Here is a 57,671-nt window from a genome sequence, read left to right on the forward strand (position 1 = left end):
ACATAGAAGTTCTAGGTAAGGTGTAAAAATGAATTATTCAAAAGATTTTGTAGCAGCATCCACAACACCATTGATCTTAGCAATATTGAAAAATGGACAAAGCTATGGCTATGCCATTATCCAAAAAGTAAATGAATTGTCTGATGGAAAAATGCGATGGGCTGATGGTATGTTGTACCCAATATTACATAGACTTCAGAAAAAAGAATTTATACTTGCTATATGGGGAGTCAGTGACACCGGGCGAAAAAGAAAGTATTACCAACTTACCAGTACAGGTGAGGCCGAACTTATTGAGCAACGAAGTAATTGGAAACAACTCGATAAAATGTTGGATCAGTTAGCAGGAGATGATGATGTTTAATTTAAATCAAGCAATACAACAATGGTGTGAGTTGGTACTGAGTAATGACAGTATCAAAAGTAAAAATATAGATGAGCTTATTGATCATCTTCATTGTGAAGTTGAACAATTTATTAAAAATGGTAAAAGTGAAGAGCAAGCGTTTAAAGCGGCAATAGAAAAAATGGGAGAAATAGATATGCTAGCAGGTGAATACGAAAAAAACCGATCTTTTTTACAAAAGTTATGTGCGTTTGAATATGGTACTGTAGGCCAAAATACCAATCCAAACAAAACTAAATCAACCATACTTTCGCAATCGATATTATGGGCATCAGCGATGATCGCTAGCGCTTTAATAATTACAAATGAAAAAGAAGCTTTTAGCGTTATTTTTCTTGTTTTATTACCACTGAGCTTAGCTAATATTATCGCTTTAAGAAAAAATAATAAAAGAAATAAAAACTAACTTATTTTAACTCAAATAATAAAATGGAATTTAAATAATGATCAGGTTAGCAGGTAAAAATGATTTAAAAGAAATTCAGAAACTATATAAAGAATTAAGACCTTTTGATCCCGTTTTAGAAGATAACTTTGCACAACAAACATGGCGAGACTTAATTGCAGATCCTCAAACACAAATAATAGTGGCTGAAATTGAAGGTGTTTTAGCTTCAACTTGTGCGTTGAATATCAATAATAGTATTGCAAATGGTGGTAGGCCATTTGGCATAATTGAACATGTTATTACCTCAAGTAATTTTCGCCGTATGGGACTGAGTCAACAAGTATTAGAGTTTGCAGTATCTTTAGCATGGCAAAAAAACTGTTATAAAGTAATGCTGTTATCAGGAGAGAAATTAACATCCGCTCATGCTTTATATGAAAAAGTTGGTTTTAAAAGTGGTATAGAAAAAGGCTTTGTTATTAAACCGAGTTAAACCTGATTAGGGTAACAAATACCAAATCTAAACCATGCCTGATCCCCGATGCATAAAATAAAACATAGGATCAATATAATTTTATCTAAGACTTATTGATTACAAACTTTCCTTTGCCATTAAATAAACGATCGGTCTATAATCATTCGATGAGTATACAAAGTACAAAACCACGTCGTGGTAGGCCGCCTAAAACAGTGCGGGAAAATGAAGATACCAGAGCAGAGCTGATCCAAAGTGGGTTAATTAATCTTACTGTAAATGGTTTTGCCTCTACGGGTATAGATGCGATTATCAAGCAAGTAAATGTGCCAAAAGGCTCGTTTTACTATTACTTTGATAGTAAAGAGACATTTGGAATAGCTGTTATAAAAAGCTATTCAGGTTACTTTGCCAAAAAGTTAGATAAGTATTTATTCGATGAATCAATAGCACCTTTACGACGCCTAGCGCTATTTGTTGAAGATGCTAAAAGTGGCATGACAAAACATCGTTTTAAACGCGGTTGTTTAGTGGGAAATTTAGGTCAAGAAGTAGATGTTTTACCATTAAGTTATCGTAAGTTATTGATTGAAATTTTCGTTGTTTGGCAAGGTAAACTGGAACAGTGTTTATTAGAGGCACAATCAGCTAAAGCAATAAAGCCAGAACTGGATTGTCATGAGTTGGCTGAGTTTTTTTGGATTGGTTGGGAAGGTGCAGTAAGTCGCGCTAAATTAATGCAATCAACACAAGCCTTAGATAGTTATCTAAAACACTTTATATCTGGTATCAAAACGAAATAGCACATTTAATTAATTGGCAGAGCATATTCATTTCATTAGGTGCTTTGCCATTTTCACACCATTTAATAATCGATCGGTCTATATTGGAGAGCCACTTATGTTTAACGGTATTTTAATCGAAAAATCTGAAGAAAATTATCAAGCTAAACTCACAAATATTAATGAAGAATTGCTAGGTGAAGGAGATGTAACCGTAAAAGTACTGTATAGCACTCTAAATTATAAAGATGCTTTAGCTATAACAGGCAATGGCCCTGTTGTTCGTAAATTCCCTATGATCCCTGGTATTGATCTAGTTGGGATAGTCGAACATACAGATAGTGATAAATTTAATACAGGTGATACTGTTTTATTAAATGGCTATGGGGTAGGGGAAGTACATTGTGGCGGTTTAGCGCAGAAAGCAAGGTTAAAAAGTGAATGGTTAATTAAAGTACCTGAAAATTTTAATCCTAAGCAAACAATGGCAATCGGCACTGCTGGGTATACTGCTATGTTGTGTGTTATGGCACTTGAAAAGAATGGTGTAACACCAGAGAAAGGAAATATATTAGTAACAGGTGCTAATGGTGGTGTAGGAAGCTTCGCCATTTCTATTTTATCTAAGTTAGGCTACCAAGTGACAGCATCAACTGGGAGAGTAGAGCAGTCACAATACCTAAAACACTTAGGTGCGAGTGAAGTTATTAATAGAAACACACTAAACCAAGCAGGACGACCACTTGCCAAAGAGCTGTGGGCAGGGGCAATTGATTCAATCGGTAGCCATACACTGGCCAATATATGTGCAGGCCTTAAATATGGCGGTACAGTTGCAGCGTGTGGTTTAGCACAAGGTATGGATTTACCAGCGAGTGTCGCACCATTTATTTTAAGAGGCATAACACTTGCTGGGATAGACAGTGTTATGCGTCCAATAGAAGACCGAATTCAAGCCTGGCAACGTTTAGCTGACTTATTAGAGCCAAATATCATCAATGATATCGCAAATGAAATCACATTAGATCAAGTTGTTGAAACTGCTGAGCAACTGCTAGACGGTAACATTCAAGGTCGCGTCATTGTTAATTTGAATAGTTAAAAATACACAGTCAGTCTTAAATTATATTTACCATAAAGACTGACTTTAAATCATTAAACAGGCTGAAGTAATAACTCATCAATGATATTACTATTTTTGAATTCAGTATTCTTATTAGCAACCTGCTTTAATTTCCTTACAAAATCCATAGAAGTTGCAGGATTAAGCGGATATGCATGCTCTGTAAATAATAGATTGATAGCCTTAGTGATAATCTCATCACCTAATACTTCTCTTAGCTGAGAAAAAACAATCGTTGCACGAGAGTATTGATCATGATTTAGTGTCGCATCAACTAATGCAATAGGTGCCTGAATATTATTTCTTTTTGCGTGTTCATATCGCGTTGTTTCATATTCAACAAGTGATTGCATAGCCGCTTTTCCATAATGTTTTTCAATCAATACCAGTTCCACATATTTAGCCATAGATTCTATTAGAAATGCCTTATCTTCATATACGCCATTGCCAACTTGATGGCCAAACCATTGATGGGCAGTTTCATGAACAGCTCTTCTATACCTTTGATCAAAGCTTGCATTTTCACTTGGTTGTGCTCTAAAACCAACACTGTCACTAATTAACATAACCTTCGGAAGAGAATAGCCTGTCGGCCCAAAATCTGGTGCAGCAACAATATTTAACTGACTTCCAGTATAAGGTAAGCCAATTTCATTAAACCAATTTAAAGTGTCGTCCATGGCTTTAAGGTTGATTTGAGCTGCTTGATTTTTTCTAGGTGTATAAACATTAAGTGCCACCTTATTATTATTTTTTGATATTGCTGAGAAAGGCACAGACATCCAAGTTGGAATGGCTCTTATTGGCGCTGATGTTTCAAACTCAAAGAATGATCTATTATCCTGCTGCCATTGTTTTGTAAGTTTGCCTTGTGCAATACCTTGATAACCAAGCTTTGTTGATAACCTTGTTTTTATAGTGGTAAATTCATATTTACCTACACTGTTATGTGGTTGTTTAAATAATTCTGAAGGTTTTAAATTTAAGTTATCAGCTAAATTATAAGTTTCTCTTAAGCTGTCAGCTGTTAATTCATAATTTTTTTGATAACCAATAGTTGGTAGTAATGGTACAGATCTTAAATAACTAAAATCAGCTGAAACAATTTGGTGACTCCTGATAGGCCATAACTTAGGTTGCTCAAAAGTAAACTTTGTTTCAATACGACTAGACTCTCCAACTTTTAAAGGTTTATCAAAAGTAAACACTGCTTGATTCAACTTTTTATCGAAATGTGTTTTATGTGCACCTTTAATATGAACTTCTACTAATGGATAATGTTTAGAACGTCCGATCAATACTTGCGTTATTTCTGTATTAGTCTTATTTTTTATTTGATAATTCAGCTTAAATTTTGCAATCTGTTGTTCAGGAAAAATAGCGACATCAGCGTCTATATGCACAATGCTTGGCTGAGGTTTCGTCTTCCAAACTGCATATTGCGTTTCATACTGGGCTTTAAAAGCTTCTCTCTTATCACTGGTCATCAAAGGTTTTTCATTTAATAATTTATAGTGAAAGTCGCTTATAGAAAATAAACTAATAAAAATTGGAATAAATAATACTTTAGGGAAATTTTCAGTTTTAATTTGCATTAGACCTGTTCCGCGATGAGTTAATGCAAAACTACACAATATCGTTGTTGGTACCACGAGTAACCATACTTTCATATATGGCCAAAATACAGATAAGCTATTTTGGTAACCCCAAAAACTATCAGGTTCTTGAAGTGGTGAATCTGCGATTTGCCAAAGGGTATGGGTTAATCCTAAATTGCTCATAACTGGCGTGAATTTTACCAGTAATATTAAAGAGATGATAAAACCTGCAGTTAAATTAGAGCGGCATAAATGAAAGATAGCAACAAAAAGAGACCCTAATAACATTAAAGGTAAACCACTTAAACTCAGTTGTTTGATGTAATGAACAGGGTAAAACTCGCTCTCAAAAAATAGCTGCGCCAATACACAACCAATCGCAGTAAGAACAAGTAGAATAAACACCATAAAACAGATAACAAAAACATGCCCTAATATTAATTGATTGTTCTTAATAGGTGTCGCTGCTACAAGTTGCGAAAAGTTAAAAGCGCTTTCTCTTGTTGTTATTTGCCAAGACCAAAGCGCTACCAAAAAAGCACCTAATACAGGTAAAACATCAAAAGATACGCGGTTAAGTGCGTCTATACTGTTACTATTTAAGATCGAAAAAGGTTCAGCATAATTAAGCCCAGATGCTGCAGTATTAAAAATTAAAATAACCCAAGATAAGAGTATTAATAAAGTTAGTTTGCTGGCCAATAACTGCTGTAAAGGGGTTTTACATAAAGTAAACATAGGGGTAGTCAGGCTGTAAATAAATTTATTGGGTGCTTTTATCTGTTTATAAGTTTTTAATTTTATTTTTTGGCTTTTACCTTTATTTGACTTACTTTTAGTTGATACAAGTTCAGAGTTATATTTATACAAAGACCAATAAATTATGCTCGCACTCAAAGCGACATAAAATGCTCGGCTAACAAATACACCTTCTAACCAGTGTGATGAACCTGACGATTCAAACTGACTCATGCTGGCTGTAATAGCAAATGGGTCGAGCCAAAATAAAGCATCATATAATTGTGTATTTACAATGCTGCTACCGGCAAGAATAGGAGAGCCTGTCATACTCGCTATCATTAAATAGCTTAACCAAAGTGCACCAAAAAAAGCATAAACTACAACAACACTTTTTTGAACTGTACAGAGAATTAATGCTAAAGATGCTAACAGAATCAAGCTAGGTAAAACCATTAACACCAAATTATAACTCAATGACTTTAAGTAATTAAAATCTAAACTTAAGTTCGTTTCATTTTGTAGGATATAAGAAATTAAAATAGCGCCATAACTCACTATGCTAATAAATAAACACAGGCTTATTAGTAAAATGATACGGCTCAAAGTACGCTTTAAATAAGAAGTATGGGTGCTGACTATCAGTTCGCTCATATTATAAATATTATCTTTTAAGAGTAGCCCAGGAGCCAATGCAGCCACTAATACTGGCAAACAAAGCATTTGCCATGCAATTAAATTAAATTCAAATTGTTTAAGCTTATTTGTGTCACCAGTGTCTAAGCCCATAGCAAGCATATAAGCAAAAACAGCAGGTAATAATATGGATAATAATGCGATAGGCTGACGTAAAATATAACGCCACTCATTAAGATATAAAGGAGTTAAATATTGCATAGTTCACCTGTTTTGTTTAATTCAAAAAAGTATCTGTCTTGTAAACTTGCTTCAACCAGATGTGCATCAGGACTTGGTTTTGACTGGGCATAAATTCGAAATGTCGGTTTTCCGAATCGAAAGGTTTTACTTAAAACATGACTGTTTTTAATATCTTTATTATTAGGTAACTCAGATGTGCTCCATACTTTTTTGTCTAGTGGTTTTATGAGACATTGTACATTGCCATTATCTATCACACTGCCTTTATTAACTAAAGCAACATGATGGCAAAGGTTTTCAATATCCGACACGATATGTGTTGATAACAAAACTAATTTATTATCACTGATTGATACAAGTAAGTTATTTAATCTTTCTCGTTCTGCTGGGTCTAGACCTGCGGTAGGTTCATCCATAATGATAAGTTTAGGGTCGCCTAATAAAGCTTGTGCAATGCCAAAACGTTGCTTCATACCACCTGAAAAAGTCGATACTTTTTTGCCTGAATCATTTGTTAAATTGGTAAGTATTAATAACTCTTCTATTTGCTTGGTATACTCAGGCTTGGTTAAACCTTTTAATATTGCGATATGTTTGAGTAACGCATAACAGGTCATATTTGGGTAAACCCCAAATTCTTGTGGTAAATAGCCAAGTACTTTTCTGATGTCATGAGGATTTTTTAAAATATCAATGCCATCAAAGATGATTTTCCCTGCATCGCTTGCTTGTAATCCTGCAAGTGTTCGCATAAGTGATGATTTACCAGCGCCATTAGGGCCAAGTAAGCCAACCATGCCTGTTGGCAAAGAGAGTGAAATATTATTCAGGGCATGAGTCCCATCAGCATAAATTTTATTTACATTTGTAAGTGTAAGCATATTTTTAACTCGATAACGAAAGATATGCTCACATTAAATAAGTTTAATAAATTGGGCTATTACACAATGATTAACCATCAAAATTAAATGATGAAATGTAATAAACCATTGTTTTTAATTGATAAGTGACTTTCGTCATTAAAAAAGGTACTTTTATCATTCTATGGATGACAAATAGTTTCTATAAATGACAAAATTAACAATCAATCCTGTAAATGGTGAAATAAAGCGTGTTAAAGATTAAAGATTTATTAATAAGAGACTTTTACCGGTACGTACCATTATTGTCAGTTATTTTATTAGAAGCCCATATCCGTTTTTTGATAAATGATACGCAGGAAAGAGCAGAGTATCTGTTAGTTTCATTTCAGCTTGTTTTTGAATGTTTACCACTGCTTGTTGGACATTGTATTGCAGGTAATCAATCAAAAAATAAAGCGATATTGACCTGGCTTACCTGCTTTATATTTTATCCTTTATCATTAATTGTTTTAAACGGACAAAATGCAGCTTTTGAATTGTGGTCCTACTTTAATCTAGAGGTTTGGTTTATCACTATGGCAGCAAGTTTATTATGGTTTATCCAGCACACCATGAAACAAGGCCAAGTAAATAAATTTATAACTTTTTTTTCAGGCTTATTTTCGTTAAATAATGTCGTTTTAATTTTAGTGGTAGGTTGGGCATTATTTGTTGCGGGAATATTTAACTCTCATGTAGCGCCTATGCTAAACCAACCCATTAACCCTGTGATTGAACTCAGTAAATTGATTTCTGATTTTGGGCCATTTTTATTTTACTTATGGCAGTTTTTAGTTATCTCAAGTTTAATTTATATCACATTCCTTTTAAATCGATATGTATTGATCCGTAAGGTACTTGCAGAGCAGGGCATTATAATATTTTGTGCTGCCGTTTTACTCTGTTTGATAGTATTAACGCCGACATATTCTTACCTGATCTTGGCACTGCCAGTAAACCAAGTACCAGAATACATCACAACACTGATCCCATCAGGTAACCAAAATATATTTTCGCCATATAACTACCAATTTATGTTTGTTGTATTTGCAGTCAGTACACCAATAATTTTAGCTTTTGAGCGACAAAAACAAGATGCTAAAATGCACGAAATATCTAAACAACAAATTCAGACAGAATTAAAATTATTACAGCAACAAATAAACCCCCACTTTTTGTTTAATACGTTAAATAACTTATATGCACTGACACTAATCAAGTCAGATGAAGCACCTGATATGGTGATGCAATTATCAAATTTATTAAGATATAGTGTATATGAAGGGCAAAAAGCGCACGTTAATTTGTCACAAGAAGTCTCTTATTTACAAGATTATATTGCACTTCAAACAATCAGAAATAAAGATAAATGCAATATAAGTGTTAATTGGCCTGAAAATGCTAATCAGCATCAAATAGCGCCGCTGTTATTAGTTATACTGTTGGAAAACGCATTTAAACACGGTGTAGATAAAAGCGTAGATCAATGTGAATTGATATTTAATATGACACTTAAAAACAATACGCTCATAGCTGAATGCATAAATGATTTTGAACAAGCTCAAACATCTAAACCAAAAGGTATTGGCCTTGAAAATTTAAAGAGACGGTTGTCACTTATATACCACAATAAGCATAACTTAGAGACGCATCAAACATCTGGTAAATGGCACGTAATACTAACGTTGGAACTTGATTAATGATTAAAGCTTTAATAATAGATGATGAACCTTTGGCTCATCAGGTAATTTTGCATCATTTAAAACAACATCAAGATACTAAAGTGGTAGGTCAATGTTATAACGCCACTGAAGCCCTTGTAAAATTAGCTAAAGAGAAAATTGATTTACTTTTTTTAGATATCAATATGCCACAACTAAGCGGTATCGAGTTTTTAAAAGTACTGGCTAATAAGCCTCAAGTTATCATTATTAGTGCTTATCAAGAGTATGCTTTTGAAGGTTTTGAACTTGATGTGACCGACTATCTATTAAAGCCGGTTTCAGCCAAAAGGCTAGATCAGGCGCTCAATAAAGTACGTAACAGCGTTAAACACATTTCACAAGCTGACATCACAACTAATCAACCGCAGAGTATCGTTTTTAAAGTAGGTAAAGAAAAACGTAAATATCAATTGGAGAATATCTCTATGTTAGAAGCCTATGGTAATTACGTTAAGGTATATCAGGGAGAAAGATGTGACTTGGTCAATAGCACATTAAAACAACTCATCGAACAACTACCTCAAACGCTTTTTATTCAAGTTCAAAAATCATATATCGTTAATAAAATGCACGTAAGCGCTGTAGATAAAGACTATGTCAGTTTATCTGAGTGTCAAAAGGTAAAAATAGGTAAGTCTTTTAAAGTAGCAGCACAAAATTTGATCTAGAATTAAAACAAGTTTATTTGCTCTATCTTAATACTCGGAGAGATTATGAAAACCATGACTTGCAAACAACTGGGTGGCGCATGTGATAAACAATTCCAAGCCAACACATTTGAAGAACTGGCTGAGATAAGTAAACAACATGGTATTGAAATGTTTCAAAAACAAGATAAAGACCATTTAGATGCCATGATTAAAATGCAAACTCTGATGCAAAAGCCACAAGATATGCAAACCTGGTTTGAAAGTAAAAAAATGGAATTTGAATCGTTAAAGGATGACTGAAAAAATTATGATATATATAGGCTGGTTTTCAATCGTATTAGCTTTTTTAGCCTTAGCGCCTAGCTTAGTACCAGGTGCTTTGTCTTTATTGGCTTTTTACCTTTCTTTAGTTTCATTAATCATCTCCATCACAACTATTAAATCTTTTGGTATTATTTACTTCAAGGCAACTTCAATAATCGTCGGTTTTGGCATGTTAATCATCAATGATTATCTGAGAATCTATGGCTCATTACCTCAATCTACATGGGTCGAAAAAATGAGTCTGTATGGTATATATCTGATTATTTGTTCAATAGGACTATTGAGTGTAAAAAGACATGGCGAAGTAAGTAATTTAAAAGCGTGAACTAATGGAAGTAATTTATAAAAAGGTCCCCCCAAGCGATAGCCATTTTTATCGTGCTTTAAGATTAGAAAGTTTAAAACATAACCCTGAAGCTTTTGAAACCAGTTATCAAGAATCAGTAAATACTCCTGAGCTACATTTTGAAAAATTAATAAAAGAAAACAATCCAAATAAATTTGTTATGGGTGCTTATGTCAAAAATAAACTAGTGGGCCTGTGTGCATTTGTTGATTATAACAAACACGATGTAATTGACTCAGGTACTTTAATTCAGATGTATGTCACTGCAAAATTTAGAGGATTAAATATAAGTAAATCTTTGCTGTTAGCTGTCAAGTCTGAAGTTATGAAAATTAAACATATACATGCCATTTTACTCGAAGTTAAAAAGTCTAATTCAATAGCAGTTAATACTTATATTAAAAATGGCTTTATTAATTATGGAAAAGATGCCGATGTTCAAGACTTTTTAATGATCACTCAATTGAAATAACCCTCATACTTTAAGTGCATTGTGAATCTAAAGTACTCTAACAATGCAAATAATATATTTATTATAATATAATTAATGAATTATTTAATTACATTATAGATAAAAAAAGAAAAACTAGACCTTTTGGTAATTACTTCAAAAAGATGCTTTATATATACTAAACTATCGTTATAAACTTGACTTAAAACATAGGGATGAAATGTTTAAGTTTAAACAAATAAATTTAATTAACTGTGTATTTTACCAACTTATATTTATACAAACATTATTATTTAGCTTTTATAGTAATGCAGAAAATAACAGAAAACTGAATAAAATTGTGATCCCACTTAATGATTGGGCGAGCCAAAGAGTCTTATCTAAATCTATAGGCAAACTTTACGAAAAGCTAGGTTTTGACGTGTCTTATCAAGATATTAAAGTTAAAAATCAATGGGGAGCTTTGAAAAGAGGTTTAATTCATATGCAAATAGAAGTGTGGGAACCTTCTATGGGTGAAGTATTTAATGAATATGTCGAAAAACAATATATTGTGGACATGGGAAGTCATAACGCAAAAGTAAGAGAAGAGTGGTGGTATCCTCAATATGTTGAAAACCTGTGTCCTGGATTACCCTTTTGGCAAGCACTTAACAAATGTGCTCATATATTCAGTCAAGTAGGCTCACAAAATAAAGGGGTGTATTACTCAGGCCCTTGGTTTTATAACGATGCCGATATCATAAGAGCGTTAAACTTAAACTTCGTAATCAAAGAATTACCAGATGATAAAGCACTTATTGCACACCTAAAAAATTCAGCAAAAATGATGAACCCCATTTTGTTATTAAACTGGTCTCCAAACTGGACAGATACACGTTTGAAAGGGAAGTTTATTGAGTTTCCTGAATTTTCACCTGAATGTGAAACTGTGCCTGAATGGGGCTTAAACACAAAGCATGTGAAAGATTGTGGCAATAAAAAAAATGCGTGGTTAAAAAAGCTGCCTGGCCTGGTTTAGCAACATATAATCAATGCGCTTTTGATTTACTTAAAAATATAAATCTAAACTCTAAAATGATCTCTGAAGCTTCAGCTTTACTTGTAGTAGATAGACTAACTGAATCGCAAGCTGTTACGGCTTGGTTAAATATGTTTAAGCAAGACGTAGATATTTGGATGCAAGCAGTATGTTCTGATTCAAGGAAATAAAAACAATAATCTTTTAAAAGTATAAATTTAAAGAAAAAATAATTAAATAGATCTATACTGATCATTATAGTGTGTATATAAAATGCGTTTTTCTTCCCTAGGATATAATCATTAATAACACAAAGCTGTAGAGGTCAAATATGATTCATGGATCTTGTTTGTGTAAAGAAGTCACTTTTACAATAAATGGTAACTTACATTCTGGTGATATTGCCACTGTGATAATTGTCGAAAGTTCTCAGGAACATCGCCTGCGGCTTGGGCTATGGCACAATCCGCTGATGTGGTGATCTGTAGTGCAAATAATTGTGTATCAAAATTCAACTCGGGTAGGGGACAAAGATGTTTTTGTAGTCATTGTGGTTCACCGCTTTGGTTTGAATCATTAGAGTATCCAGATACGATTGCAATACCACTAGGTGTACTAGATCACGGTTATATTCCACCATTAAGAATGCATATATGGACACAATCACGGCCAACTTGGTGTGCTATTCATGATGAATTACCACAGCATAAAACATATCCATAACTTTCAAATAAATTAAAATCCGTAGCTTGATCCAATGACGATAGCATTATTTGTATCATCAGCTTGATTTCTAAATTCTAAATAAGGTTGAAAACCAGATCTTGTCCAAGTAACTCTCAGTTCGTGGTCCATTGTATCGCTGTAGGTAAAAAATACATTGTTATAACTAAATGAAAACTTTGATTCTTTGCCAGTATAACTCACTCTTTTATCTAAACGATAGCCCGTTTTATTATCAGCTTCAGTAGCATCTATCCTTGCTCGCGTTCTATTACTGATAGAAATACCAGAATCAAAGTTATAACCTATTTTTGCTAAAGGGCGATACTGTAATGCATTGCCATCATGCAATAAACGATGATAACCAACAGCGACCCAAAAATTGTCGTTAATATTCATATGCTGTTCCATACCTAGAGTGATATATGGTGAGCTTGCTAATGAGTTGCCTTCTTCCGTTGTTTTGATTTCACCCGTTTGAATTGCATCAAACTCAGTTAGAACTGTTAAACCACCTAAAGCATTATCAAATGTATGACCTGCTTCTAATGTTGATGTAGCACTTGAGCCATGCAGCGAGCCATCATGGAGTTGTATATTGCCTGTAACATAAGTGAAATTGGCAAGTACACTTGTAGAGCCATAATAAAATTGGAGAAATGAATAAGGTTAACAATGCTTTCATAAAACTAACTCTAATAGCTCAATATAAAACTTCAGTGTTTTCTAAAATATTGAGCGAAATTAAATAAAAGCAACTGTCCTTTCATTGCTTTAACTTTATAAGAAAGTGCAGGATAAATGATTTATATGAATGAAAACTGAATGAAGCGTTGTTATATCGCCATAGTGGAAACTATTAACATTAAAGCGTGTTACCAATTGTTATTTGGCTGTATTTACCAACCAAAATTAGCGGTAGCTATTTTTGATTGGTAAATACAAAATATAAAAGATTTATTTGTTAAGCCTTGAATAATTTTAAGTTGATTGTTAAAAAATTTAATTTAGATGAATTTTTGTCTTTGCAACATGTTCTCAAGTTGAGCCATGCCTGCTGGTACATCAACTTTGATACCTAAATCTTTAAAGGTTGAACCAAAAGCATGTATCGTTCGAAATAGGTTATGTTCACGACATTGTTCACCCATTTGTCCAATACGTACGATAGGAGGACCAAAAGATCCCGCTATTTCTACACGGTAGTTTTTAGATATATGTTCACATACTGTTTTAGATTCTAATTGCTCAGGTAAACGGATACCAATAACAGAGTTAAGCCTATTTTTACCGTCAATATATAAATCTAAACCTAAGCTTTCAATAGCACTTTGTAGTGCTGTTGAGCAAGTTAAATGTCTTTGAAATCTTTTTTCTAATGTTTCATTACATATCAAACGCATGGCTTCATGCAATGCAAGTAAACCAGAAACTGGCGCAGTATAATGATATGAGTCTTGATGCCAAAAGTTAGAAGCTAGCATGGCATCTAAAGTCCATTGGGGAATTTGAATGACGCGGTTGCTGATACGCTGCCAAGCGCGATCAGAAAATGCAACTAAGGATACGCCAGGAATAGAACTTAAACCTTTTTGACCGCCAGTGATCACCGCATCAATATGCCAGTCATCCATTTTCAAAGGCATAGTACTTAATGTACACACCGCATCGACTATTAAATAACAGTTATATTCTTTTGCTAATTTGCCAATTTCAGCTAATTCATGATTGTAAGTGGTATTAGAAGTTTCACCCTGTACTATGGTTATCACTTCTGGAGAATGCTCTTCAATTAACTTTCTAATTTCAATTGGATCAGCACTTTGACCTTCAATAATAGATGCTTGCTCAACTTCAGCACCAGCTCTTTGCGCCATTTGTGCCAATCTATTTGAGAAAAAACCATTGCAGATACTTAGCACTTTGGTATTTTTCCAAACTAAGTTTGCAACAGCCATTTCCATGGCTGCAGAGCCAGGGCCAGCAACACCCACAATCCATGGGGAATTAGTTTGAAAAATATAACCCGCCATAGATTTTACTTGATGAATTATCTTCCCCATGGTTTCACCTAAATGATTGATCACAATACCATTGGCGTTGGCAACAGCTTGTGGAATAGGAACTGGTCCCGCTCCCATCATTAATAATGGTTCTTCTGGTAAAATGCGATCTAACGTATCTATTTGGGGAACTACTATTTTCATGTTTCTTAGCTTAAGTATTTATTAAAGGTGATTGTTAAAAATCCTAACATAATGTAGTGCAACAGGTAATTCATTATTTAGAATAAATATAAAATTTTTTAAGTTAAATATAATATCTAAATTATTATGATGTGAAACATTTACTGTATTGATAAATAAAGATTTACTTATAGGTTTAAACAATATTGTTTATATTATTCTCACTTGAGCAATCCAAATAAGATGCATATTTATTTACCAAAACATAAATTTAAAAATATATTCCAATTTGTTAACTAATATTTAGAAAATCTTGCCAACTTACCCAGTCATTTTTATATTTTCGTTTAGGTGTGCTAGGCAGTTTACTATCTAATAATTTATATCTCGTACAATAATCACTTGCACAACTAAACTTAAATTTTTTAGTTGCACATTTTGCAGATAAATAGTTGGCATATAAATTTTTCGCCGGATCTTCAGTACCTAAAAAATCATACCAACTTGTCCATTGCTCTTTATATGCCAACTCAGGAGACGATGGCAGCCTTAAGTCAACCGCTTTACGAATAACAGAATATTCAATTGAGCTTTTAATTTTTAGTCTATTAGTTGCTAGCTTAGCTTTAGAATAAGTTTGATAAGCTGAGCAACCATTTAAATTTAAGTAATCTTCCCAACTAATCCAATCTTCTTTAAATTTCTCATTAGGTGCGACAGACAGTGCTTTATCTTTTACTTTACACGTGAGCTTGTAATCTTTTATTGAATTAAACTTTAAAAAATGTGCTACGGATTTAGCTTTATCAAAGTCTTGATAAAGTCTACTTGTATTTGGTTGCGTTCCTAAAAAGTCGTACCAACTTATCCATTGGCTCTTATAAATTTTTGCGGGTTTGAGGGTAATGCGCTATCACATGAAGGGCGTCTACAGTGATAATCAATAGAACTTGTGAAATTGTGATTTAAGGCAAATTGTTTTGCCAATTCAAGAGTAGGATAAAATTGATTTTCCATGACAACCTCGCAAGCTAAATTAGAAACATAGCTAAACTAAATCATCATGGTGTTTAATAAAAATAAAATCTATTACAAACAGTATAACCAAAAGCTATGGCTTTGTAGCTAGGCATTAGCCACCTTATGTATTTCATCTAATAAATGCTTAGATGTTTGTGATAATTGTTGATCGGTTAAGTGTAACGCTTGTAAATTAAAATGTAGCGGTGGAGATAAAGGCGAAATTGATGTTTGTGCACATAAATTACCTTTAGCGGTATATTCATCAATTATACATACCCCCATTCCTTGTGCTACCAGCCTAGCGGCAATAAAGTATGTTTGAACTTGAATATTACATTTCATTTCAATATCTTGATCTGAAATGCGGTTAAATACGATATCTCCAAGTGGGCCGCTATCCCAAATACCAATAATTTCTTGATTAATGAGCTCCTCTACATTCATAGATTGCGGCTGTTCAGGAAAAAACTGATTTGGATAAACAACCATTAACTGAGACTCCAAAACCAACCGCTGTGTTATGCCAGGCAGTGGGGGAGGAGAAAACATTAAAGCAAAATCTATTTTTCTTTCAAGTAATGCTTGTTGAACTTGTTCATTGTGCATAGTTTGAATATTAATATTCACATCGGGATGTGTTTTTTTAAATTCAGCCACCGCTTTTGGCACTAAATCAAATCCCAGAGCTGGAGCCAACCCTATATTGATGTTACCAGTTTTACTTTTTTTAATATTTTCAGCTGTATTTCGTACTGAACGGATTTGTTTATATACCTTGTCTACTTCATTAAACAACATGTTCGCTTCAGCTGTTGGAATTAACCTACCTTTAACACGTTGAAATAAATCAAAGCCCAGTTGCATTTCAGCATGAGCCAACACCTTACTCACTGATGGCTGTGAGACATGAAGGAATTGGGCTGCGTTTGTTATCGAACCAGTCATATAAATCGCATGAAAAATTTCAATATGTCTCAATCTCATATGATTACCTTTAGTGTGTTATTTTGAGCATTCATATCAACCTGATAAGAATTGAGCGCATCATATGTTATCGAGCCAGTCATATAAATTGCATGAAAAATCTCAATATGTCTCAATCTCATATGATTACCTTTAGTCTGTTTTTATGATCATTCATATCAACCTGATAAAAATTGGGCGCATCATATGTTATCGACCCAGTCATATAAATCGCACGAAAAATCTCAATATGTCTCAATCTCATATGATTACCTTTAGTGTGTTGTTTTGAGCATTCATATCAACCGGATAAAAATTGAGCGCGTCATATGTTTTCGAGCCTGTCATATATATCGCATGAAAAACTTCACTATGTCTAAGTCGCATTTAATTCCTCTTAGTATTTGTTAATTTGGTTTTATTTATCTATAAAACAATTTATTTGTTGCCATACTTACAATAGTGAAATCACTTTAGATTACATTTTAATTATCAATTTCAGAAGTTGTAAATAACATTAGAAACAAATTCTAATCAATTACCGCTTATAACTAATGAGCTTATGTATCCTGACATTGGTCTCATATAGTTTAACTGTTTTGATTGTGTAAATTACAATAAATTACTGTCGTTAAATAGAACTTAACAATTAATTAATCAATTGTATTTTCTTTAAAATGTTAAAAGGTATAACCAAAGGTTATAGTCTTGTTATTAAGTGTCAATTGTTTAATTCACCATTTTTATTCATGGTTATAGACACAAGCTATTTATTTTATTGGGCAGTTGGAAATAGTTTGAGTATAGCCGCTTAGTTTAATTGAACTAAAGCAGCGGGAATAAGTATGGAAATTGATGATCAGGTAAAAACTAAAATAAATCTGATTAATTATAACGGGGCATGACAACGGGAAATCTCATGATCAAAAATACAACAAGTCACCACAAGCTTACGCGTCTTAGTTTATGTGTTATTGCGGCTCTATCACCTCAGCTCGTGCAAGCTGCACAAACAAAATCAGACGATGAACAAATCGAACGAATTAGCATCGTAGGTTCTAATATAAAACGCTCTACTGATATCGGCACATTACCAGTTACAACATTGTCAGAAAAAGATATCGAAAACACAGGGGCTGTGACAGGTGATGAACTTTTACGTTCAATTCCTCAAATCGGTGAAGTTAATTTTGGCGGTGCAACAGGTAACGGCGGCGTAAACGATGCGCGTGGTGACGTATCTTCAATTAACTTACGAGGCGTAGGTACTGGTAATACACTCACTTTACTTAACGGTCGCCGTTTAGTTAATCACCCGGGTACACAATCAGAAAACTTTGTTCCAGTAACGACTGTTAACTCAAATACTTTACCTGTATCAGGTTTACGCTCTCTTGAAGTTTTACGTGATGGTGCTGCTGCTATTTATGGTTCTGACGCCGTTGCAGGTGTTATCAACTATAAACTAAAAGATGACTTTGAAGGCAATCGCATCAGTGTTACTTATGGAGGCTCAGAAGGTACACCACTTGATGAAAAAACATTTAACTTTTTAACTGGTTTTGATGTAAACGGTGGCAAAACACATATCACTGCATCTGCGACTTATTACGAACGTAATGGCATGATGGCAAGAGAACGAGATTATTCTGCAAGTCATGACTTACGTGAATACCCAACATTGCCAGAAGATTTTATTGGCGATACGCAATTAGATAACCGTACAACAGCAACACCTTGGGGTGACTTTCAATCTGATGAACTAGGGCGTTTTCACTTACAACCAGATTCTCAATCAGGCTGTGTATTAGATTTATCAGGTGGCGTATGTGCTGATAGCGGCAGTTTCCCTCGAGATAATCGTTATGATCGTGGCCCAGATCGTTCATTAGTATCTGATGTTGATCGTTTAAATTTTTATACTTACATTACGCATGACTTAGGTAATGATTTAGAACTATTTGGTGAAGCAATTTACTACAGTGCGACAGCCGAAAGACTACGCGAACAAACACCTAACTTAACAGCGCAAAGATTTATGATCTCTGCCGATGCTGCATTTAACCCATTTGATGAAGAAGTTAAAGTACGAAGCTATCGTGCAATTGATACTGGCCCAAGAAATGTAGAAGTGGATGACACAAGCTACCGTGCGCTAGCTGGTCTTCGTGGTGTAACAGGAAATTGGGATTGGGAAACTGCAGCCTTTTACTCAGCAGCCGAAACTAATGATATGGCTAACCGTATCCATGCAAGTAAATTCCAACAAGCAATTAACAGCACTGATCCAGCAAATGCTTACAATATTTTCACCGGTGGTGATGTAAATAATCCAAATACTGGCGATACCAGCTTAAATCCACAAAGTGTGATTGACCAATTTATGGTTGATGTAACACGTGATTCTAAAACTAGCCTAGCTTCAGTAGATTTTAAAATGAGTAATGGCGAACTTTGGGATTTACCAGCCGGTTCTGTTGGCCTAGCAATGGGCCTAGAATTTAGACATGAAACTTTTGAAGATGACCGTGATGAATTATTAGATGGCAGCAACCCATTTATTGACCAAATCACAGGTGTTGAATTATCTGGTAGTAATGTACTTGGTAGTAGCCCGACACCTGATTCAAAGGGTGATCGTGATGTTGCATCTGCATTTGTTGAAGTACTAGTACCCGTTATTGATAATGGCGATCACTATGTTGAGTTACAAGTTGCAGCAAGATACGAAAATTTCTCAGATGTGGGTTCAGCATTAAAACCTAAAGTTGCATTGTTTTGGGAGCCAGCTGACTGGATGAGCGTTCGCGCTTCATATGCAGGTGGTTTTAGAGCCCCAGGTTTACCACAAGTAACTGCTGAAGCAGTACCACGTAGTAATAGCTTGTACGACCCAGTTTTAGATAAAAAATATGCAATTGTTGACGTAAGAAGTGGTAATACAGATTTAACACCAGAAGATGATACGAATATCTCTCTTGGTTTTGTATTCCAACCGTCAGATCAAATGACTATCACCCTTGATGCATGGCGCATTGAGCAAGAAAACCTAGTCGGTATATTACCAGGTGCTTCTCATTTACTTTATGATTCATTACTACGTTCAGAAGGTTCATCTAACGAAAATGTAATTCGTGATCCAGATACCAATGAAGTTGTGCAAATTAACAATACTTACCAAAATCTTGATAAAAGAGAAATTGAAGGTATTGATTTAAGCTTAACATACGATTGGGAATCAAGCTTTGGTGATTGGGAATTCACACTTAATGCTGCTAAATTAACTAAATTTGAGCAAATACCTGATGATATTTCAGCTCAGTTACTCGCTGCACAAGAAGCTGGCAATCCAGCAGTACCAGCTGATCAAGTTGTTAAAAATGTGGGTGACTTAATGAAACAAAACGGTCGACCAGAACTACGTGCTCGTGCATCACTGAACTGGCGTATGGAACAATGGGGTTCAGGTTTAAGTACTAGCTATGTAAGTGAAGTAGAAGACTCAAGTACAACAGCAACAATTGACGATGAAGTAGTTAAGTTACCAGTAGATAGCTACCAAACAGTTAACTTTTATGCTGATTACCGTTTTAAAGGTAAATCTGTTCTTAATGATAGCAAGCTACGTGTAGGAGTTCGTAACTTATTTGATGAGCAACCTCCACTTGCTGATGAACTGGGTTATGGTTACTTTGGCGGACTTCATTCAAATAGAGGTCGTTATTTCCATATGAGTTTCAGTAAGTCTTTCTAGTCATAATCTCATAAACTGGGCCTAAATTTAGGCCCGTATTTTTTTAAACTTAATACCAATTGTATTAATTAACTTCAATAAATATAAATACAAAAGAGCTGAATTTTATGGAACGTATTCTTTTTCTAGGGCTGTGTGCATTTTCAAGCTTTGCATCACTAGCATGTGACTTTTCAACAGTTAAGTTTGAACATGATTTTGCAGCAGCAAGATTAGATGAATGTAAGCAGCTTAATGATTCAACATATCAATTAACTTTAATTCCTGAAAATACGCCTATTAATGATAGCCCTTGGTATGCTTTTAAAGTTGTTGCAGACAAACCGGCTGATATTAAAGTGGTCATGAAAGTTGAAGATGGCACTCATAGATACCCTCCGAAAATCAGTCAAGATGGGCATAATTGGCAATTACAAAAATATAGATTAAGAAAAAATAAAATGTCATTTCACTTAAAAGTCAATGAAAAGCCAACTTGGATTTCAGCGCAAGAAATTTTAACCAATGAGCAATACTATCATTGGGGTAAGCACTTAGCACAACAGCAACATATCAGCCAAGAAGTGCTAGGCGAGTCTACACAAAAACGTCCGATTTATAAAATTGAAACCAAAGGTGAAAGTAAAGATTGGTTAGTGATATTAGGTCGTCAGCACCCACCAGAAATCACAGGCGCTTTAGCGATATTTCCATTTACTGAAACATTACTTTCAGACTCAAAATTAGCACAAAAATTTAGAAAACAGTTTAACGTATTAGTGATCCCAAATCTTAACCCGGATGGTGTTCAATTAGGTAATTGGCGTCACAATGCTAACGGCATTGATTTAAATCGTAGTTGGAAAAACTTTGATCAAATAGAATCAAAAATTGTTGATGACTACTTAACATCGCTTGTTAATAATAAACAAAAAATGCGTATGGCCGTTGACTTTCACTCAACTAAAAAAGATATCTTTTACACTATGCCATCAGATTACGGTATGCAACAACCATACTTAGTTGAAACTTGGCTCAATAGCTTAGATAAAGCATACCCAGACTTTAAAGTGATACAACAACCAGGAAATAACCCAGGTAAAGGTGTATTTAAGCAATATTTTACTGATAAATATAAAGCACACGCGATCACCTATGAAATGGGTGACAATACAGATAGAAGATTTATCCATACTTTAGCTGTAAGTGCTGCAAATACTTTAATGACCACTCTGTTAGAAAGCGATCCGGTAACAGGAAAATAATATGAGATTACCTAAGGCAATTAAAAGCACTCAAATATCGGCTGCTGTCGTTTTAAGTTTAAGTCTTATTGCATGCACTGATAGTGCGCTGTCAGCTAAATCTCCTGATATGGTTCCAGAACTTAAAGTAGATGTTCTGATAAAATCTGGCACTGTTTACACAGGAAGCAATCTAAAAGCGCAAAAATTAGATATTGCAGTTTGTAAACAAGTGATATGTGGCATTTATGCATCTAATAGCAAAGAGATTAACGCAAATAAAGTCATAGATGCTAAGGGTAAAATTGTTAGCCCAGGTTTTATTGATGCCCATACTCATTCACTTGAAGAGTTAATGAGTAAAGATAAAAATAGTAATCTCAATTATTTAACCCAAGGTGTTACCACAGTTGTAAATGGCAATGATGGTGGCGGGCCCGTTGATTTTTTAAAAGCTAAACAAACCCTTGAACAAAATGGCATAGGTACAAATACCGCGCTATTAGTTGGTCACGGTAAGTTAAGAACCCAAGTCATTGGCAGAGCAGAGCGCTTTGCTAAACCGGATGAAATTGCGCAAATGAAAGCATTACTCAATACTGCAATGCAGCAAGGTGCAATCGGTTTATCTAGTGGCTTATATTATGTGCCCGGTGCGTTTGCTAACACAGAAGAAGTTGTGGAACTTGCAAAAACGGCTGCTAAGTATAAAGGAATTTACGATACCCATTTAAGAGATGAAAGTACCTTTAATATAGGCTTTAAAGCAGCAGTATCTGAAGCGATTGATATAGCAAAGTTAGCTGATATCCACTTACATATTGCACATATCAAAGCTTTGGGTGTTGATGTTTGGGGGCAAAGTGTTGATGTAATAAAACAAATTGAAACAGCGCAACAACAAGGTATTAGTATTTCAGCAGATCAATATCCATGGCAAGCATCGGGTACTATGTTAACAAGTGCAGTCGTGCCTAAATGGGTGATGGCTGATTCTAAAGAAAAGTTTCATCAAAGGCTAAAAGATGATGCGCTTTTACCTAAAATAAAATCAGAAATAACTGAAAATATTCGTCGCCGTGGTGGTGCTGAAGCTTTATTAGTGACTGTGACTGAAGATCAAAACTTAGTAGGTAAAACACTGAAGAAATTAGCAACTGAAAAAGGCTTATCAGAAACAGATACGGTAATTGAACTAGTACAAGGACCTAAAATTCGTGTTGCGTCATTTAATATGTCGTCAAATGATATTGAAAACTTTATGGTTAAACCTTGGGTTGTCTCTTCATCAGACGGTACAAACGGGCACCCTCGAAAATATGCGAGTTTCCCTAAAAAATATCGCCAGTATGTTAAAGAGCAAAAGTTATTAACCTTAGGTCAGTTTATTAAACAAAGCAGCACACAAACTGCCAAAATTCTGAACTTAAAAAAACGTGGTGAAATCAAGCTGGGCAATTATGCCGATATTATCGTATTTGATGAGAATAACTTCTCAGATAACGCGAACTTTCAAAAGTGGAACGTATTATCAAGTGGTATCGAAACAGTATTAGTTAATGGCGCTGTTACCATTGAAGATAGTAAATATAAAAATGTTCTTAATGGTAGAGTAGTGCATTAAAATTGTTGTTTACGACTTAAAAATTAAAAAGGAGCCTTTGGCTCCTTTTTAATTTTTTGGTGCTCAACAATTTGTGTGATCTCTTTAGTTAATGGTATATCTTTTTCTGATATATTCTTACTTTCATGACCAATTCTATCAACTTGTACACGGGAATATAATGAAAACAGATGTTTATTTATTACCAGGTACCATGTGTAATGAGTTACTTTGGCAAGATTTAAAGCACTTAGTTAGTGAGGAAATTAGTTTAAAACATATTGAGTTGCCATCAGCTAATAATATAGACGAGATTACTGATGAATTATTAAATGTACTACCCAAAAATAAAGTATATTTGGTCGGTTTTTCACTAGGCGGATATATTGCCAGTAACTTTGCGGCAAAATACCCTCATAGAATTAAAAATCTATTCATAATCTCAAATACTGGGTGTGCTCTTAATACAAACGAAATAAATCAACGTGAAGAACTAGTAAGTTACTTAAAGCAACATGGCTACTCTGGTATGAGCCGCCAAAGAGCAATGAGTTTGTTAGATGAAAACAAGCAAGATGAGGATTTAATAAATAAGATTATAACAATGGATAAACAATTAGGTGCAACTGTATTTTTATCACAGATTGAGGCAACAACAAAACGGACTGATTTATCCCAAAAATTAATTGATTCAAAGATAAAAATGACGTTTTACTACAGTGAATTTGATAGTTTCATAAACAAAACATGGATGGCTGAACTCGCTAACAAGAATGAAAATGTCAAAGTGATTGTACAAAGGGGAGCAGGTCATATGTTGCCTTTAGAGCAATCTTTATCATTAAAAATTCATTTAGAAACTTGGTTATTTGATTAAATTTAATCATTTACTAGGAGATTTAATCTATAAATTTCATTTAATCAAAAACATAAGTATTAAATCAATAGTCATTGATCAATGAAAACATATGAAAGAGAACAAGGTGGTTACATTCAATTACAAGTGTGCAATAATAGTTAATACAAAAGGATTAAAAATAGAAGGGACTATTTAAACCTAGCCAAAGATCAATAATAGCAGGTGAGCAGTGACTTCATTCAAACTTAATACATATCTAATGTGTATTCTTTTATTTATACCTGGCCATATTCAGGCCAACACTTTAAAAGCTGCAGTGTTAAAAAATGAAAACTTTCAAAAGAGATATAATGAAGTATTAGGTAGTTTAAGCCCTTTAGAAATAGAAAATTTTAAACCAACCTCCGATGGTTCACATCTTGAAATTATCGAAATGATCATTTTACAACAAGCCTTACATTTAGGCGGACTAAAAGAACCCATTATATTTGAACCTCATGACATGGCAAATTTAGGTGAAATAGCCCCCATTGTTGATGGCACAATATTAATGTTTGGCCGCAGTATGTGGTTGCAAACCAGCGTAGATTATCAGGGCTCATTATATATCTCAGAGCCAGTTATAAAATATGGAGAATTTGAAGCAGGCCTTTATTACAATATCGCCAATAAGGATTTAAAAGATATAAAAATAGACGCTTTATCCGAATTTAAAATTGTTGCCAATCCACGTTGGTTAGCGGATTGGCGCGCGCTTTTAAATAGCCCTATGACTATGGTTAACTTTATTGGACCATGGGAAAACATGATCGCGATGTTGGATGCAAATATCGTTGATTTAATGTTGGTAAACTTCAGTGTCAGTAATGATTTAAACATGATTTTTAAAGATAAACTGTACCAACCAATTAATAATTTAAAAATTGTATTACCTGATTCTAGGCATTTTGTTGTGAGTAAAAGGCATCCCAGAGGAAAGGAAGTATTTGAGGCATTACAAAAAGGTTTAACAATAATGCGAAAATTAGGAAAAATTAGAAAGTTATATGAGCAAGCAGGTGTAATGAATTCTAAAGTTAAGAATTGGGATATTATTAATAAGCAGATGTTGGTTCTATGAAAAATTTAGTAGTAGTGCTATTTTTTATAACTTCACCTACGCTCTGTTTTGCACAGCAGGGTTTTCATGAACTACAAGAAAGGTATCGAAATCTTTCTTTAAAAAATAAACTCTTATCATCTTCTATTTTATTACCCGATCTTGAAACCTTTATCACACATACCGCGAATGATAGTGATAAAGTGGCTGCTTTACAGATAATGGCAGGGATCTATTTAGAATATGACTCATATTTTGATGCAATTAAAGCCTTAGACAATGCGCAGCGACTAGCTGAAAAATTAGATAGTACAACAAAAGCTAGCGTACTGTTATCGCAGGCAAAACTAAGTCTCGCACTTGAAAAGTTCAATGAAGCATTAAATCAAGTGAATATGTGTATTGAAATAACGAAAAACAGTGATCAGACACTATATTTAAAATCATTGATATTAAAAGGACGTTTATTTTATTACAAAGGCAGTTTTCGCCAATCAATTAAGCAGTTTTCTCAAGTTAAAGCACTTGTTTCAAATGATACCAGCTATTTTAACTTAGCTTCAATTTATAGCGCACAAATTGCATTGGAGCTAGGTGATAAACAACAAGCAGAGCGAATTTTAGATAGAATAAAACTGTCCACATTAAATTTACTTTCAGAAGACAAACAACTTGAACATCAAGTGATATTAACCCGCTTAAGTATGCACAATGGCAATTTTAAATTTGCCATTTCACAAGCAAAAAAACTTTTAAACTATACGCTTGGCACACGTTTTTTATATTTACAGGCACAGTTACAAGATATTTTATCAAAAGCGTATTTACAAGCGAATAACTATCAACAAGCATTTCTATATTTACAACGTTATACATTAACCACCAATGCACTGGCTTTGAAAAAAAGAAACAACAAGCTATTACAACTGGAAATAATACATAACCTTGCTCGTAAGCAACAACGAATTGTACTGCTTGAAAAAGAGTCTCTACTATCAAAAGCAAAACTAGCAAAACAAGCATTTGAAAAGCAACAACTACATCGAGAGCAAGAACTTCAATTTAGAAAATGGCTGTTATTTAGTATTTTAGCCATTATAATTAGCCTTATTTTGTATTACTTATGGCAAAGAGATAAAGTGTTTAAACACTTAGAATCCTTAGTTAAAACAAGAACTCAAGAATTAGAAACTAAAAATATACTATTAGAAAAGTTGAGCAATACAGATAGCCTAACTGGTTTATACAATCGACACTATTTACATGCATTGATAGATAATGAACTTGCGCATGTACGTCGAAAATTTTATCAAGGGCAAGGGGAACAATATCTCGTAGTTATGCTTGTAGACATAGATCATTTTAAAAATATTAATGATACCTACGGTCATACAGCGGGTGATGCTGTGTTGCAACAAGTCAGTAATACCCTTAAAAGTAATATAAGAGAATCAGACTTGTTAGTCCGTTGGGGTGGCGAAGAATTTTTAATTATCTTAAAGGATTTCGAACTAAATCAAGCACAAATATTTGCAGAGCAATTACGTAATAATATTGAAAAAAATATAATTACACTTAATGAAAATACAGATAAAAAAATACAGCTTACATGCTCTATGGGCTATTCACATTATCCTTTTAATAAAAATGAACCCGAACAGTATAATTGGGAAAACATCATAGAACTCGCTGATATTGCATTATATGCCGCCAAAGAAAATCAACGCAATGCCTGGGTGGGTTTTGAGACTCAACAAAACCTAAGCTCACCAGAGCAAGTTATCTTAGACATCAAAAAAGTGATAAAAAATCAAGAAATCATCGTTAATTCAAACATATCCGGTAATATTAAATTTAAGTAACGTACTTATTTCTCAAATTATCAGACTTATTTTATTGCGGCTAAATATTTTTTTGGTTTATATAACCTCATTTAATAAGCCCACTTTGATTTCGCTTTCATTAACACAACATTATCTGGTAATGCTAATTGTTTACTTAATTTGGTTTTGAAACACAAATTATCGTATTTAACGCTATACCAGTATTGCGCTGTGCAATTGAATTTTAGTTTATGTTCAATAACAATAGGCATTGTTAACTGTTTAACATTTGATATAAAAGTGTCTGTTTCTACAATTTGAAATACATTTAATGCTTTAATTTCTTTATATATTAAAAGCAATACGATTAGAATAAGTAATAAAATAATTTCCATTTACAGTTTCCTTTTGATTAAAATTTCATGTTTTTGATAATTTATGTTCAATTTAATCATTTATATTGTCATTTTTTATCAATAAGTTAATGCTAACTCTCAGTTACTGATCATTTAAGAAATTATTTATCAAATTTTGACTTTAAAAAATGGCAAAGCCCATAAAGTACACGAATAATAATATATATTAAATTCAGTCAATTACATAAACTTAATCACAAATTTTTATTTAAAATGCAGTTTAAACAATCATAAATTATCGCTTTTCATTGCATTTTTTACATTTTCATATAAATAAACAACAATCTCCTCGCTTTACTTAGCAACATAATATTAACGAATCTGTACTTTTATCACCCTAACTACACTAGGGTGGCTAGGTTTGAAAATATTTCATTTAACACTTGTCCTTAACTTTAAACATACAGTCAGGGCATTACGGAGACAATTTTATGTATAAGAACAAAATTTTAGGTTGTGCGGCTATACAACCATCTTTGCATCGTTTTACAAAATTAAAGCTTGCGATGATGATCAGCTTAACTGCAATTTATGCACATAATACTTATGCGGCATGTGCAATATCAGCTAATAATAGTTATGAGTTTATAGATAATATTACAATTAATAATAATAATTTGGTAAATGATTCACACATGAAAAATGGTGATTTATTAACACTAAAACCAGGTTTTAGTGAACATGAATATGATGATAATTGGACTATATGGTTAGATTTAAATAATGATGGTGATTTCGAAGATCCTAATGAGCAAATCTTTACAACAGAGCAAAGAACTAATGAAGCTGTTCTAGTAAATTTAGATTTACCAGCAAACTTAAATTTGAATAATACTGAGATGCGCATCATGATCCATGATGATAACGTTAATAGTGATTCTTGTAACTTTAATGGTTATGGAGACTTTAATGACTATTACGTCAATATTGTTAATGATAATAATAGCGGTACTGATGAAGAGCATGACTATAATTTACTGCAAACGCCACAAAGTGGTCAAAATGAGCATATTGCAAATGTGCAATTTAATAATGAAAGTCATGCCACGGGTTCAAACAATGGATATGCAGATATAACACATAAAACCTTTAATATAAGTGATGGCGACTCTATTGTGCTAACACCTGTTAGTCGTTGGACAACCAATTGGTCTGTTTGGGTTGATGCAGATAAAAATGGTTTATTTGATAACGATGAAATAATTTTTACAGGCAATGATATAGGTGATAACCAAGTTGCAGGTGAAATCAATCTATCTGACATTGATGCTGGGTACGCCAGAATGAGAATAGCAATGAATGGAGATGGTAAAGCGGATGCGAGTGGTTTTAATTATGGTGAAATAGAAGATTACACTGCAAACGTACAATCAAATTCTAATAATCCTGTGCCGCCACCTCCTAACGAAAAAAATTATGGTTCTCATGTTCAATGGACCCATGAAGAAGTAAATGTAAAAGTTTTCAAGTTTGAATTCACCGATGTACCTTTAACATGGACGGACACTCGAATCCGTTCAGAGTTAAACGAAATAAAAGATTATTTTAATGAACAGTCATATGGACAGTTTGATGTTAATTATCAAATACACTCTGAAATTATCACAATAAATCAAAAGCAATCAGATTGGCACAATATAAGTTCAAATGAATGGAAAGAATATTATGCTCAGAAGTTAATTAATTTAGGAGAGTCGCAATTTGAAAATATTGAAGATGATACGATTTATTTAATTATTTCTCCCCAAATTTCTGATTTTGGTATCAAGGCAGGAGTCAACCCTGGTGCAATTAGAGTGTATGATACATATGATGAACGCTCTCAAGCTGGCGGAATCGCTCATGAGATGGGGCATGCTATGGGGTTACATCATGCACAAGGTCTAGATGGACAAGACAGTGTATTTGGTGTTGGTAATTATGAAGCTGAAAGAATCCAATATGGAAATAAGTTTAGTATGATGGGCAATAGCGCATGGGATTTCGGTAGCTTTAACTTATATTATAAAAACTTTTTTAAAAGTTGGAATATCAAAGATAGAGTACCTCTCATTAGCGAAAGTGGTATTTATAAAATATATGCATTAGAGCAAGGCACTGGACAAAGTACCAATCGAGATATTGGGCTCAGAATAAAGTCGGCAAATGATGACATTACATATTGGATTGAATACCGTACAAAAGATGGGGCTGATACAGACGGTGTCCAAATTAACGTTGAAGGCTATTTCCCTGATGAAGATTCACGCTCATTCTATTATGGTGTTTCATACTTATTAGATATGACACCAAATACATTTCCAGATGATTTAAACGATGAATATGACGATTTTGATGATTTTGAAGATGGCTCATTATTAAAAGGAAAAAGCTTTACAGATAAATGGGGCGCTTTTACAATCACCACACTTGATAAAGGTGGAGAGCCTGGTACACCAAGTGCTTGGGTAGAAGTAAAAGTACAAATGCATTGATGATAAGTACAGCTAAACGACTATAAAAGCAAAATAGTTTTACAAAAAAATGTACGAAGTATTAAATTAATATTTAAAGTATTAGTAAATATCATTAAAAAATTAAAATAAGTTGTATTCCAGAAACAATACTGTCTTTTTCAATATGTATTGTTTCTCTTTTCACGTAACGCCTCCTCAGTAAACCTTCAATTAATATAGCGTCTATTTAAAGTGAGTTTTTAACATAAATTCCGATTTGTTCATTCATAAAATATACACTTTATGAATCATGCGGTGCTGTGCTATTAACTATATTCCCCCTTATTTAACTTGTTTAAAAAGGTAAAAATACACAACAATAGAGCGAAATTATTTAACACTGAAAATATGTAATAAGTTTTTATTAAAAGTTGCTTGATGACAGATCATCAACATTTATTAATTTTGTACTAAGATTTAATGTTTTTTAAAAGCTTTTCAGCAGCACCTATAATTTAACAACTGACTTTTTAATGATCAAAACTAAATTAATACACATTAATTTATGTATTTTTTATAATTAATGATCTTTTATTGTCATACATTTTATCAATAAGAATAATCATAAATAATTTAGCGTAACAAACTTCTAAAAATAAAATAATAAACACTTAATATATTTCCATTAAATTCAGATACTTAAATGTATATGGGTATTTTATAAATTTATATTTTATTAGTTTAAATGATTATTTCATCCAAATTTACCTCTTGTTTACATAAAACGCAGCTCTACCGTATATTGAATGCAATCTTAAGCAGTAATAACAATAATATACAATAAAGAGGTGATATTCATGTTTAAACTCAATAATACAATGAAACTGATTGCAACTACTTCAGCAATTACTCTCAGCTGTATTTCTAACGCACAAACCTTATTAGAAGTAGGACAAATGAAAGTCCCACTGATTTTAGTCAATTACAGTGATACAACTACAACAGCAACAGCTTCAGAAATTGAAAACAAATTGTTTAATAGTCAATATGATGTGAACGATTACTTTAATGAAGTGAGTTATGGGCAATTTAATGTTACTGGTAAGGCATATGGCTGGTTCACAATGCCAGAAAGTCATGATTATTATGGAGAGAATGATCCACAAAATGCAGACTGGGATAAAAATTATGCGCAACTTGCATTACATGCAATAACACAATCAGATCCATCAGTTGATTACTCTGCTTATGATGCTGATGGTGATTGTATCGTAGACTCAGTTGCAGTTGTATATCAAGGCTATGATGAAAATGACCCTTTAGGTCAAGATACCAATGTGTGGCCTGTCAATATGTCACTTGATTATGAAAATATAAATGGCAGAACCAATGATAGGTGTGCCAGCGACGCCAACCGGTTTGTAGAAGTAGAACGCATTACTTTAATCCCTGAATTAAGAAGTGACAACGTTGATGGCCTTACACCTATTGGTTTATTAACTCATGAATTAGTACATAGTGGCTTTGGTAATCGATTAGGTGATGATTGGTTCCCTGATTTATATGGTGCAAATGGTAGTGAAGGAATAAGCCTATGGGGGTTGATGGGGAAAGGTAATCATTTAGGGTCTATTCCTTATCGCACGTCGGATGGAGAGATTAACCCTGATTACGTAACAAATGACTATACGCGTCCTGCACATATGACTGCATTTTCTAAAGTGATAATGAATTGGGTTACGCCAATTGAATTAGAGGCCGGGGATAATATGAATCAAGTTCAAATTAAAGCAGCTTCATCGTCTAACCCAACAGTGTATAAAGTGGCAATCCCTGATGATCCAAAAGAATATTACTTAATTGAAAACCGTTATCAAAATCCAAATAGCTTTGACGCAGGGATTGATGCTTCAGGCTTAGCAATTTGGCATATTGATGAAAACTCATGGGCTAATGGTACTAAACATGGTTGTTCATTCCCAGATGATCCTTTTGTTGCAGCATCCTCCGGTACTTGTGATCAATATTCTCATTCAGTTATTGCATTAGCACAAGCTGACGGTTCATGGGAAATGGAAAAGGGCGGCTCGTCAGACTATGAAGACTTATTTTCCAATAGTATTGCAGGTATTTCGACATCCACTTATCCTAGTACCCGTTATTATGACTTTTCTGAAAGTGGTTTATCTATCACTAATATAAGTGCTCCAGGCGAAATAATGACTGCCGATATAAAAGTTGATTTCTCCGACAATAGTTTACCCACTTATTGTGAAGCTGAAAGGCCTTATACTAAAGGCAATGGTTCATCTACCTTAAGTATTGCTAACGCAGGTTCTGATCAAACAGTTGGTTTTTATTGGCTAAATGAAGCAGGTGAACGCTACCCTGATTTTGCACTTCGCGCACCTTACGCTTGGATCACACCTAATGGCTCAAGTTACAGTGCAGATTGGGATAATGGAGATAAAGTAGTTTTTGTTGACCAAAATGATAATTGTTTAACGGTCGCGGATGTAGAAACTAATGGAACAAATGTAGAAATAAAAATTGATGGTGGCTATGCCAATAATATCAAAATATTTGATTTTGAAAATAATCAACAACCTTGTGAATCAACAAATAATTGTCCAGTGAATGGATATCAAGTACCTGAAACAAATAATACTAATTGGGAGCATATAGATAGCGTTTCAATTGCAGGGATAACCAACACAACTGGCAACGATAATGGTTATGGTGACTTTTCTAATAACGATATTATTACCATTAAAGAGGGCGATGAGATTACCCTAAGTGCTTCAGGTAATGCAGGTGAAAACTGGATTGCGTGGGTTGATCTAAACGGTGATTATGAATTTTCTAACAATGAAATTGTTTACCAAAGCGACACGAGAGCTAACGATGTTGAGGGTATCATTTCTAATCTTGGATCTGATACAGGTTTAATAACACGTTTACGTATTGCAATGTCTTATGGTACGCCTACTTCAACAGGAGGTTTTGAAGGCGAGATTGAAGATTATACGGTGTTATTAGGTGATGCTGGAGCATGTAATAATTGCTCTAAAGAACCACTGATTGAGGAGTATGCTGTCAATGTAGATGCTAATGGATACCAACACTTTTCTATACTGGTGCCAGCAAATTCTAGCGAAATATCTGTTGAGCTAGACAAGAATGGTGGTTCAGCAATGTTAATGCTCCGAGAAGGAAGTGAAGCAACCGCAAGAACTTATGATGTGAGAGATTCTGGTGGTTCACATGTCAATCTAGTCAATCCAAATGCTGGCACATGGTTTATTAGTATTAGAGGTCGAACCAATGGTATCAATAATGGCAATGTCACTATCACAGTAAATTAATATATTGATCTAAGAATAGCGCTTTGATGATTCAAAGCGCTCATTTGCATAACAAGGAAAGCAAACATGATTCGTACATTTATATTACCAACTGCATTAGCTTTAACAATATTTATATTAACAGTGTCATACTATGAATCGATTGAAACTAACATGAATCAACAAAAACTAACTAACACAACAATAAACCATACAAAAAATATATCTTTAGAAAATAAACAAATACCGGGGTTAGATAACCAATCACTGTCAAAAAATCATGGTCATGAACATCATACACACAGTGGTCATTCACGACATAGTGGAATTAACACTCACTCACATAAAAAACCACTAGTTAGAAAAAGAAAGACGCCTATTGATAATTTAGATTTATCCTCAGAGCAAATAGCAAAATATCAATCACAATTGTCATTTTATACAAAACAAAGAAAAGCACTTGTGACTAAAAGAAATAGAATTTCACCGAAAGAGTATCGTGATCAACTTTACCAAATTAATTTAGCTTATCAAAATAACCTTTTTAGCTTTATGACACAGGTGCAAATCTTACAATATAAAGAAAATATTGCTGAATATAAGCGTAGAAATAAAATTATTAAACCGCAGAGACAACACCACGTTCAACAACGAAGAGATAATCATATCAAACCTACGAAACAAACTAGCGATTAGACGAAAAGTATAATCGTTTATAAAAAATAGCATCAATAAGTTTTTACTGGTGCTATTTTAAAAAATTAAAAACTGTATATATCATAAAAAATCATATGATCATTAATTATATTATTTTATTAATAAACAGTACTTTAAGTTGTTTTTGTCATAAAGAAATAATACATATTTTATATATTTAACGGGCCTAATTCAAAGGCACATAAACCATATTGATGTGGTTTATTTTATATATGAGGTAGCAGTATGACAAAAACACATTCTATATCTACACAAACTTTTAATGCACTATTGATTTTACTTTTAATTGTATTCGGTCTTAAATCCAGTGCATCAGAGACTACCTTTGCAGTTATCGGTGATTTTGGTGAAGTAGGTACTCCCTTAACAGAAGTCAGCCAAATGATTAATTATTGGGATCCTGATTTGATATTAACTTTGGGTGATAATGATTATGAAAATGATTATACAAAGTCTGTATTACCCTATTTTATCGATCATATCAGTAGTAATTGTGACGAAAACAGGTTCTTTCCTACTTATGGAAACCACGATTGGAGAGGACGTAATGGCTATGATGAAGTATTTCCATGCATATCCGAACACTATAAATTTAATCATCAAAATATTGAATTTTTCACTATCAATAGCGATGAAATCAGTAATACTCAAATAGATTGGTTAGAGACATCACTAAAAGCATCTACAGCATACTGGAAAATTGTGTTCTTACACCACTCTCCCTATTCAAGTGGTCGCCATGGCAGTAATCAAACTTTACAATTTGATTTTAAATCTTGGGGAGCCGATGTTGTTTTATCGGCCCACGATCATCATTACGAGAGGATCAATAAATCTGATGTATATTATATTGTTAATGGTTTAGGTGGGCGTGCGCCATATAAAATTGAAAATTGCTGTGTAGCGGGAAGTGAATTTAGATACAACGAAGATAATGGTGCTTTACGTTTTGACGTAAATGAGGATTCATTACGTTTTAGGTTTTACAACCGTACTAACATTAAAATTGATGATGTGACTATTGTTAAGCGTGATACCCCTTTGACTCCAATAAATGCGTTAGAGTTGAAAAATGGACAAAGTATTCAAGTATCAGCCAAAGTAAATACTAGTTCTGAATACTATTTTGATTTACCAAGTAATGCTAAAAACGTAGTAGTAAAAACATACTCTGGTACAGGAGATGTTGATTTATACGTGCAATATAATAATGCGCCAACATTAACACAGTTTGATTGTCGACCTTGGAAGGCTGGTAATAATGAAACATGTGATAATTTAACTACGACTTCTGGCAAATGGTATATTTTACTTAATGCTTTTTCAGATTTTGATAATGTCAATTTACTTGCCAGTTGGGACAATTAATACAGTTAATTAATAAACATTAAATCAATTAGATTTAATACGCCTAAGTCATAATCTCTACTATAACTTAGGCTGACAAAATTACTCCACCAAGATTAAATTTGTATCGTTATCATATGATTGGATTAAGAAGATTTCGCTTTCATCATCACTCAGTACTAGATTAGGATAATTGTCTTTACTAGGGATAACGAACTGCGTTGTCTTCTTTTCAAAATCATAAAAATAAATCGCATTATTTCTGACAGCGACGCGATCCATAAAATAAATTCCAGTTTGTGTAACAACAAAGTCATTTGTGGAGTAGGGGTTATTTAAATATGTTCGTGTTATTAATTTTTCTTTAGTAGCCGTTTTACTGTTATAGCGATATATATCGTATGTGTCATATTCACTGTAATAAAATATATCTTGTGAATCTTGAATGATTAAATTTACATCAGCTAATGCATCTAATGACTTTAATGGAAACCCGCTACTGCCCATCCTAACAGCATAGGGTTGGTCAAATTTAGTACCGGCTAAATAAATATCATCACTCACATTTGAAAAACGAGCGGAATAAACATTTTCTCCATCGGGGCATAGTGGAATATCTTTACCAGTATTAATATTAATTAAACGGCAGCTATTATTTATTGATAGCACTGCTTTTTCACTTCCTTGTAACCAATTGATACTAAGCGGATATGTATATTCTGTTTTTTCATTAAATTGTGTTAGTTTTTTTGCCGATTTATCATTTAATCGCCAAAGTTCAATTTGGTGATTCGGTTTAATACTGGCAAATAATAAACCGTCCTCAACTTTAGCAATTGACCGAATAGACATACCATTTTCAAGCACGACTTTAGATTTTCCGTCTCCTCCTTTAAGAGGATTGGAATGTTTTATAATACGTGTTGTTAATGAGGACAACCCCCAATCTTGTTGCATTATAAATTGTTCTTTACCGGGCACTTTTAAAGGCCAATAACCGGCATAAGCGAGGGAAGTAATTCGAGATATTTCACTTGTTGAAATATTAAATTGAGATAAATATCCTTTATTATCGATGAAATAAATGGCCTTGTTATCATCACTAAAGCTGATGTTAACTCTTTTTTCGTTAATTTTAATTGGGGTAGGGGTTAAATCATTTGTTTGAATATTTAAAAGATGAACCTCAAAGCCTAAATCTTTATTTGAACGCATAATCGCAAACAATTTTTTATCTGGTGAAATCGTACCGGCAAAATCTCCGTTAGTATTGATTGGTGGAGCACTGATTTGCTCAGAGGTATTTAATACTAAATCATATAAATAAAACTTACGCGGTGCTGTTTCAGCTTCTTTCATATTGTAATAAAACTGGCGGTTATTAAGCCAAGAAATAGAAGGTGTAAAATTTCCTTTTTGTAATCTTATTATCAATTTAGGGTTATGAGCTTTTAACGTTTGAGGGTTAAAGTCTGCGATATAAATACCACTGTGATTACTTTTATAACGCATGAATGCAATGTATTTATTATTGGGGGAAATACTAACAAAGTTTTCACTTGTATTTTGTTTATCAAATACTTTTACAGCTTTGTCTAAGTTGTTTGTATGACTTGCATATAATGTCCAATATTTATCTCTGTTTTTACGATTAGCATACAAAAGTAATGTACCATCATCACTAACAGCGGGGCTTTGTTCTCTACCAATTTGTTTGGTAAGCACAGTGACATTATTATAGTCAGTGTTTATGTTATAATCGCTCAAATAAAAAAATAGTAGTGTAATTGTAATTAATGCTATTAATAAAAGTTTAAAAATATTTATTTTATTAAACAGCGATTTTACAGCCGGAGTGTTACTTGACACAACTTCAGCATAGGTAGATTCACTTCCCTGTATTTGTTCTATCTTAGCGATTAATCGATAGCCATTTCCTTTACCACCAGTGACAGTGTGAATGTATTTTGTATCAGGATCAAATTTAGAAAATATACGACGAAGACTATAGATATAATTATTAATGGTATGGTTTGATGCTGTGGTATTTTGCCAAACGTGCTCTCTAAGATCGTCTCGTGAAATGACTTTGTCTTGATGTGTAGCCAAATAGCATAAAACCTTCATTCCCATTGATTGCACTTCTACCGTTTGACCTTGATAGCTTAAAGTATCCATTTTAGGATTTACAATAAAAGTTTCTATGCTAAAAGATTGTTCAAAATCTATCATATTTTGTTCTTTTTAATCAGTTTAGAGTGCTTAAAATAAAATTTCAACTTATGAGGTCATAATGTAAGTAAAAAAGGAAGCACTTAGGGGAGCGCTTCCTTTGGCTAGAGTTACTTAAATAACATTAATGATATTTAAGATTGGGAAACTGCTTAAAAGTTTTGACTATAAATTAATTGAACGGTGCGACCCATAATACTATGTATCTGATAACTATATCCATGCCTCAAATCAGTGTTGACAGGTGGCATTTTATCAAGCACATTACTAGATATAAGTTGTATTTGACCTAAGTCTTCGAAAGTATAACCAACGCCGACGTTTAACGTGGTCATAGATGGAAAGTCTAACCACTGAGTCCCTTCAACTTCATCTTCTGGTGTTTCCCCCATAAATGAATCTACGTGTCTAAAATTAGCGAAAGCTTGAAAGTTATCATAATAATAATTGGTATTTAAACTTGCTCTAAATTCAGGACGGTTATAGTAACCAACATAATCATATACTGGGTCAACTGAAGTTTCTTGAAACTTGTATTCTAAAATATAACTCCCTTCTAGGCCTATTTTAAATGAACCTAAATTGTCTAAATCAAATTTTGTAGTAACAGATAAATCAATACCAGATGTTTCTAAGCCAAGATAATTAGTGGTAGTTGACCCAATCTCTTGAATTTCTTGTCGCCAATCTTGCTCATTTAAATCACGATTGACATAAAGGCCGTCATAATTTCCTAAATTACCTAAGTACTCTTCGTCTAAAATGGTTTTAGCACCAATAGAAGTAATTTGATTAGTAATTTCCATCGCCCAGTAATCAAGCGTTAAGCTGATATCATCAGTTATGTTTAAAGCTAAACCCGCTGATATTTGCTCTGAAAGTTCTGGTTTTAAATTCGGATTAGAAAAAGTTCGTACAGCTTCATTTACATCACGACAAAACGGTGAGTCAGCACGCTCTTCAACAGGAACGGGGTTACAATATTTTGGATCTACAAAATGCTGAAATCCCACACTTTCTTCGCCCACAGCTTCATTAATATCTGCAACTCTGAAACCTTCACTGTAAGATGCCCTAAGAATAAGATCTTCAGTTGCCTCATACCGAGCAGAAAGGCTACTAGAAAGTTGTCCTTGATCCGGTAAACTGTATTGATCATAACGTGTTGCAGCCGAAATTGTTAACGTTTCGGTGAAAGGTAACTCCAACTCAACATATGCCGCTTTATAATTACGTTCACCTACAGTATCTCCACCATAAGCGCCTTTAACACTGCCAGAATTAGACATTGCATCTTGTTGATCTGATAATGTTAATTTACGATATTCACCACCTATCGCATAACCAATTTCACCACCAGTTAATTCAAATGGTGCAATACCTGCCCAATCAATATTAATACCTTTTGAAATGCTTGATCCAATACGATGTTGCGTATGTCTAAAAGAATCTAATACAGCTTCGGTAGCCATCTCACCGCCAGCAGGTGCTAAAGGATTATAAAGTCCTTCATCTACAGCTGTTTGAAATTTATCAGTAAAGTAATAATAATTAGACTCTTGAACAAAAGAATCTTTACTGTGAGAAAGGTTAATTGATAGAGTGCCTTCGTCTGACATCCAATTAATGCCGGTATTTACATCAAATAAGCTCGTATCAAACGAAAACTCTCTTGGAACTGAACCTTCCATATAATGCATAAAATGGATAGATTGTGGATCAGATGTTGTCCTAGTAGGGTTATTAATGTTATCTGCAGACATTGTACCTTCTGCCCACATTGGTGTAGAAGAAGTGAATGTTTCATCTCTGGTATATAAAATGGTATTGTAGAACTCTAAATCATCAGAGATGTCGTAATTAAAACTAATGAATGCAGATGTTTTATCAATTTCAGGTAAATAAAACTTTCCATCCATAACATCATAACCACACCCTTCGCCATAGCTTGTTTGAGTGACATTTTCTTCCGGACATAGCGGACTTGAGGTATCATCACCATAATAATCACCATTAATATAGTAAGTTCCCCAAGGAGAGTAACTATTACTCCAACGCTTAGGATTGTGCTCAGCATCAAGGTGAGGGCGATCACCGCCAAGTAAACTGCCATTTTTTTGATGCTCTAGCACAACTAAGATTGAACTTTTATCATTGCTTGTACCATATGTTAATGAACCACCAGTTTGATCAGCGCCTCCTTGGGTTGCTTTTGAAGCATTAACCGATACTTGAATGCCTTCATAATCTTTTTTAGTAATAATATTGATAACACCGCCCATAGCATCTGAACCATAAATAGAGGATGCACCATCTCTTAAAATATCGATGCGTTCAACTACTTCTAACGGTATCAAATTAACATTGACACTATTGCCATAACTCGAAGATGAACCCGCAACACGTCTGCCATTTACCAAAGTTAAAGTACGATTTGAACCTAAACCTCTCAAATTTGAAGCAGAAAAATTACCTGAAGAATTATTAGCATGCGCCACAGTCGATCCCGCAGAGTTAAAGATACTCTGTGATAATACACTTGCAATATCATTCAAGCCTGTCGCTTGAATGTCAGCTTTAGTTATCACTGTAACTGGTTTGGCTGATTCCAAATCGGTACGTAAAATCCGTGAACCTGTAATTTGGATTTGTTCTATTTCTTCTTCGGAGCTTTGCTCTACTGCTGCTAAAGTATTAAATGAAGATGCTGTTAATAATGAACTTATTGTCATCATTAACAAGTTTCTAGACATTTTAACGCCATCAGTTTTGATATACGACATGTTGTATCCCTTATGTTAAATTTGCGAATTGCTAAAACGCTTTATTGGTTTACATAAAATATACAATTTAAGATTTGGTACTGTAAGAGGCTAAAAAACGATAAAATAAGTCAATTGATACTTTTCTTATCTATTTAATAATTAACACCTTATCTATTTAAGTTATTGTTTATAAATACATAATTTAATGGGTAAGTTTATTTATCTGTAATTGAAGATAGGTTTTAGCTTTTTTTCGATATACTTTTTTATGATTTTTAATGATCAATAATTATAGATTTATCGTTTTAAAAATAAAAACGATAATGGTTTTTAACTTTTTGAGTTATTAATACAGATATTAAATTTGCAAGAAAGGTTATTAACCGCTTTTAAAACGATTACATGTTTAAAATTTGACATTACTTTGTAACTGTACAACAAAATGAGGTTCTAATTAATATAAAAAACTAAATTGGAATAAATTTAAAATAAAGCCGGTTTTAAAAACCTGCTAAAAAGACCGCTAGTAATACATTGTTTTTTCGGTGCTGTAGCTAAAGTGCATGGGTTTAATTTGAAGTATTACTGAGACCACACTGCATATTCGTTATTATTAAGATCTGTAAAGTGAAAACGTCTTCCACCAGGAAAACTAAAAATAGCTTTGGTGATCTCACCGCCATTTTTCTCTATTTTAGCTTGTGTCTCTTCTAAATCATTACTGTAAAGAACAACCAAAGCACTGCCTGTATTTTGTGACATGGTTAAATCTGCTTTATAGAATCCAGCATCAATGCCGCTATTACTGATACTGCAATACTCTTCGCCATAGTCAATAAACGACCAAGAAAAAGCTTTTGTAAAGAATGATTTAGTTTCTTTAATATCTTTAACTGGGATCTCTATATAATTAATTTTGTGATGCATATTACATATCCTTATTGTTGTATTTATAATTCGTAAAACCTGCAATATCGCCTAAAACTAAACCAATACCATTTTCAGTATTATCATACTGATTAATATACGGGTTATGTTTAGCCCAAGCATACACTTTACTGCCATTATGCTGCGCTAATGCAGCAAATTTATTTGGCCAGCCCCATATGTATTTTCCTAAATCAGGTGGCACTATGATTGTAGTATTTTTACAAGTATCAGGGAATTTTTTACTCCATCCATATAAAGTATAATCAATAAAGCATTGTTTGTTTGAGTTGAAGCTAATGACTTGTGCTTTAGGGCTTATTTTGTCGAATGTCTCTATCATAAGACTATTACCAATATATAAAATTTCATTGTTATATTTAATATTAGAAGCTTGAACAAACTCGTTTAATGCAGGTATAGAATATTGATTTGGATTTTTTAAGTTGATCCAGTATCTTTTCTTCGGAAACTCTGTAAAAACTTGAGATAAAGATGGCATTTTGACCCCTTTACCTCTGAACTTAAATGAACTACCTTGATCTGAAGTCGCATTATAACCAACATCAAGTTTTATCAGCTCCTCTAATGTCATTTTAGCCACTTTACCTTTGCCATCTGTCGCACAGTCGACCTTCCAATCATGAAAAACGGCAAACTTATTATCACGTGTATAATGCACATTTAAATGTATGATTTTAAATCCACTGTCTACAGCATGTTTAATACTTTGCAGCGTATTTTCTATATATGGATTTTCAGATATTAATTGATTATTTGCACCACAAGATGATTTATCCATATTATCGTAATCAATATTTTGACCACCGCCTCGATAAGCAACTAATTCCCCTTTAAACAATAAAGGCAGAGTAGGGGATTGCACCACATAAATGCCAATTACAGAAATAGCAATGATTATTAATAAAAGAAACTTTTTCAAAATTTATGTTTTTATGATTATTTTTGAAATACTATAAATCGTTTAAAATTTTCGAACAAGCTGTATTACCGTAATTAAATTGATTTGTGATGAAAGGATCTTTAGATAAAAAATGGAAAAATTTAAAGGTATCGTATTTATCATTTTTACTTTTTTTGGTTTTGGTTTCTTAGTTATGACGCCGTTTCTATTTTATGAGGTATATGATGCCTCAGATGCAACAGAGCTAAAAGCACAAGTAACGTATTCAAGATATCAAGAACGCGGGGATTCATGCTGGATGGAAATTGAATATACTGTGCTAGACACTGGCAATATTGTAGAAATTGGTAATTATCAACCTGGAGATTTTTCATATTGCGGTGAAAAAAGATCGCGCGTAAAAGAGAATCACAAAGGTAAAGTTACAGATATTTACATCACTAAAAATGGCATATATTACGGTAGTAAAGGCAGTTATACCCAAGCTGTAATTTTAAGTAGTTTAAGTGCCCTTTGGTATTTATACCTGTTTTACTTAATTCGAAGTAATAAAAAAGTTGAAAGAGAAGAAAAAGTTGAAAATTGATTACACAAAATACACTGTTAGTGAATTGTTAGATGTACAAGATAATATAGATAAGCTAGCCCACCCTGAACGCTACCAGCTCTTAAGTGAAGAGATTAACTTTAGAAAATCAAACGGCGAATATAACGCCTATCTAAAGTCTTTTACCACAGATAAAAATGAAGAAGATAATGAGCTTATCATCGAATTTTCAAAAGGCCATAAATCATGGTCTAGAAGGGCATTTATTGGCTTTTTTGCTTTAATACACTTAATAGTTATCGCATTAGTTTTTCCAAAATATTTATCTCCCTCTCTAAGTGATATGACCGAATACAAAACTGATATTTCACACGCGCACTGTAATGTAGAAGAATACGAAGATAGCGAAACAGATATTATATATCACTATTACGATCTTAATTTTGATGTTTTTTCTGCAATAAATATAGGTCAAACTATTTGTCAAAAATTAGCAAAAGCGTTACCGACATATACCCAAGTATCTATTTGGCAAAGCGAGGGTTATGTATATCAATTAGCGGTAGATTCAAAGATAGTACTGCCATATAAAAAGATGAAAAAATCTATGGTTGAGCTACAAACTGATGGTGTAGAAATGTATTTATTTCTATTAATAGGCTTATGGTTTATTGGTTTTAAATCTCTAGCTAATGCAATTAAACCAGGTTCATTTTCCAAAGATTAGAAAAAATTGCACAGTACAACTATAAAATACAACTGTGCAATTTCAATCTAGATTAATAACTGTATTTTAATGTGACATTATTGAAATCACTATATGCTTTTAAGCCGATATACCATTGTCCTTTGCTTGGGTTGGTAACAGTACAAGATTCACTATTTCCATTTTTATATGGTCGGCATTCATAAATACTACTTGTTGGGTTTGAACCCTGTCTTAGATATAGATCAGCATCACCTGTACCACCAGAAATTGATACTTCAAGTGAACTAACTGAAGCAGGTAAGTTAAAGTTTTTATAATACCACAGGCCTTTAGATTGAGATAAATTAGTGATTGTATCACCACCAGAATTACCGCCACCGTTTCCTGCCACATAGCTGCCTTTTAAAGTGACGCCCGAAAAAGTATTATAAGCTTTTAGCACAACATGATAGGTGCCTGCTTGAATATTAGTAATGTTACAGGTTTCTGTATTACCATTTTCATAAGGTCGACAATCGTAACTGCTACTAGACGGTTTTTGTCCAAATTTCACATATAAATCTACATCACCTGTACCACCACTGGTAGTAAAAGTAAGATTGGTTGCACCAGCAGGCACTTGCATTGTAAATGCTAACTCTTGGCCTTTAGCTGCTGATAAACTAGTGACAGGTGTATTATTAGTTAATTCATCAGTTACTGGAGGGTCTATTGGTGGTGTACCAAAATCAATAACACTTTTACCTGCAGATGAACGATTTAATGTTAACGTATCGCCAATTTCACTTGCTTGCCACCAATTTATATTACTAGGCAACAAGATAGGATTATTTTTACGTTGCTCATAACTTACTGAGTCTGCTGAACTATTAAATTGTGCAGTTTTCACTTCAACTTTATCTGACGAAACAGTGATTACCTTAAATTGCTGAATACTTGCCAAATCAATTGTCCAAGACTTAGGATCATTAGCAGATCTTGCCGGTGCTCCCCAACTGCCCTCACCAACAAATACAGTTCCTCCAGTTGTGGTTGTATTATAACTATTACCTGAAGGTTTTAATGCTTGAGTTATTTTATTGATATGGGTATCTGATTCTACGACCAAGTTCATGCCATAATCATAAAAGTTTTGCGCCCACCAGCTAAATAATTCAGTATTGTCTGATTTACCAGAATAATGAGGATACATAGGTTTATGATATTGCGCGAACCGCCATTTTGTACTCGAACCTGAACTGGATAAATCTTGTTTAAGCCAGTTGTTCATCGCTGTTGCATAGCTTGACCAACCACTATTTTTAAATTGACTGTTTAAGGTATATACCCTTAGCAATGGCGAAATATTAAAAGCACCATAGGTATCTTTAGCATTACAGGTATTGTTATTATCAAAATCTACACCAAATACTTCACATAGGGTTTTATAATTACCGTCTTCATGATTACCATGCGTTGCAACAAATGGATATATTCTTTTATAACTAAGCCCATTTATCACATCACTAGACATAGTAAGTTGCCAATCATTCAAATAACTACTCATTTCAGATGCGCTGTTTGCATTAGTGTAATCACCACCATGCATAATGAATAACGGCCTGATTTTAGCAACAAGCTTGTTGCCTTCTTTCCTTGTTGTCCAGCCAGTTCTTGTATCACCACCAGCAATAGCAATATAAGGGCTATTATCTGTCGGAGCTGTTTTAAACCATAGCCTAGTGCCACAGCCACTGGTGTCACATACACGATAATACACTGCACTGTTACTAGCCAGCCCTGTTAATTTTACAAACTTGCTTGATAGTGAACCTTCAAATGTATGGCTTGAAGTGACTGATTTTCTTGTCCAACTTGTTTCATCTGTACTAAAACCATATTTTATATGGTGATCGCTACTACCTTCTGGTGTAAAACCAATTGTAGCTTGTGAACTTGGAGAGTGATCCCAAACTAATCTATGTTGCTTACTATCTGCAACGGCCCCTGAAGATATAAATGCTGACAAAACACCCAGCACCGCCTTATTTATTGCTTTCATAAAAGTTCCTGTTGTTGTTTTATAATTACGCTATGCGTACGGTTTAATGCATTTTTGGCAAATTATCATTTACCAAAATTGCAAATGCGGCATTGTGATAGGGCAAGGTAAGCGTGCTTGCATCATGAAAGTTAACTGCTGATACCCCCATTTGATGTTTATTAAGTCGTTTAAATGATATGTTATTTTGGTTGGTCCAATAATCCCCGCTTTTAATTTGGGGGAAATAATCAGTTGAGATTTTATTTTCTCCTGGACGATCATTTTCAACAATTAAGCTCTGTAGTTCATGTAAAGAAGGCAATCGCCAACCAGATAAACCGCAAAGTTGTTGTTTATTTGTTTCTTCAATAAAATCTAAAGTATCGCAGCGATCTTTTTTAAAATAACAGTCACCGTTATTTGATACACCTGTGTTGCCATCAAACCATGAATAAGTCCAGTAACCATCATGGATTGTTTCATTATCAGTTTTTATTTCCCATAACAGTTTTTGTTCTAAATCTAATGCACAAGACCAAGGGCCTTGCCAAGCTTTTAGTTGCTCACCTTTGTGATTAATTTTTATAAATCTTTGATCTTTTTTACTGATAGGGAGATTTATATTTAAATGTGCAAATACAAGTGTTGACCCTAGTAATAATAAGCTTATAAATATTCTGTATTTCATAATGAGGCAAATTTAAGTTGAATGGGTCTTTCGTGACGAGTGTGTGCTATTTGAGAACGATCAAAAGCAGACGCCCATATGCATACATCATTTTCTAATACAACATCATGCTTCGAACCCGTATCGCGTTTACGGGCAAGTTCAAGTGTCCAAACGCCATTATTCCAAGTACCTTTAGCTCGAATATCAGCCCGATCCCCTTCAAACCTATTTGAGCGATATAAAACTGAGGGCAACACAGAACCATCTTTATAGTTATCTTCCTTGAGTTCATAAGGTTTGCTTTCAAACCATGGCAGAATACTCGGTTTTAATGCGTGTGTGTTTAGGTTTATATATGATGGTTCAATCGGTAATCTTTTTGGGATAATTGAATCACGTTGATACCATTGCCAATTCATGACATATGCGCCACTTTCTTTACCATCAGGTGTATAGCCTGCTGTGTATCTACGCTCTCCAGTTCTAGCTATTTTTGCCTTACCAATATAATTATCGTCCATCAGAATCATTTTATTTGTTCTGACAGCTTTCCAGTGCCATAAATCTCTAACTGTGTGATCTGGACTAACGTGGTAGCCCTTTTTATGGAAATTTTGAGGTTTACCTTTTATGGGATTAGGTCCAAGTTTTACTGTGCCATCAGCGCCAAAATCACAAGTCTTCGAAACAAGTACTGCAAACTTATCTTCATAAAATGTCTGTTCATCAAATTGATAAAAGCCATCTTGTTTTATTGTCCACTCGCCAGTTTCTTTAATTATGGGCATATGCAATAAACTTTGAGTGGGATCTTGCCATTGAAATAAAAAGTAAACTTCTTGAGGGTTAGCTGCGGATTTAATTGTGACTTCGGTGCTGCCATTTATAAAATTAGCCCCTCCGGAAGTAAATACCTTGACTGCTTTTGCTTTTTGCCAAAACGCTTCTTGGTCTTTACCATCAATATCAATAAAATCTTTATAATCAAGCGGACTAACAATCATTTGTTGATGTTTGTTTGTATCTAAACCAATGTAAAGTACCAAAACCAAAGCTATTGCACTTGAAACAGCCGTTGTTAGCCTAATATTTTTATATAAATGAACGGGTGCAATAGCAGCAATGATTTTAAAGCCAAATTGAATTAAATACACATAGCTATGTAATAAAATAAAACAAACGACTAATAAACATGCAGTAAAATGCGCATTAAAAATGTATGTTTGGCGAGTCTGAAAATACAGTAACCATCCCGAAAGAACGGCAAAAACAATTACTAGATAGCCAAATCGATTAACCCAAATATGGTATTCACTTTGATGCTTATTTTTCTCTTTTTTATTGATAAAAAAATAAACTAGGCAAATGCTTGTTATGATAATGCCACTCATAAAATGCACATCATGAACATTCCCTTGTGGTAGTAAAGGAGATAACCAGAGTAATTCATCATCTGTCAGTAATCTGATCCGCATACCTGTTGCTATACTCACAAAAATAGCAACAATTACAGTTAAGTGAAAAATCAAAAAATTTTTTTTCACTACTGTTAAGTTCATATTTCCCATATATTTCAGTTTCTTAATTTAGAGTTACTTTATTTTTATAACATCGAATATATATCTGATTCGTGTCAATTTAATTACAGGTTTCAGGTACAAAAATATAAGGGGATTATGTTTTCACTACAATAACAAGGTTAATTAATTGTAATAAATAGAGCTAAATAGATTTAAAAAAGAGACAAATAGAGTCTAGTCACTTGAATAAGTAATATGGACTTAAATAAGGAACACAGAAAACAATTAAATTGTAAATTTCACAATATATTTCACCTTTTTTTCACATTAAAAAACTTATATTGAGGTTAATTAAGTTATTTTGGGATCTCAGTTATGTCAAACGCTATATCTTTATCCAATGTAGGCCACCATTTTAAAATGAATAAACAAAAAATTAGTTTATTTGACAATTTATCTATGAAGATAAGTGACAAACACTCATATGCTATTGTAGGCCCTTCAGGTGTGGGTAAATCTAGTTTATTACTGATATTGGCAGGATTAGAAACACCCACCTCAGGCTCTGTATCATTTGAATATAACGATAAAACTTTATCTAATTTACAATTGAGACAAAAGTCAGGGTTTATATTTCAGCAATTTCATTTATTACCTGAGCTTGATGCACTTAATAATATTGCATTACCCCTAAAGCTAAAGGGCGATAAACTGGCTCTAGATAAAGCGTTGTTTTGGTTAAAGCAAGTTGGTCTTGAATATAGATCTAAACATAAACCAAATGAACTCAGTGGTGGCGAGCAACAAAGAGTCGCAATCGCAAGAGCATTTGTGACAGAACCTAGTTTTGTATTCGCTGACGAGCCAACGGGTAATTTAGATGAGCAAACTGCCATTGAAATAACAGAGTTAATGTTTTCATGTTGTAAGGTAAATAACACAGGCTTAATTGTTGTAACCCATAGCCAAGAGCTATCAAGCCGTGCAGATTATTGTTATCAAATGTCAAAAGGAAAAGTAAACCTTGTAAACAATAAACTTGATTCAGTGACAGGAGTTGCAGTATGAATATCGCAATATTAAAGCTTGGCTGGGATCAATTTTGCCAACATTATCATACTAGTGATAGTAGATTATTAAGATGGACACAGTTTTGTTTACTGTTTTTTTTATTAGCACTTAGTATGACAAGTTCTTCTATTCGTCATTATTTAGATCATAACCTACAGCAATTATTAGGTGCAGATCTTGTTATCACACAGTACGAACCATTAACGCCTGTTCAAAATCAATATCTTACAAATAATTCAACACAGCTATCGTTAAATAAACAACTAGTGGTCACATTAACCAACAATGAACTATGGCAAGAAGTACAACTTAAAGTAGTAGATGATAACTATCCCATTCAAGGAAAACTCAAAGTCTCGGATGTATTATCAGTAGAGTCTTATTCTGCAGAGCAAGGACCAATGCCAGGTCAAATTTGGGTTGGCTCTCGATTATTTACAACTCTGAACCTTAAAATCAATCAGAAATTGCTTGTAGGAGGATCGCATTTAACCGTTCAAAAAATTCTTCATCATGAACCTGATAGGTTACTAGAAGGGCATAGTGTCGCTATGCGTGCAATGATCAATCATGCCGATTTATTAAGTCTTAAAAATAATAGAACTGACACCAATGACCGCACTAAATATCGTTATTTATTAAGCGCTGAAAAGGCAAATGTTGATCAGTTATTAACTTGGGCAAAAGAAACCATTCCTGGAGCACAGTTGGTACATAAAAGTGGAAAACACCCATTAGCATTGTTTTGGCAAAGAGTTGAAAACTTTATTGGCTTAGGATCTGTATTGCTATTTTTGATGGCGACAATTGCAATTGATCAAGCCGGTAGACGACAAATTATAAATCAAAAGCGTTTTATTGCACTCTGCATGAGTATGGGGTTAAGCCGCTGGGGCTGTATCACTATTAGCTTTGTTCAATGGCTTATCAGTTTTACAACATTATTATTACCTGCTTTTGTTATTGCTTATTTAGCACAAGTATTGGCTATATCTCAAATGCAGACGCTTTTCATTGGCATGGAAGTGAACTGGAATATTTTAACTGTTTTAAAAACAAGCTTCATTTTACTTTTACTTTTATTAACTTTCCAAATTCCACAATGGATTGAAATTTTTCAAGTATCAATTTCGCAATTATTTAGGCCATCAAAAAATAATAAAAATGTCATTTATCGCGTGTTCTTTTCATTATTAAGTATTTCAATTCTCACTGTATATTACTCAGATAATGCGTTATTAACGGGTATGATCTTAGGCAGTTTAGCCGCCACTATTTTTTTATTAATGGCATTAACTTGGTTTGTACTGACCTTAGCTGAAAAATTAACCCAAGGTAATATGGGTTTGATCCCATTTAGTTTTTATATGATGAAACAAAGACTGCTAAGTAAAACAATGCAGATTTTAGGTGTAGGTCTTTGTGCTACTTTATTATTGTTTACTTTAAGTTTATTAAAAGACTTTAGCTCAACTATGAATAATTATATGCGTCAACATGATGGCAACTTAATTATATCTAAAGCGCAAAAACACCATATAGACGCCTTAAAAATTTGGTCTGAGGAAACAAATAGTAAAATTAAGCAATTAAAACCTTTCATGTTTAGTCAGTTAGTAAAAATAAATGGTAAGACTTTAGCTGAACATTCAGACACACCAAGTGACAGCATGGCAACCTTATTAAAGCCAGTAAGAATGCATTGGACGCAAGACATGCCAGATAACAATATGCTTGTTAGTGGCAAGTGGTGGCAAAAAAGCGATAAAAATTGGCATAATATTTCTGTAGAAAGTGAAATTATGACTGATATGGGACTAAACCTAGGTGATAAACTGGCTTTTAATATTCAGGGTAAACAATATGAATTTACTGTATCCAGTAGCCATGAATTTAAATCAGGTAACGGGTCTATAACGTTTTGGTTTCAAGTACCCCATAGCGCACGTGAGAATATCATAGCAACCAGTTTGTATATGGGCAGTATGGAATTACCTGAACAAGCTTGGTCTAGTTTATCTAAGCTGTGGTTACAACATCCTGAGCTAAGGTTGACTTCAGTAAAAGAATTAGCAGATAGTTTTGATAAAACCTTAGGGGTTATCATTAAGCTTGTCTCAATATTTAGCTTTATGATTATCTTAATCGCATTACTTGTAATTTGCGCATGTGTTCAGGGGTATGAAGCGGATGAAAAAATTAAAAACGGTTTATTATTAAGTTTTGGCCAAACAAAAAGTGCATGTTTAAAACTCAGTATTTTTGAGTGGTTAGTTACGGCGCTCATTGCAAGTGGCGGTGCTATATTTGGAACTTGGATTGCAGGTGCATTAATCTATCAATCTCAGTTTTCTTTAAATTATGTGCCAGATCCTGTTTGGATTTTATCGACTTTATTTATTTCCATTTTGGTAGTATGTTTAGTCGGAATATTGAGTAATAAAAAGAACTTAAACGTTTCTATTAAAAATTTATTAGTATAAAAACCCATTTAAGTTATATAGGAAAAAGTATGAAAGCAAAGGGCTTAACAGTTTTGCTAGTTGAAGATCAAACTGAACTGGCAAAAAATATCATCCAATATCTGGAGTCAAGAGGTCATGTTGTTGATTACGCAAGTGATGGCAAGCAAGGTTTAGACTTAGCTTTATCACAACCGTTTGATGTGATTATTTTAGATATTATGATGCCTAAAATGGATGGGTTACAAGTTTGCGCACATTTACGTAATGAATCTGTAAAACATTTACCCATTTTAATGCTAACAGCCAGAGATACTTTAGATGATAAAGTAACAGGTTTTAGTGTTGGTGCAGATGATTATTTAACTAAACCCTTTGCTTTAGAAGAGCTCGAGATCCGCTGTATTGCGTTATCTCGAAGGCACCTTTTGCAAACAGATAATAAAATTAACATAGGCTCATTAATTATAGATAGGCAAACTAAACAAGTTGAACGTGATGGTAAAACGGTTAATTTAAATGCTATGAACTTTAATATCTTACTTTTTTTAGCACAAGCTTATCCGCAAGTCGTAAGTCGCTCAGAACTATGTCAGCACCTATGGGGTGATGACCCAACAGAGTCTGATTCATTACGTTCTCATATTTATCAATTGCGACAAGCGATTGATAAACCTTTTTCAGAACCTTTAATTAAAACGGTACATGGCGTTGGTTTTACTTTGTTAGAACACCAAAAGAGCATTTAAATGAAAAAAACTTACACTTTAGCAAGACGGATCATCATTCAGTTTTGTATCTTTTCAGTGATACTTTCTTTGGTTTTTAGCCTATATAACTTTATTTTTTTATATACGCTTGAAGACAGCTTTATTGAAAAGGGAATTAGAAGTGAGGCTGTACTTTTAAAGAATGATTTTAAAGCAACAGGTAAATGGGGGGCACCTCAAAAAGAAAATTTAAAGATTCATCATTCAATTGACACTTTTCCAGAATCGATAAAAGAAAAGTTCAACAGGGAGCCAAATACGCGAGAGTTTTATGGTGATAATGGCTTACATTATCATATGACACGTCTTGCCAAAGAGCCTGATGTTTATTTGATTGCAGAAGTAAGTGAAGATCTAGTCGTTAGACCAATTCGTGTATATATTATCAACTTTTTACTTATATCAACTGTAATAATGGCATTAGTAGCATGCTTTATTGGTTATCGTTTATCCAAAAAATTAATTCACCCTTTAACTAAACTCGTAAATTTAGTTCATGGTGTTTCACCACAAGACTTGCCTAAAGGCTTTGCTAAAGATTTCCCCAATAATGAAATTGGCATACTTGCATCTAACTTAGAAACTTCAATGGAAACAATTAATGATTTTGTAAATAGAGAATTGCATTTTACACGAGATGCAAGCCATGAGCTGCGTACACCTATTGCAATTATTAAAAATGCCAGTGAGTTATTAGCTGATGATAAATTGACAGCGGAAGAATCAACAACATTAGTCCAAAGAATCAACCGTGCGACACTACAAATGGAGCAATCTGTTAATACTTTATTATCGTTAGCCCGAGAAGAGAATGCTTCTTCAAAAGCACAAATGGTAAAGCTGATCCCTATTGTTGAAAAAGCAGTAATACAACACGCCTATATATTAACAAATAAGCCTGTTGAAGTAGATATTGATATTGGTATGAATGATCAATTACTGAGTCAGCCTGGCATTCTGCAAATTTTAATTGCAAATTTAGTGAGTAACGCCTTTCAATATACGACTCATGGCACTGTAAAAATTAGCTTTTCAGATAATAAACTCAGTGTATTTAATACAAGTGAAGGGATTGAAGATAAAATAAAAGACTCGGTGTTAGAGCCTTTAATAAAAGGAGAAAACAGTCAAGGATATGGATTAGGCTTATCGATCGTAAAACGTTTATGTGAGCACCATAAGCTTGGTTTGAATATTGAAAACCATGATGATGGTATCTCTATTGTTGTAAGCTTTTAAATTGGTAAAAACATTCTTAATATCAGCGTCATAAATTGTTTTTTATTATGATAAAATTACTCGATGCTAACTTTTGATCAATCAAGAGTTTTAAGGGATTAAAAACCTTTATATTCCCATATTAATATAAATACAATAAACCGATTATAACCGAAGAAAATTGGGCTTTTAAAATGCTAAGTGAAAAGATTATTCGTTGGGGGATCATAGGATGTGGTGCCGTGACAGAAGTAAAAAGTGGTCCAGCTTATCAAAAAACAGAGCGTTTTGAATTAACGGCTGTAATGAGAAGAGATCAAAGCCTTGGGCAAGATTATGCTAAAAGACATAATATTGACAAATATTATGCAGATGCAAAAGACCTCATTAATGATAATGATATCGATGCTGTTTATATCGCTACTCCGCCAGATACACACAAATTATTTGGCTTGCAAGTCGCTAAAGCGGGAAAGATATGTTGTATAGAAAAACCCCTAGCGCCTAGTTACCAAGATTGCTTAGAGATCACCCATGCATTCAATAAAGCAAACCTGCCACTATTTGTTGCATACTATCGTCGTTCGCTGCCACGATTTTTAAAAGTAAAAGCACTCTTAGAACAAGGGCGAATTGGCAAAATTAGGCACATTACTTGGCATTTAAGTAAAGCTGCCAACGAAATAGACTTATCGGGCAAATATAATTGGCGTACAGATAAAAATATTGCTGTTGGCGGATATTTTGATGATTTAGCCAGTCATGGGTTAGATCTTTTTTCTTATCTGTTAGGCGAATATGAAGATGTGAAGGGCATAGGGGTTAATCAACAAAAACTTTACTCTTCCTTTGATTCCGTATCTGCATGTTGGTTACATAAAAATGGCATCACAGGGACGGGGAGTTGGAATTTTGGTGGTAGCGCAAGACAAGATAAAGTTGTTATTTATGGCAGTGAAGGTGAAATGACATTCTCTGTTTTTGACGAATCACCAATTCAAATTGATTCGAACAATAACACGGAAACACTATTCATCGAAAATCCTGAAAATATCCAGCTTTATCATGTACAAAATATGAAAAACCAGCTTTTTTCTGGCACTAAACACCCATCCACTGGTACAACGGCAACACATACAAGTTGGGTGATGGATCAAATTTTAAAAGCGGGTGTTCAGATTTAAAAAGATAAAGTATACAAACCTAAAACAAAAGTTTAAGGTTTAGTTGACGTTTGATGTTACACACTCAAAAGCAGGGTTTTACTTAATCTGACAGATTTATACTCTGTCAGATTCTTAGGAAAAGGCAGATCTTGAAATATTGCAGGTGTGATATTAAATTTATCTCACGGACCTATAAATAACTGCGTTTAACAGCCTTATATACAGTCATTTCAAAATTTACTAAGTAATGCATCTCTTTAATGCGACTTGCTATAAAGTGATTCATTAATTTACTGATATTGTGATCAGCTATAATTAATATAAAAGGCTTTTATTTGCACCATGTTTAGAAATGAATAAAAACATAGGCACGGCCGCTCAAATATAAATACTTAGCCACGTAATTGCGATGTAATAGAGTCTTGGATTGATTTTTCATATTCATTATCGCTAACTAAATCGAGACACAATTCCTTCGTACAATAAGAAACAAACTTTATTTGCTTATTGTCAGCATTTTTTGCAGTTAGTTCATACAGCGTATAAGACTTAAACTGACTTTCATTTACTACAACATCAGTTGAGTTCTTTTTAAAGTCGGCTACTAAATCTATATCATTTAGGCGAAAATTATAAAAGTACATACGATTATGGGAATCTTTACAGGCATATAAAATTGAAAAATCTTTTGCAACTAAGTCTGCCATGGCTTTACAGCTTGAATTTAAAACTAATGAGTCAGGAAGTATTTTTACAACTACTCCGTTTTCTGCTTTAGCAGATAGATTAAAAGTGATGAACAGTAATGCTATGGTGAAAATTTTCATTAAACCTTCCTTGTATTAATAAAGCTCTTATTAAATTTCTAATTTTCAAGGCATGATTTTTACAAAAACATGATTGTAAATTAGTCTATTTTCAACAGTTTTGTTAAATTGCCTCAATTCGGCCGCTATGGTTTTCTAACTAGAGTTACTGCAACTTTGATTTATTTATAATCAGTTTAAACATTAACATATGAAATTGATAGCATTTATTATTTATCTAGCAGACTTCGGTTTTTGATCTTTTAATTTTCATCCTTAAACCATTCAATAGTTTTATTTTTTGAAATTATAAACCTAGCCTCTTTAACATTAGAAGAAAAAGCAATAGCACCTTCTAAGGTTATATTTTCCAATTTACGACGATTAAAGTATGAAGCTAATGTTTTTCCATGGTTTTTTTAGAACTATGGTTTTGAGCTGTTACCCAATATACAATATGAATTAAGGCATCTCTGTGCTTATTTTCAAACGTAATATATAAGCTAAGTGTTCATGAACTTCAGGATCTAAAACTAACGTTTGTCCCATAGAAAAGCTATTAAAATTAGTATGCTCCATATATTATATTGGAACTTTTGTTCATGTAATAACCCCCATGCTTTATCATTTCTTCTATGCTTATTTTACTAACCACCATATACCTTTGTATTAAACTACCACCGAGCAGAATTAGATTAAATTTCATTATTTAAAAGCTAATTTTTTTGATTCCTCTTCAAAACTATCTTCCAACATTATTATTTTTTTGTGTTCATGAGTAATTTTATCTCTACCCCCTTTTTCATTTTCGGCGCTAATATACGTATAGGAAAACGCTATTTTTTTGTATGTTTCAAATAACTTAAAGACTATTTCATTTTGTGTTGCTTCCAAAGTTTTACATTTTTCTAGTCACTCTAAATTAGATTTATAGGAGTTTATCTGGTCCCTAAAAACCCTAAAGTTATACCTTTGGGCTTCTGTAAATTTATCAGCAACCTCACTGTAAAAAGCATCAAGTACAGGGGTTAATATAGGAACAGATACTGAATATATGAAATTATTATTGTGTCTATAATTTAGAGAAGTCTTTTTGGCTGAATCAACTCGCTCAGAAAGTAATTTTTCGATATCTTCCAACTCAAGCTCTATTGCTTTTTTAACTTATTGACTCTCCATTTAGATTTTAATAACTCTGTAAGTTGAGACAGTACCCAACCTGTTAAGAGAGCAACTATAGCAACTTGTAATCTATCCATAATATATACTTTGAAGTATTTCTAGATCTGGCATTCAATTATACCTTTTAGCGTTCAGCCTTAGTAATTTTGATACTGGTGTTATTAATACAATAAAATAATCTAAACTAATGAGCATTCGTAAAGTAGATTGTAAATGTAATCTATTTTACATGTAATGTTACTTTTACACGTTTTCGGGGTTAGGTTTATACTTTTATGCTGATTGATTTAATTTAGCCGAGCAGAACAGAACAGCCTAAAGTGATACAAAAAAGCACAGTTAGCGTTTTTTGTGAAATAGACTTAGTTCTTTTGGGATATAGCTTGGCGACACGTAACTCCAAAACCTACATACTGATAGTATCGTATTCTACACCTGTAGCTTAGCTAACCTCTACAAGGTTTATAAAAGCTTGATGCTGGTAATTGTTTATTACTGATCTTAAATTGATAAATAGTCATGAAATTCCCTTTAAAGTGAAACGCTATTTTCAGCACCTTAAATAAATAATATGCATTGTTCATATGCTAGTAGGCTGTAACTTAAAGTTATGAAATGACATTAAAGTTTGCTCAAAAAATATTAAGATTAAATGCTTAATATTAATAAATTTAATTTATTATTTGATGTAACCAGTAATAGATATTATATATTTATTATTGACGTAATATTTTAGCGTTATAAATACTATCTTATAAACAAACATTGGTTTGTACATTTAAATTCAAGACTAACTCACATGTGGATATTATGGACAATAAAACGTTAACTAAAGCTTTATTAGTATTTATTACTGTTTTTAATTTATCTTCATGTTCTGAAGATAAAGAAACAATACAAATTAACACAATTCAAATAAATGGCTTATTGCTCAAAGGTACACTTTCAAATACACAAGTTATTATTTCTGACTCAGATAGAAAAATCGTTTGGCAGGGAAAATCAAACTCCATTGGTGAGTTTATTGCACATGTAGATTTAGGATCTGATAGTTATTACTTGATAGAAACAAATTTAACTCTTGGTTCAGAAATTATCTGTGATGCTCAGTTATGCCGTAACGCAAGTGGTGACGTTATTGCCGATTTTGGCACAAAAGTTCCGTCTGAAAATTTAGGTGAATTTAACATCTCGACGATTGCTACGAGCTCTAAAATCATTAATAACCTCCAATTAAATAGCCTTACAACTTTGACGAGCAACCTGATCCGAAGCCAAATTGTAGCTGACATACCATCAACACTTTTTAATGAGATCGCGTTATCAGCAAGCAATTTGATCCTGCTTTCTTTTGGA

At 33.4% G+C, this 57,671-nt stretch carries 46 protein-coding genes and 1 pseudogene (1 of these 47 cut by a window edge); 31 read left to right on the forward strand and 16 right to left on the reverse strand.

The genetic code is table 11. The annotated features are described in order from the left end of the window. The first annotated feature begins 28 nt into the window (after nt 1-28). From KO527_RS13685 to KO527_RS13705, 5 genes are all read left to right on the forward strand, one after another. Nucleotides 29-364 (forward strand): helix-turn-helix transcriptional regulator, encoded by a 336-nt coding sequence (locus KO527_RS13685; protein ID WP_216040843.1) that lies wholly within the window; start codon nt 29-31, stop codon nt 362-364. After that, a complete protein-coding gene (locus KO527_RS13690) occupies nt 357-812 on the forward strand; it encodes a permease prefix domain 1-containing protein (protein ID WP_216040844.1) in 456 nt (151 codons plus the stop codon). Before KO527_RS13685 ends, KO527_RS13690 begins: the two co-directional genes overlap by 8 nt. 37 nt (nt 813-849) lie before the next feature. Next, complete coding sequence (locus KO527_RS13695) at nt 850-1,287, forward strand: GNAT family N-acetyltransferase (protein ID WP_216040845.1); 438 nt, start codon at nt 850-852, stop codon at nt 1,285-1,287. A gap of 149 nt (nt 1,288-1,436) precedes the next feature. Continuing rightward, the gene (locus KO527_RS13700; RefSeq protein ID WP_216040846.1) at nt 1,437-2,072 is read left to right on the forward strand and encodes a TetR/AcrR family transcriptional regulator; all 636 of its coding nucleotides are present in this window, start codon (nt 1,437-1,439) and stop codon (nt 2,070-2,072) included. Nucleotides 2,073-2,169: 97 nt separating this feature from the next. After that, the gene (locus KO527_RS13705; RefSeq protein ID WP_216040847.1) at nt 2,170-3,153 is read left to right on the forward strand and encodes an MDR family oxidoreductase; all 984 of its coding nucleotides are present in this window, start codon (nt 2,170-2,172) and stop codon (nt 3,151-3,153) included. A gap of 53 nt (nt 3,154-3,206) precedes the next feature. Here KO527_RS13705 and KO527_RS13710 read toward each other — a convergent pair whose 3' ends face one another. Together KO527_RS13710 and KO527_RS13715 are read right to left on the reverse strand one after the other, a co-directional pair. Continuing rightward, on the reverse strand, nt 3,207-6,407 hold the full coding sequence (locus KO527_RS13710; RefSeq protein ID WP_216040848.1) for a M1 family aminopeptidase: 3,201 nt from the start codon (nt 6,405-6,407) through the stop codon (nt 3,207-3,209). Continuing rightward, on the reverse strand, nt 6,395-7,270 hold the full coding sequence (locus KO527_RS13715; protein ID WP_216040849.1) for an ABC transporter ATP-binding protein: 876 nt from the start codon (nt 7,268-7,270) through the stop codon (nt 6,395-6,397). The genes KO527_RS13710 and KO527_RS13715 overlap by 13 nt, the downstream gene beginning before the upstream one ends. 230 nt (nt 7,271-7,500) lie before the next feature. Between KO527_RS13715 and KO527_RS26410 the strand changes: the two genes are divergently transcribed. The 8 genes and pseudogenes from KO527_RS26410 to KO527_RS13755 all read left to right on the forward strand — a co-directional run. Continuing rightward, nucleotides 7,501-8,991 (forward strand): histidine kinase, encoded by a 1,491-nt coding sequence (locus KO527_RS26410; RefSeq protein WP_216040850.1) that lies wholly within the window; start codon nt 7,501-7,503, stop codon nt 8,989-8,991. After that, on the forward strand, nt 8,991-9,683 hold the full coding sequence (locus KO527_RS13725; protein ID WP_216040851.1) for a response regulator transcription factor: 693 nt from the start codon (nt 8,991-8,993) through the stop codon (nt 9,681-9,683). Before KO527_RS26410 ends, KO527_RS13725 begins: the two co-directional genes overlap by 1 nt. A gap of 45 nt (nt 9,684-9,728) precedes the next feature. Beyond that, entirely contained in the window at nt 9,729-9,965 is a 237-nt protein-coding gene (locus KO527_RS13730) for a hypothetical protein (RefSeq protein WP_216040852.1), read from the forward strand. A gap of 7 nt (nt 9,966-9,972) precedes the next feature. After that, nucleotides 9,973-10,314: a hypothetical protein gene (locus tag KO527_RS13735; RefSeq protein ID WP_216040853.1), complete on the forward strand. Its 342-nt coding sequence runs from the start codon at nt 9,973-9,975 to the stop codon at nt 10,312-10,314. A 4-nt stretch (nt 10,315-10,318) separates the two neighbouring features. Next, a complete protein-coding gene (locus tag KO527_RS13740; RefSeq protein ID WP_216040854.1) occupies nt 10,319-10,807 on the forward strand; it encodes a GNAT family N-acetyltransferase in 489 nt (162 codons plus the stop codon). Nucleotides 10,808-11,006: 199 nt separating this feature from the next. Then, nucleotides 11,007-11,807 carry a glycine betaine ABC transporter substrate-binding protein gene (locus KO527_RS13745; RefSeq protein ID WP_216040855.1) on the forward strand — a complete coding sequence of 267 codons (801 nt, stop codon included), beginning with the start codon at nt 11,007-11,009 and terminating at the stop codon, nt 11,805-11,807. Further along, nucleotides 11,777-11,998, forward strand: a complete 222-nt coding sequence (locus KO527_RS13750) for a hypothetical protein (RefSeq protein WP_216040856.1) — start codon at nt 11,777-11,779, stop codon at nt 11,996-11,998. The genes KO527_RS13745 and KO527_RS13750 overlap by 31 nt, the downstream gene beginning before the upstream one ends. A gap of 223 nt (nt 11,999-12,221) precedes the next feature. Continuing rightward, nucleotides 12,222-12,530: pseudogene (locus tag KO527_RS13755) on the forward strand (GFA family protein); the annotation flags it as partial. Nucleotides 12,531-12,542: 12 nt separating this feature from the next. On the opposite strand, the gene KO527_RS13760 reads toward KO527_RS13755, so the two are convergent. From KO527_RS13760 to KO527_RS13780, 4 genes are all read right to left on the reverse strand, one after another. Then, nucleotides 12,543-12,929, reverse strand: a complete 387-nt coding sequence (locus tag KO527_RS13760; RefSeq protein WP_216040857.1) for a hypothetical protein — start codon at nt 12,927-12,929, stop codon at nt 12,543-12,545. A gap of 608 nt (nt 12,930-13,537) precedes the next feature. Further along, a complete protein-coding gene (locus KO527_RS13765) occupies nt 13,538-14,737 on the reverse strand; it encodes an alanine--glyoxylate aminotransferase family protein (protein ID WP_216040858.1) in 1,200 nt (399 codons plus the stop codon). 271 nt (nt 14,738-15,008) lie between these two features. Then, nucleotides 15,009-15,623, reverse strand: a complete 615-nt coding sequence (locus KO527_RS26415; RefSeq protein ID WP_354668623.1) for an integrase repeat-containing protein — start codon at nt 15,621-15,623, stop codon at nt 15,009-15,011. 218 nt (nt 15,624-15,841) lie between these two features. Further along, nucleotides 15,842-16,723, reverse strand: coding sequence for a LysR family transcriptional regulator (locus KO527_RS13780; RefSeq protein WP_216040859.1), 882 nt, complete (start codon nt 16,721-16,723; stop codon nt 15,842-15,844). Nucleotides 16,724-17,621: 898 nt separating this feature from the next. On the opposite strand from KO527_RS13780, the gene KO527_RS13785 reads away from it, so the two are divergent. From KO527_RS13785 to KO527_RS13810, 6 genes are all read left to right on the forward strand, one after another. Further along, nucleotides 17,622-20,456, forward strand: a complete 2,835-nt coding sequence (locus KO527_RS13785; RefSeq protein WP_216040860.1) for a TonB-dependent receptor — start codon at nt 17,622-17,624, stop codon at nt 20,454-20,456. Between the two features lie 107 nt (nt 20,457-20,563). Continuing rightward, complete coding sequence (locus KO527_RS13790) at nt 20,564-21,700, forward strand: M14 family metallopeptidase (protein WP_216040861.1); 1,137 nt, start codon at nt 20,564-20,566, stop codon at nt 21,698-21,700. A 1-nt stretch (nt 21,701) separates the two neighbouring features. Then, the gene (locus KO527_RS13795) at nt 21,702-23,303 is read left to right on the forward strand and encodes an amidohydrolase family protein (RefSeq protein ID WP_216040862.1); all 1,602 of its coding nucleotides are present in this window, start codon (nt 21,702-21,704) and stop codon (nt 23,301-23,303) included. A 160-nt stretch (nt 23,304-23,463) separates the two neighbouring features. After that, a complete protein-coding gene (locus tag KO527_RS13800; protein WP_216040863.1) occupies nt 23,464-24,159 on the forward strand; it encodes an alpha/beta fold hydrolase in 696 nt (231 codons plus the stop codon). Between the two features lie 211 nt (nt 24,160-24,370). Beyond that, on the forward strand, nt 24,371-25,261 hold the full coding sequence (locus tag KO527_RS13805) for a hypothetical protein (RefSeq protein ID WP_216040864.1): 891 nt from the start codon (nt 24,371-24,373) through the stop codon (nt 25,259-25,261). After that, on the forward strand, nt 25,258-27,102 hold the full coding sequence (locus tag KO527_RS13810) for a GGDEF domain-containing protein (protein ID WP_216040865.1): 1,845 nt from the start codon (nt 25,258-25,260) through the stop codon (nt 27,100-27,102). Before KO527_RS13805 ends, KO527_RS13810 begins: the two co-directional genes overlap by 4 nt. A 71-nt stretch (nt 27,103-27,173) precedes the next feature. Here KO527_RS13810 and KO527_RS13815 read toward each other — a convergent pair whose 3' ends face one another. Beyond that, nucleotides 27,174-27,458: a hypothetical protein gene (locus tag KO527_RS13815; RefSeq protein WP_216040866.1), complete on the reverse strand. Its 285-nt coding sequence runs from the start codon at nt 27,456-27,458 to the stop codon at nt 27,174-27,176. A gap of 452 nt (nt 27,459-27,910) precedes the next feature. Here KO527_RS13815 and KO527_RS13820 point away from each other — a divergent pair, with 452 nt between their 5' ends. From KO527_RS13820 to KO527_RS13835, 4 genes are all read left to right on the forward strand, one after another. Then, nucleotides 27,911-29,953: a GEVED domain-containing protein gene (locus KO527_RS13820; RefSeq protein ID WP_216040867.1), complete on the forward strand. Its 2,043-nt coding sequence runs from the start codon at nt 27,911-27,913 to the stop codon at nt 29,951-29,953. 818 nt (nt 29,954-30,771) lie between these two features. Next, complete coding sequence (locus KO527_RS13825) at nt 30,772-33,279, forward strand: M6 family metalloprotease domain-containing protein (RefSeq protein WP_216040868.1); 2,508 nt, start codon at nt 30,772-30,774, stop codon at nt 33,277-33,279. A gap of 66 nt (nt 33,280-33,345) precedes the next feature. Continuing rightward, nucleotides 33,346-33,954 (forward strand): hypothetical protein, encoded by a 609-nt coding sequence (locus KO527_RS13830; RefSeq protein WP_216040869.1) that lies wholly within the window; start codon nt 33,346-33,348, stop codon nt 33,952-33,954. 246 nt (nt 33,955-34,200) lie between these two features. After that, nucleotides 34,201-35,343 (forward strand): pre-peptidase C-terminal domain-containing protein, encoded by a 1,143-nt coding sequence (locus KO527_RS13835; RefSeq protein WP_216040870.1) that lies wholly within the window; start codon nt 34,201-34,203, stop codon nt 35,341-35,343. Between the two features lie 81 nt (nt 35,344-35,424). Here the strand turns inward: KO527_RS13835 and KO527_RS13840 are convergent, their stop codons facing one another. From KO527_RS13840 to KO527_RS13855, 4 genes are all read right to left on the reverse strand, one after another. Beyond that, on the reverse strand, nt 35,425-37,554 hold the full coding sequence (locus KO527_RS13840; RefSeq protein ID WP_216040871.1) for a winged helix-turn-helix domain-containing protein: 2,130 nt from the start codon (nt 37,552-37,554) through the stop codon (nt 35,425-35,427). Between the two features lie 152 nt (nt 37,555-37,706). Beyond that, nucleotides 37,707-40,337 (reverse strand): TonB-dependent receptor, encoded by a 2,631-nt coding sequence (locus KO527_RS13845; RefSeq protein WP_216040872.1) that lies wholly within the window; start codon nt 40,335-40,337, stop codon nt 37,707-37,709. A gap of 564 nt (nt 40,338-40,901) precedes the next feature. After that, nucleotides 40,902-41,246 (reverse strand): VOC family protein, encoded by a 345-nt coding sequence (locus tag KO527_RS13850; RefSeq protein ID WP_216040873.1) that lies wholly within the window; start codon nt 41,244-41,246, stop codon nt 40,902-40,904. 1 nt (nt 41,247) lies between these two features. After that, nucleotides 41,248-42,189 carry a glycerophosphodiester phosphodiesterase family protein gene (locus KO527_RS13855; protein ID WP_216040874.1) on the reverse strand — a complete coding sequence of 314 codons (942 nt, stop codon included), beginning with the start codon at nt 42,187-42,189 and terminating at the stop codon, nt 41,248-41,250. A 112-nt stretch (nt 42,190-42,301) separates the two neighbouring features. On the opposite strand from KO527_RS13855, the gene KO527_RS13860 reads away from it, so the two are divergent. Both KO527_RS13860 and KO527_RS13865 read left to right on the forward strand, forming a co-directional pair. Next, the gene (locus KO527_RS13860; RefSeq protein ID WP_216040875.1) at nt 42,302-42,757 is read left to right on the forward strand and encodes a hypothetical protein; all 456 of its coding nucleotides are present in this window, start codon (nt 42,302-42,304) and stop codon (nt 42,755-42,757) included. Continuing rightward, the gene (locus tag KO527_RS13865; RefSeq protein ID WP_216040876.1) at nt 42,747-43,445 is read left to right on the forward strand and encodes a hypothetical protein; all 699 of its coding nucleotides are present in this window, start codon (nt 42,747-42,749) and stop codon (nt 43,443-43,445) included. Before KO527_RS13860 ends, KO527_RS13865 begins: the two co-directional genes overlap by 11 nt. A 52-nt stretch (nt 43,446-43,497) precedes the next feature. On the opposite strand, the gene KO527_RS13870 is transcribed toward KO527_RS13865, so the two are convergent. The 3 genes from KO527_RS13870 to KO527_RS13880 are packed head-to-tail and all read right to left on the reverse strand — an operon-like array spanning nt 43,498 to nt 47,679. After that, a complete protein-coding gene (locus tag KO527_RS13870; RefSeq protein WP_216040877.1) occupies nt 43,498-45,468 on the reverse strand; it encodes a pre-peptidase C-terminal domain-containing protein in 1,971 nt (656 codons plus the stop codon). Between the two features lie 43 nt (nt 45,469-45,511). Further along, the gene (locus KO527_RS13875) at nt 45,512-46,138 is read right to left on the reverse strand and encodes a DUF1566 domain-containing protein (RefSeq protein WP_216040878.1); all 627 of its coding nucleotides are present in this window, start codon (nt 46,136-46,138) and stop codon (nt 45,512-45,514) included. Continuing rightward, nucleotides 46,135-47,679 carry an ethylbenzene dehydrogenase-related protein gene (locus KO527_RS13880; RefSeq protein ID WP_216040879.1) on the reverse strand — a complete coding sequence of 515 codons (1,545 nt, stop codon included), beginning with the start codon at nt 47,677-47,679 and terminating at the stop codon, nt 46,135-46,137. The genes KO527_RS13875 and KO527_RS13880 overlap by 4 nt, the downstream gene beginning before the upstream one ends. A 336-nt stretch (nt 47,680-48,015) precedes the next feature. On the opposite strand from KO527_RS13880, the gene KO527_RS13885 reads away from it, so the two are divergent. The 5 genes from KO527_RS13885 (at nt 48,016) to KO527_RS13905 (ending at nt 54,345) form a co-directional block, all read left to right on the forward strand. Next, a complete protein-coding gene (locus tag KO527_RS13885; RefSeq protein WP_216040880.1) occupies nt 48,016-48,708 on the forward strand; it encodes an ABC transporter ATP-binding protein in 693 nt (230 codons plus the stop codon). After that, nucleotides 48,705-51,194: an FtsX-like permease family protein gene (locus KO527_RS13890; RefSeq protein WP_216040881.1), complete on the forward strand. Its 2,490-nt coding sequence runs from the start codon at nt 48,705-48,707 to the stop codon at nt 51,192-51,194. The genes KO527_RS13885 and KO527_RS13890 overlap by 4 nt, the downstream gene beginning before the upstream one ends. Before the next feature lie 29 nt (nt 51,195-51,223). Then, complete coding sequence (locus KO527_RS13895) at nt 51,224-51,922, forward strand: response regulator transcription factor (protein ID WP_216040882.1); 699 nt, start codon at nt 51,224-51,226, stop codon at nt 51,920-51,922. Then, nucleotides 51,923-53,182, forward strand: a complete 1,260-nt coding sequence (locus KO527_RS13900) for a HAMP domain-containing sensor histidine kinase (RefSeq protein ID WP_216040883.1) — start codon at nt 51,923-51,925, stop codon at nt 53,180-53,182. It abuts the gene before it with no gap. 173 nt (nt 53,183-53,355) lie between these two features. After that, on the forward strand, nt 53,356-54,345 hold the full coding sequence (locus KO527_RS13905; RefSeq protein WP_216040884.1) for a Gfo/Idh/MocA family oxidoreductase: 990 nt from the start codon (nt 53,356-53,358) through the stop codon (nt 54,343-54,345). A 374-nt stretch (nt 54,346-54,719) separates the two neighbouring features. Here KO527_RS13905 and KO527_RS13910 read toward each other — a convergent pair whose 3' ends face one another. Together KO527_RS13910 and KO527_RS13915 are read right to left on the reverse strand one after the other, a co-directional pair. Then, nucleotides 54,720-55,154 (reverse strand): hypothetical protein, encoded by a 435-nt coding sequence (locus KO527_RS13910; protein WP_216040885.1) that lies wholly within the window; start codon nt 55,152-55,154, stop codon nt 54,720-54,722. A gap of 684 nt (nt 55,155-55,838) precedes the next feature. Further along, entirely contained in the window at nt 55,839-56,027 is a 189-nt protein-coding gene (locus KO527_RS13915) for a hypothetical protein (RefSeq protein WP_216040886.1), read from the reverse strand. Between the two features lie 1,098 nt (nt 56,028-57,125). Between KO527_RS13915 and KO527_RS13920 the strand changes: the two genes are divergently transcribed. Further along, nucleotides 57,126-57,671, forward strand: the 5' portion of a protein-coding gene (locus KO527_RS13920) for a hypothetical protein (RefSeq protein WP_216040887.1). 405 nt of this gene lie beyond the right edge of the window; 546 of the gene's 951 nt are visible here — the first part of the coding sequence; the start codon lies at nt 57,126-57,128; the stop codon falls past the right edge of the window.

This window comes from Pseudoalteromonas sp. C2R02 (assembly GCF_018860845.1).
Lineage (GTDB): Bacteria > Pseudomonadota > Gammaproteobacteria > Enterobacterales > Alteromonadaceae > Pseudoalteromonas.

Coding starts and splice junctions, on each gene's coding strand:
- KO527_RS13685 (WP_216040843.1), top strand. CDS start 29: ATGAATTATTCAAAAGATTTTGTAGCAGCATCCACAACACCATTGATC.
- KO527_RS13690 (WP_216040844.1), top strand. CDS start 357: ATGTTTAATTTAAATCAAGCAATACAACAATGGTGTGAGTTGGTACTG.
- KO527_RS13695 (WP_216040845.1), top strand. CDS start 850: ATGATCAGGTTAGCAGGTAAAAATGATTTAAAAGAAATTCAGAAACTA.
- KO527_RS13700 (WP_216040846.1), top strand. CDS start 1,437: ATGAGTATACAAAGTACAAAACCACGTCGTGGTAGGCCGCCTAAAACA.
- KO527_RS13705 (WP_216040847.1), top strand. CDS start 2,170: ATGTTTAACGGTATTTTAATCGAAAAATCTGAAGAAAATTATCAAGCT.
- KO527_RS13710 (WP_216040848.1), bottom strand. CDS start 6,407: ATGCAATATTTAACTCCTTTATATCTTAATGAGTGGCGTTATATTTTA.
- KO527_RS13715 (WP_216040849.1), bottom strand. CDS start 7,270: ATGCTTACACTTACAAATGTAAATAAAATTTATGCTGATGGGACTCAT.
- KO527_RS13725 (WP_216040851.1), top strand. CDS start 8,991: ATGATTAAAGCTTTAATAATAGATGATGAACCTTTGGCTCATCAGGTA.
- KO527_RS13730 (WP_216040852.1), top strand. CDS start 9,729: ATGAAAACCATGACTTGCAAACAACTGGGTGGCGCATGTGATAAACAA.
- KO527_RS13735 (WP_216040853.1), top strand. CDS start 9,973: ATGATATATATAGGCTGGTTTTCAATCGTATTAGCTTTTTTAGCCTTA.
- KO527_RS13740 (WP_216040854.1), top strand. CDS start 10,319: ATGGAAGTAATTTATAAAAAGGTCCCCCCAAGCGATAGCCATTTTTAT.
- KO527_RS13745 (WP_216040855.1), top strand. CDS start 11,007: ATGTTTAAGTTTAAACAAATAAATTTAATTAACTGTGTATTTTACCAA.
- KO527_RS13760 (WP_216040857.1), bottom strand. CDS start 12,929: ATGAATATTAACGACAATTTTTGGGTCGCTGTTGGTTATCATCGTTTA.
- KO527_RS13765 (WP_216040858.1), bottom strand. CDS start 14,737: ATGAAAATAGTAGTTCCCCAAATAGATACGTTAGATCGCATTTTACCA.
- KO527_RS13780 (WP_216040859.1), bottom strand. CDS start 16,723: ATGAGATTGAGACATATTGAAATTTTTCATGCGATTTATATGACTGGT.
- KO527_RS13785 (WP_216040860.1), top strand. CDS start 17,622: ATGATCAAAAATACAACAAGTCACCACAAGCTTACGCGTCTTAGTTTA.
- KO527_RS13790 (WP_216040861.1), top strand. CDS start 20,564: ATGGAACGTATTCTTTTTCTAGGGCTGTGTGCATTTTCAAGCTTTGCA.
- KO527_RS13795 (WP_216040862.1), top strand. CDS start 21,702: ATGAGATTACCTAAGGCAATTAAAAGCACTCAAATATCGGCTGCTGTC.
- KO527_RS13800 (WP_216040863.1), top strand. CDS start 23,464: ATGAAAACAGATGTTTATTTATTACCAGGTACCATGTGTAATGAGTTA.
- KO527_RS13810 (WP_216040865.1), top strand. CDS start 25,258: ATGAAAAATTTAGTAGTAGTGCTATTTTTTATAACTTCACCTACGCTC.
- KO527_RS13815 (WP_216040866.1), bottom strand. CDS start 27,458: ATGGAAATTATTTTATTACTTATTCTAATCGTATTGCTTTTAATATAT.
- KO527_RS13820 (WP_216040867.1), top strand. CDS start 27,911: ATGTATAAGAACAAAATTTTAGGTTGTGCGGCTATACAACCATCTTTG.
- KO527_RS13825 (WP_216040868.1), top strand. CDS start 30,772: ATGTTTAAACTCAATAATACAATGAAACTGATTGCAACTACTTCAGCA.
- KO527_RS13830 (WP_216040869.1), top strand. CDS start 33,346: ATGATTCGTACATTTATATTACCAACTGCATTAGCTTTAACAATATTT.
- KO527_RS13835 (WP_216040870.1), top strand. CDS start 34,201: ATGACAAAAACACATTCTATATCTACACAAACTTTTAATGCACTATTG.
- KO527_RS13840 (WP_216040871.1), bottom strand. CDS start 37,554: ATGATAGATTTTGAACAATCTTTTAGCATAGAAACTTTTATTGTAAAT.
- KO527_RS13845 (WP_216040872.1), bottom strand. CDS start 40,337: ATGTCGTATATCAAAACTGATGGCGTTAAAATGTCTAGAAACTTGTTA.
- KO527_RS13850 (WP_216040873.1), bottom strand. CDS start 41,246: ATGCATCACAAAATTAATTATATAGAGATCCCAGTTAAAGATATTAAA.
- KO527_RS13860 (WP_216040875.1), top strand. CDS start 42,302: ATGGAAAAATTTAAAGGTATCGTATTTATCATTTTTACTTTTTTTGGT.
- KO527_RS13870 (WP_216040877.1), bottom strand. CDS start 45,468: ATGAAAGCAATAAATAAGGCGGTGCTGGGTGTTTTGTCAGCATTTATA.
- KO527_RS13875 (WP_216040878.1), bottom strand. CDS start 46,138: ATGAAATACAGAATATTTATAAGCTTATTATTACTAGGGTCAACACTT.
- KO527_RS13880 (WP_216040879.1), bottom strand. CDS start 47,679: ATGAACTTAACAGTAGTGAAAAAAAATTTTTTGATTTTTCACTTAACT.
- KO527_RS13885 (WP_216040880.1), top strand. CDS start 48,016: ATGTCAAACGCTATATCTTTATCCAATGTAGGCCACCATTTTAAAATG.
- KO527_RS13890 (WP_216040881.1), top strand. CDS start 48,705: ATGAATATCGCAATATTAAAGCTTGGCTGGGATCAATTTTGCCAACAT.
- KO527_RS13895 (WP_216040882.1), top strand. CDS start 51,224: ATGAAAGCAAAGGGCTTAACAGTTTTGCTAGTTGAAGATCAAACTGAA.
- KO527_RS13900 (WP_216040883.1), top strand. CDS start 51,923: ATGAAAAAAACTTACACTTTAGCAAGACGGATCATCATTCAGTTTTGT.
- KO527_RS13905 (WP_216040884.1), top strand. CDS start 53,356: ATGCTAAGTGAAAAGATTATTCGTTGGGGGATCATAGGATGTGGTGCC.
- KO527_RS13910 (WP_216040885.1), bottom strand. CDS start 55,154: ATGAAAATTTTCACCATAGCATTACTGTTCATCACTTTTAATCTATCT.